The organism is Cryobacterium sp. Y11 (assembly GCF_002929535.1).
GTDB lineage: Bacteria > Actinomycetota > Actinomycetes > Actinomycetales > Microbacteriaceae > Cryobacterium.
The window spans coordinates 1-56313 of record NZ_PJJO01000056.1 but is presented as its reverse complement, the minus strand read 5'-3'; the positions used below and the strand labels follow the sequence as shown (position 1 = coordinate 56313).

The following is a 56313-nucleotide window of genomic DNA, read 5'->3' as shown; positions in this document are numbered from 1 at the left end:
CGTCGAGAATCAGGATGGCGCGATAGCCGCCGGTCGGCACCGGTTCGGCGCCACGGGTCGCGATGACGAGGGCCGGGTCTGGGCCAAGTGTCTGCACGGTATGCTCGCCGTCGGCAACGATCACGCGGGCTCCTGGAAAGGCGCGGCCGAGCTCTTCGGCGGTGCGCCCGGTGCCGAGCGTGACCACGCGCAGCTTGGTACCGTCGCAGTGCGCGCAGGTCCAGCCGGCGGCGAGGGCGCCGCACCACCGGCAGGACGGTACGGCGGAGGCCGATTTGAGCCCGAGCGGACCCTGGCAGTGCGTGCAGCGGGCGGCCTTCTTGCAGCTTTGGCAGGCGAGCATCGGCGCGTAGCCGGGGCTGGCGACCTGCACCAGAACGGGTCCGTGAGCGAGCGCCTCGCGGGCGGCCTGCCACGCGGCCGAGGGGATGCGGGCCGCGCGGGCCTGCTGATCTGGTTCGGATTGAAAGTCGGTGGGAATGATGCGCGGGTGACGGTCGGCGGCCGGGCTCACCTCGGCCAGGTAACCCAACTCGACCAGACGCTGGGTTTCAACGCTGCGCGAATGGCCGAGAAAAACCAGCGCGCAGTCGCTGTTCTGCTGACGTACCAGTGCCGCGTCGCGGGTGTTGACGTAGGGGCTGAGCGGCTCGGTGTAGAGCGGGTCGCCATCGTCCCAGAGGGCGATGAGGCCCAGGTTCTGCGCCGGGGCGTACACGGCCGAGCGGTTGCCGAGAATGATGCGCGGTGCGGGTTCCAGGCAAGCGAGGAAGGCACGGTAGCGGTCGGGGTTGGGCTGGCGGGCATCGACCCGGCTCAGCGGCAGGGTCGGCGCGAGCTGAGCCAGGGCGGCCTGCACTTGGTCTTGGTCGCGAAAATCGGGCACACAGAGGATGGCGCTCTGCCCGGCACCAAGGGTGGCGACGGCGAGTTCGGCCAGGGTTTGCGCCCAGCGGCCAACGGTTGTGCCGTCTTCAAGTTGCACGAGTTCGGGAATCGCAGCGACGGCGACCCGGTGATGTTCGATGATGGCGCTGTCGAGGCGACCGGTCGGGTAGCCGACGAACGCGGATGTGGTTAGCGCGAGTGCGGCGGGTGACGGCGTCGGCATGGCGGTCTCGGCGGACTCGACCAGCGGGTGGGTGGGCGGGGCTGTCGCTGGCGGTGCCGAGATGGAGGACTCCTCGAAGGCAGCGGCCGCAGCGTCCACAGCGGCCGCAGCGTCCCGCGCGGCCAGCCAGGCTTTTTCGACGCGCACCTGGCGCGGCGGCACGGCCAGACGAATGATGTCACTCGCGTTCCCCGCCGCCCGATCAGCCAGTCGGCGGGCCAGCTTCCAGACCGCCGGCGTGAGCACCACCGCCGTGGACACGACCGAGTCCAGCGGACTGAGCGCGCCCCGGAAGGCGGCATCCGTTTCAGAGGCGGACTCGGCCGACGGGTCGAATACCTCGATCACATAGGCCTCTACAACCCGCCCACCGGAACGAAACGGCACCTTGACCCGCATCCCCGCCGCCACCTGTCCGGCCAGCCCGGCGGGTACGCCGTAGTCGAATAGGTGGTCGAGTTGCGGTAGCGGGGAATCAATGAGCACCCGTGCGACGAGGCCCGTGTGCGTCATCAGGTTCCGCTGCGGTTCAGAGGCCGGCGGCGCTGCGCAGGTCGTCGACCTTGTCGAGGCGTTCCCAGGTAAAGTCGGGCAGCTCACGGCCGAAGTGGCCGTAGGTGGCCGTCTGCGCGTAGATGGGCCGCAGCAGGTCGAGCGAGTGGATGATCGCGGCTGGCCGCAGGTCGAACACGGCGCGGATAGCGGCGGTGATCTCCTTATCGGGCAGCACCCCGGTGCCGAAGGTTTCGACGTAGAGCCCAACCGGAGACGCCTTGCCGATGGCATAGGCGACCTGCACCTCGAGGCGTTCGGCTAGCCCGGCAGCGACGGCATTTTTAGCAACCCAGCGCATGGCGTATGCGGCGGAGCGGTCCACCTTGGACGGGTCCTTGCCGCTGAACGCTCCCCCGCCATGCCGGCTCGATCCGCCGTAGGTATCGATGATGATCTTGCGCCCGGTGAGGCCGGCGTCACCCTGCGGGCCGCCGATTTCAAAGCGTCCAGTGGGGTTGATCAGGGCAGTCAGCGAGGAGGAATCCAGGTCGATCAAATCGAGCACCGGGCGAATCACGAGCTCGTCAACCTCAAGGCGCAACCGCTCCGTAGTGACAGACGGCGCGTGTTGGGTCGACACCACGACGGTTTCGACGGTGCGCGGAATGATGCCGTCGTAGCCGATGGTGACCTGCGTCTTGCCGTCGGGGCGCAGATAGTTGAGCTCGCCGCTCTTGCGCACGAAGGCGAGGCGTTCGGCCAGCCGGTGAGCAATCCAGATCGGGATCGGCATGAGTTCGGGGGTCTCGCGGGTGGCGTAGCCAAACATGATGCCCTGGTCGCCGGCGCCCTGCCGGTCGAAGTCGTCGACGCTCGATTGTTCGCGCGTCTCGAAGGCGTTGTCCACGCCCTGGGCGATGTCGGGTGACTGGCCGCCGATGGAGACTTCGACGCCGCAGGAGCGGCCGTCAAACCAGACATCCGAGGAGTCGTAGCCGATGTCGGTAATGCACTTGCGCACGATCGATGGGATCTCGACGTACGCCTCGGTGGTGACTTCGCCGGCCACGTGCACGAGACCCGTGGTGACCAGGGTCTCGACGGCGACGCGGCTGTGCGGGTCGTGAGTGAGCAGCGCATCGAGGATGCTGTCGGAAATCTGGTCGCAGATCTTGTCTGGATGGCCCTCGGTGACTGATTCCGAGGTGAAGAGGCGAAGATCGCTCATCTGGCCCGTCTCTGTAGAAGTTGACTAACTACGTAAAAAACGTAGATGCTGAATGCGGTGCAGTGCCTGTCGCAGCGGAAGCTAACCGATCAGGTCAAGTATGCAATTGGCCACCGACATTTTACTTCCGGCAGCCTCATTCACTATAACTCCGTGCCGATCGAGCACCGTCACCGTGTTACGTTCCGTGCCGAAACCCACCGTTTCCCCGTCCACATAACCGACGCGGTTCACCACCAGAAAGTCGCATCCCTTGCGGGAAATTTTCTCCCGGCCGAGGTTCAGCAGCCGGTCGGCATCCGCTTCGGTTTCGGCGGCGAAGCCGATGATCACCTGGCCCGGCCTGCTCGTAGCGGATAGCCCGGCCAGAATGTCGGGGTTCTTGACCAATTCCAGGGTGAGGGTGTCCCCCGCCTCTTCCTTTTTGATTTTGCCGTGCTGTACCGCTGTGGGTCGATAGTCGGCAACGGCGGCGGCCATGATGATCACGTCGGCCGCTGAGGCAGCGGTCGTCATGGCCTCCTGCATTTCGAGGGCACTGGTGACCATAACGGTCGTGATGCTGGTCGGAACGGGCACTTCGAGGTTGGCAGCGACGAGCGTAACCACTGCCCCCCGGGCCAGCGCGGCTTGGGCGAGCGCGACGCCCTGCCGGCCGCTGGATCTGTTGCCGAGAAACCGCACCGGGTCGAGCGGTTCGCGCGTGCCACCGGCACTAATCAGCACCCGGCGACCGGTCAGATCGTGCAGAACGGATGCCGCAGCCTCGCCAGCAGGCGACGTGCGGTCGAGCACGGCCAGGGCTACCGCAACGATGGTCTCCGGCTCCTCCATGCGGCCCGTGCCGGAGTCGGTGCCGGTGAGGCGGCCAACGCCGGGGCCGACGATGGTCACGCCGCGGGAACGCAGCACGGCCACGTTCGCTACGGTCGCCGGGTTGGTCCACATTTCGGTGTGCATGGCCGGGGCGATCACGAGCGGGGCTCTGCTGGCAAGAATGGTGTTGCCGAGCAGATCGTCGGCCAGGCCGACGGCAAGTTTGGCAATGCTATTGGCCGTGGCCGGGGCGACGACGATGAGGTCTGCTCCCTGGCCGATGGCCACGTGGCGCACTTCGGCGACACCCTCATACAGGTCGGTGTGCACCGGGTTGCGGGAGATGGCCTCGAGCGTCGGTTTGCCGATGAAACGCAGTGCCGCCGCAGTGGCGATCACGTGCACGGAGTCGCCGTTCAACACAAAAGCGCGCACGATGTTGACGGCCTTATACGCTGCGATGCCGCCGGTGATACCAACGACGATCGTGCGAGGTGTCTTCATCTTGCGCGCTTCGAGCGAGGTGGTTTAGGCCTCGACGATCGGGCGAGAAACGAGCTTGTCGTCGTTAATTTCACGCAGGGCCACGGAGAGCGGCTTGTCTTCGACGGTCGAGTCGACGAGCGGTCCGACGTTGTCGAACAGGCTGCCTTCGTGCAGGTCAGCGTAGTAGTCGTTGATCTGACGCGCACGCTTGGACGCAAAGATGACGAGAGCATACTTCGAGTCGACCTTGGAGAGCAGGTCGTCGATGGGCGGGTCAATGATGCCAGTGGGCTTGTTCGCCATTGCTGTCACACTCCTAATAGAGCACAGCCTGAGGCCGGTGCAAGTTTTGCGGGAAACGCACCGTTGGGCACGCAAGAATTCAGCAGAAGCGGGCGCTACGACATGCTTGTTGCAGCACGCATCTCCATCAAGTCTACGACCTCGCGGGCGGCGTCGGCGACATCGTGGTTGATCACCCGGTAATCGAACTCCCCCTGGGCGGCCAATTCAAGTTTCGCGGTCTCTAAACGGCGCGCCTGCTCGGCCGAATCCTCGGTGCCGCGACCGATCAGGCGGCGCACCAGTTCGTCCCAGCTCGGCGGCAACAAAAACACCAGGCGAGCCTCTGGCATGGCGCGGCGCACGGAGCGAGCACCCTGCAGATCGATCTCGAGCAGCACGCTGTTACCGGCGGCAATGGCCGCATCGACCGGGCCGCGCGGCGTGCCATAGCGGTAGGCGTTGTGCACCTTGGCCCACTCAAGCAGTTCCCCAGCCTCGATCATGCGGTCAAATTCGTCGTCGGAGACGAAGAAATAGCTGAGCCCCTCAGTCTCCCCCGGGCGCGGCGCTCGCGTGGTCGCCGAGACGGAAAGCAGCACGTCGGGATAATTCTCACGGATGTACCCGGCAACGGTTCCCTTGCCTACCGCGGTTGGTCCGGCGAGAACAATCAGTTTGGAATCGATGGTGCTCTTACGCAGGCTCGGCCGCTCGGACAGAAAGTCGCGGAGCCGGTCACGCTGGTGCCGACCGAGCCCGCCGAGGCGCTTGGACGGCGAAATTTCCAGTCGGTGAATGATGCGCTGCATTTTGGTCACGCCGATGGCCGGAATGCTCACAAGCAGTTCGGTCACCCGCAGCCGGCCCTCGACGCCGATCGGGTCCGCGACGGCGGTAGCGAGCACTTCGAGCGCGGTGCGGTCACCGGAGGCGACCTCGGCCTTGACCTTGGCGCGAGCCCGGCGTGCGGCGACCGCAGCGCGCGATGCGGCAACCCGGTCGACTTCGGGCGGGGTGGGACGGTGTTCAGCCACGGACGGCACCTACTTCGGCTACTCGGCGCTCAATGGCTTCTTGGATCCGGTGGGGTCCGGCCGAGAGCACACTGCGCGATTCACTCACGATAACCCCTCCGGCGTATCCGCCATATATCGAGATCAGATCCATAATATGCCCACCCTGGTGTCCAAAGCCCGGCGCGAGCACCGGGGTTCGACATTCGGTTGGTGCCGCCTCCAGATCGATGCCGAATGATGGCAGGTCGAGGGTGGCTCCGAGCACGACGCCGATCGACCCGAAGCTCGTTGTCGGGCTCATTGCCGCGTTCGTTGCCGCGTGAGCGGATGCTGCCAGCGCGTTCCGCTCGGCGACGTCATCCAGAATGGCACGGGCGACGCTCGACCCGGCGCGCGGTCCGTCGGCAACGACCGCCCGCTGAATGTCGGCGGCCTCCGGGTTGGAGGTCGCGGCGAGCAAGAAAACACCCTTGCCGTACGTTGCCGCGAGGTTCAGCGGTGAGTCAAGCGAACCGACACCCATGTAGGCGGCGAGGGTGAGGGCATCCACCTCGAGCGGGGAACCGGGCGATAGCCAGGCCTGGGCGTAGGCTTCGACACTGCTGCCGAGGTCGCCGCGTTTGGCGTCGCCGATCACGAGCAAACCGGCCTGCCGGGCGTCGGCCAGCACGCGCTCGAGAGCGACGAAGCCGGCCGAGCCAAATCTTTCGAAGAAGGCAATCTGCGGTTTGACGATGCCGACTCGGCCGGCTGCTGCGGCAGCGACGACCGTGCGACCGAACGATTCCACGCCCGCCGCCGAGTCGGGCAGGTTCCACTCACCGAGCAGCCAGGAGTGCGGGTCGATGCCAACGCACAGCTGGCCTTGACGGGCAAACACCCGCGCGAGGCGATCACCGAAGGAGACGACCGGCCCGGTCGCCGCAGCACCGCCGTCCACAACACTCTCGTTGTTCACCGCACAGCCGCCGTTCACAAGAGGGCGGTTCGGGCCGTTGCGTATTCCTGAAGCGAGGTCACCTCGAACCCGTCGCGAATCGAGTCGATCGAAGCGACCGCAGCGCTAAGCTCGGCGATCGTGGTGAACAGCGGCAGGTCGCCGGCCACAGCCGCGGCGCGAATCTCATAGCCGTCGGCGCGAGCGGTGCTGCCACCGGGGGTGTTGATGACGATGTGAATCTCTTCGCGGCGAATGAGTTCGACGATCGACACGTCGTCGTCATTCGCTTTCTCGCTGAACTTGGTCACGATCCGGGCGCGAATGCCATTGCGGTGCAACACCTCGGCGGTACCAATGGTCGCGGCGATCTCGTAGCCGAGCTGCTGCAGGCGAAGCATCGGCAGGATGATCGCGCGCTTGTCGCGGTCGGAGACCGACACGAAAACGGTGCCGGAGAGCGGAATTCCGCCGTAGGCAGCGAGCTGGCTCTTGGCGAAGGCCCGCGGAAAGTCCCGATCGATGCCCATGACCTCGCCGGTGGAACGCATCTCCGGGCCGAGGATCGAGTCCACGACCAGGCCCTCCGGGGTGCGGAACCGGTTGAACGGCAGCACGGCCTCCTTCACGGCCACCGGCGCTTCGATCGGCACGCGCGAGCCGTCGATGAGCGGCAGCTTACCGTCGGCCTTGAGCTCGGCAATGGTCGTGCCGACCATGATGAGCGCCGCGGCCTTGGCCAACGTGATGCCGAGGGCCTTGGCGACAAACGGCACCGTGCGGGAGGCACGCGGGTTGGCTTCGAGTACGTAGAGCACGCCAGCGCCGATCGCGAACTGCACGTTGAGCAGGCCCTTCACACCGATACCGCGAGCGATGCCGAGTGTGGCCTCGCGCACTCGGTCGATTTCGGCGCGGCCGAGGGTGACCGGCGGCAGGGTGCAGCTCGAGTCGCCGGAGTGAATGCCCGCCTCTTCGATGTGCTCCATCACGCCGCCGATGTACAGCTCGTGGCCGTCGTAAATGGCGTCGACGTCGATTTCGATTGCGTCATCCAGAAAACGGTCAACCAAAAGCGGATGCCCGGCGCCGATGATTCCCTGTCCGGCCATCCGCTTGAAATAGTCGGCGAGCGACAAGGAATCGTAGACGATCTCCATGCCGCGGCCACCGAGCACGTAGCTGGGGCGCACGAGCACCGGATAGCCGATTTCTTCGGCCACCACGACGGCGCCGCCGAAGTCGATCGCCGTTCCGTTTCGAGGAGCGAGCAGGCCGGCGTCATCGAGGATCTTCGAGAACAGGCCGCGTTCCTCGGCGAGGTCAATCGCGTCGGGCGTGGTGCCGAGAATGGGAATGCCGGCGGCTTCCAGACCGCGGGCCAGGCTGAGCGCGGTCTGGCCGCCGAGCTGCACGACCACACCGACGAGTTCGCCGCTCTGACTTTCGGCGTGGATGACCTCGAGCACGTCTTCCAGGGTGAGCGGTTCGAAGTAGAGCCGGTCGCTCGTGTCGTAGTCGGTGGAGACCGTCTCCGGGTTGCAGTTGATCATGATGGTCTCGTAGCCGGCCTCAGACAGGGCGAAGGAGGCGTGTACGCAGGAGTAGTCGAATTCCACGCCCTGACCAATGCGGTTCGGGCCGGAGCCGAGAATAACGACCTTGCGGCGGTCGCTGGCCACAACCTCAGTCTCGTCGTCGTAGCTTGAGTAGTGGTACGGCGTGAGGGCCGGAAACTCCCCCGCGCAGGTATCAACGGTCTTGAAGACGGGCCGCACGCCGAGAATATGACGCACGGTGCGAACATCCGCTTCGCCAAAGCCGCGCAACTGCCCGATTTGAGCGTCGGAGAAGCCGTGATCCTTGGCCAGGATCATCACGTCGCGGTCGAGACGGTCGGCAGCGGCAACCTGGTCGGCGATTTCATTGATCAGCACGATCTGGTCGATGAACCAGGGGTCGATCTTGGTAGCTTCGAAGACCTGGTCGATCGTTGCGCCGCGGCGGAGTGCCTGTTGCACGGTCACGATGCGGCCGTCGGTGGGAATTTCAGCAGAGGCGAGCAGCTCGGCGACCGTGCGAGTCTCTTCACCCCAGTGAAAGCTCGATCCGCGCTTCTCGAGCGACCGCAGGGCCTTCTGCAAAGCGGATGCGAAGCTGCGGCCGATGGCCATGGCCTCGCCGACCGATTTCATGGTTGTGGTCAGGCGCGGGTCAGCGGCCGGAAACTTCTCAAACGCGAAGCGTGGCACCTTGACCACGACGTAGTCGAGGGTCGGCTCGAAGCTCGCCGGGGTGACCCCGGTGATGTCGTTGGGAATCTCATCGAGTCGATAGCCGAGGCTAAGCTTCGCGGCGATCTTGGCGATCGGAAAGCCGGTCGCCTTGCTGGCCAAGGCGGAGGAACGCGAGACCCGCGGGTTCATCTCGATCACGATAACGCGACCGTCGGCTGGGTTGATGGCGAATTGGATGTTGCAGCCACCGGTGTCGACGCCGACCGCGCGGATGATGTCAATCGAGATGTCGCGCAGGTGCTGGTATTCGCGGTCGGTCAGGGTCAGTGCCGGAGCGACGGTGATCGAGTCGCCGGTGTGCACGCCGACCGGGTCGACGTTTTCGATCGAGCAGACCACGACGGTGTTGTCGGCCGTGTCGCGCATCATTTCAAGCTCGTACTCTTTCCAGCCGAGAATCGACTCTTCGAGCAGAACCTCGGTGGTCGGGCTGTGGTGCAGGCCGTCGGTGACGATGCGGCGCAGTTCCACCTCGGTATAAGCGAAGCCGGAGCCGAGGCCACCCATAGTGAAGGAGGGGCGCACCACGAGCGGGTAGCCGAGGTCATCGGCGTACCCGACTGCTTCTTCTACCGTGCGGGCAATAAAGGAGCGCGCCACGTCGGCCCCGGCGTCGAGCACGAGCTGCTTGAAGATCATGCGGTCTTCGCCCTTGTTGATGGCGTCGAAACTCGCGCCGATCAACTCAACGTTGTACTTTTCCAGGATTCCACGCTCGTGCAGCTGGATCGCCGCGTTGAGGGCGGTCTGCCCGCCCAGGGTGGGCAGAATCGCATCCGGTCGTTCCTTGGCGATGATCGTCTCAAGAATTTCGGCCGTGATCGGTTCGATGTAGGTCGCGTCGGCGAAGTCGGGATCGGTCATGATGGTGGCCGGGTTGGAGTTGACCAGGATGACGCGCACGCCCTCCTCGCGAAGCACCCGGCAGGCCTGAGTACCGGAGTAGTCGAACTCGCAGGCCTGGCCGATGACGATCGGGCCGCTGCCGATGACAAGAACGCTATTGATATCGTCGCGCTTGGGCATTATTTGGTCTCTCCTGCAACGGCGCCCTGTGAAGCCAGCACAACGTCTCTGAATCGGTCGAAAAGGTGGTTGGCGTCGTGCGGACCGGAGGCTGCCTCCGGGTGGTACTGCACCGAAAACGCGTTGATGTCGAGGCAGCGAATGCCCTCGACCACCTGGTCGTTCAGGCTGTAGTGGCTGACCTCGACCCGGCCGAAGCCGGTGCGCGACTCGTGCACGCCTTCGATGGGCATGTCAACGGCAAAGCCGTGGTTTTGCGAGGTGATCTCGACCCGGCCGGTGGTTTTGTCGAGCACCGGTTGGTTGATGCCGCGGTGGCCGAACGGCAGCTTGTAGGTGCGAAAGCCGAGCGCTCGGCCGAGCAGCTGATTGCCGAAGCAGATACCGAAGTAGGGAATCCCCGCGCGCAGCACCTCCTGCAGCAGATCGACGTGAGCGTCGGAGGCGGCCGGGTCGCCGGGCCCATTCGAAAAGAACAGCGCGGAGGGCTTGAGCGACAAGACGTGTTCGGCGGTGACCGACTGCGGCAGTACGAGCACCTCGAACCCACGTTCGGCGAGGTAGGTCAGGGTGCTGGTCTTCACACCGAGATCGAGCACGGCCACGGAGCCGATGCGTTCGCCCTGAGCTGGAACGGAGAAGGGTTCGACGGTCGAGACCTCAAGCGAGAGGTTACGGCCGCGCATTCCAACGCCACCGAGCACACGCTCCAGCTGTTCGCTGTCGGACAATTCGAACTCGTCGCCGGAGAAGATTCCGCTTTTCATCGCGCCCGCCGAGCGGATGTGGCGGGTGATCGCGCGGGTATCGATGCCGCTGATGCCGACAACGCCCTGCGCTTTCAGGTCATCGTCGAGCGTGCGGGTGGCGCGAAAATTGGAGGCCATGCGTGCGGGTTCGCGCACGATGAAGCCGGCCACCCAGATCTGGCTGGACTCCATGTCGTCATCGTTCATGCCGGTGTTGCCCACGTGCGGGGCGGTCATCAGCACGATCTGACCGGCGTAGGACGGGTCGGTCAGGGTTTCCTGGTAACCGGTCATGCCGGTGGCGAAGACTATTTCGCCGAGCGTCTGGCCCGTACTGCCGTAGCTGCGGCCGACGAAGCGGCGGCCGTCTTCGAGTACGAGCACGGCCGGTCCGGGCTTGTCGGTCACCGAGAACGTTGTTTTCACGACAGCGGATGCGACGGCTTGGTCTGGTTCTGCCTGGTCAGGTGCGGTGGAGTCGGGCACGTCAGGCCTCACTTTCGTCTTGATGGGCCGCAGGCTCGGTCGGCCTCGTAGCCGAGGCTGTCAGGGTTCGGATCGAGTCGACGAGGCGAGTTCGATCATGGGGGTCGATGATGCGGAAGAAGCTGTCAACGGCGCGGCGGTCGTCGTCGGTTGCAGTAGTACCCGACGTGGGGCCGGAAGCCAGCCGCCAGCCGAGACGGACGAGTCCATCGGTTTCGACCACACGGTCGATGGCGACCTGGGCCGCACCGACCGCATCGATGGCGCTGGCCGGTACGAAAACCGGTTGGTTACCGTCGAGGTCGAGAATGACTCCGATCTCGGTGACAGTCAGCGCGGCGCGGGCGCGAAAGCCTAGGCCGGGCACGGCGAGTCGTTCTAGCGGGGCATCGCGCGGTGTCGTGGCGACGTAGTACGCCTCGGCGCCGGCCAGGGTTACACCGGCGGTTTCCGGCATGGGGTAACCGGCGGTGAGCGCGGCATCCCGTCGGCTGCGCCTCCGCCAGCTGCGCCACATGAGAATCAGAACACCGAGCAGAACCAGCCCGGTGATGATGGCGGGAATGGTTCTATCCATGGGTGGTATCTCCAGTTCGGTGGCCAGCTATGTCGAGGCGACCGCGTGCGATTGTGTCCTGCACAGTTCCGCCCAACACCGTGGCATAGCCGCGATGGAACGTCGACAGCACCTGCCCGGGCAGCGTCATCGACAGGTACGGCGAGTTCACGCTCGTGCCCGCGAGGTCGGCGCGGCCGAAGATGCGGGTGGCCGAGGGGTCGTAGAGGGTCAGCTCGGCCGGTGAGCCGACCGCGATGGGATTGCCCTGGCCGGGGATGCGTCCGATTCGTGCCGGTGTGCGGGAGAGCACCCGTTCGATATCAGACCAATCGAGCATCCCCGTCGCAACGACGGCCGCGTGCACGACCGACAGCGCCGATTCCAACCCGACCATGCCGTTGGCTGCGGCATCCCACTCGCAGTCCTTGCTTTCGGTCGGGTGTGGAGCGTGGTCGGTGGCAACGATATCGATCGTGCCGTCGGCCAGTCCGGCGCGGAGCGCCTCGACGTCTTCGCGGCGCCGGAGCGGCGGGTTGACCTTGAAGCGGGCGTCGTAGCCGCGCACGAGGTCTTCGGTCAGTAAGAGGTGATGCGGGGTGACCTCGGCGGTGACGTTGATGCCGCGGGCCTTGGCCCAGCGAATCACGTCGACCGAACCGGCGGTAGAAACATGGCAGACGTGGAGGCGGGACCCGACATGCTCGGCCAGCAGCACGTCCCTGGCGATGATGGACTCTTCGGCGACGGCTGGCCAACCCACGAGTCCGAGTTCACCCGACACCGCACCCTCGTTCATCTGGGCTTTCTCGGTGAGGCGTGGTTCCTGGGAGTGCTGGGCGATGACCCCGTCGAAGGCCTTCACGTATTCGAGCGCGCGGCGCATGAGCAGCGGGTCCGAGACGCAGAATCCGTCATCGGAGAACACCCGAACCCGGGCGCGGCTCGACGCCATCGCGCCGAGTTCGGCCAGTTGCTGGCCGGCCAACCCCACGGTGACGGCGCCGATCGGCTGCACGTCTACGTAGCCGGCGCTTTCGCCAAGGGCAAGCACCTGCTCGACCACACCGGCGGTGTCCTGGGCCGGAAGCGTGTTTGCCATGGCGAACACGCTCGTGAAGCCGCCGCGCGCAGCAGCCCTGCTGCCGCTCAGCACCGTTTCGCTGTGCTCGTAGCCGGGCTCGCGCAGGTGGGCGTGCAGGTCGACGAGCCCTGGCAGCGCCAGCAAGCCGTCGGCATCGATCAGGCTCTCACCGCTCTGCGACAGGCCGGTGCCGAGTTCGGCAATGCGAGTGCCGGTCAAACGGATGTCGGTGCGCGTGCCGTCCGGCAGGGTCGCGCCCCGGATGAGCCAGTTTTCTTGCATGCCGTGGTGCTGCAATCCGTCAATCGACATTCTTCAATTCCTTCCGATCACCGGATAAGAGCAGATAGAGCGCGGCCATTCGCACGGACACACCGTTGGTGACTTGCTCGAGCACGGTCGAATTGGCGGAGTCCGCCGCCGCAGAGCAGATTTCCAGGCCGCGATTCATCGGGCCGGGGTGCATAACAATGCTAGCTGGGCCGAGCCGGCCAAATCGCGCCTCGTCGAGGCCCCATACTCGGGAATACTCACGGGTGCTGGGAAAGAAGGCCGCGCTCATCCGCTCGGTCTGAATTCGTAACATCATGACCACGTCGGGTGCAGCGTCGATCGCGTCGTCGAGGTCGAAGTTGAACCGCGCCGGCCAGAGCGAGGTATCGCTTGGCACCAGGGTTGGCGGAGCGACAAATGTGACCTCGGCGCCGAGAACGGTCAGCAACCAGAGGTTGGAGCGGGCCACCCGGGAATGCAGCACGTCGCCGACGATCGTGACGGTAACGCCGTCAAGGCCGCGTCCACGCGAGGCAGCGCCGTGAATGCGGCGCCGGATGGTGAAGGCGTCGAGCAGCGCCTGGGTGGGATGCTCGTGGGTGCCGTCGCCGGCGTTGATGATGCCGGCATCGATCCATCCACTCGCGGCGAGCACAGCGGGGGCGCCAGAGGCCGGATGGCGGATCACGACACCGTCGGCGCCGATCGCGGCGAGGGTCTGGGCGGTATCCTTGAGGCTTTCACCCTTGGAGACGCTGGACCCCTTGGCGCTGAAGTTGATGACATCGGCGCTGAGCCGTTTAGCTGCAGCTTCGAACGAGATGCGGGTGCGGGTAGAGTCTTCGAAAAACAGGTTGACGACCGTCTTGCCGCGCAGGGTGGGGAGTTTTTTGACCTCCCGCTGGGCGACATCCGCCATGTCCTCGGCGATGTCAAGCAGGGTGATCGCGTCGTCCCTGGCCAGGTCTTTGGTCGAGAGCAGGTGTCTCATCGGTTGCTCCCCCCGTCAATCGAGACGAACTCGTCGCCGTCGACCTCATTGATGTGCACGTTGATGCGTTCATCCGTCGCGGTCGGCAGGTTACGGCCAACAAAGTCGGCGCGAATCGGCAACTCGCGGTGCCCGCGATCGATGAGCACGGCGAGGCGCACGATGGTGGGGCGGCCGTGGTCACCGAGCGCATCGAGAGCGCTGCGGATGGTGCGGCCCGAGTAGAGCACGTCGTCGACGAGCACCACGGTTGTCCCGTTGATACTGCCGGGAACCTGGGTGCGTGACGGGGTGCGGGTGCGCCCGTGTGCGAGGTCGTCGCGGTAGAGCGTGACGTCGAGGGATCCGACCCGCACGCCGCTTGCTGCCGGTTCGATGCGTTGGATAATCTCGGCGATGCGCCGGCCCAGAATCACGCCCCTGGTCGGAATACCGAGGATGACGAGATTGTCCGGACCACGATTGGACTCCAAAATCTCATGGGCGATTCGAGTCAACGCGCGGGTGATGTCAGCCTGAGTGAGCACAATGTGCGCCAAATGCCGACCTCCTTCCCCGTCTCACAGGACGGATATTAAAGGATGTCTAAGTTGTATCTACCCTAGCCGCTCCCCCGGCCGGTAGGGAACGGCCGGGTTAGAACGCTCCGGCGACGAAGGCGGCGAACTCGGCCTGATCGCTCAGGCTGCCGCGGTACTGGCGACCGTCAACAAGAATGGTCGGGGTGCCACTGACGGCCTCGATCTCCGCGCCCTCGATCGGGCCGGTCAGGGCAGCGTCGGTGTTGTTCTGCGACCAGACCTGATAATCGCCAGATTCCACGCAGTCGACGATACTCACGTTACCCGGTGCGAGGTCGATCAGTTCGGCGTCGCTGAGCCCGGATGTGTTTTCCGTCGGCTGCTGAGCGAACAGCGCCGAGAGATAGGCGAGAGTGCTGTCGGGGTTGAGCGTAGCCTGGCAGGTGAGGGCGGCAGACGCCCTTGATGAATAGTTCGTTCCCTGCGAGGCTCGGTCGAGGAAGGTGAGCGAGTGCACGCGCAGGGTGATCACGCCGCTCTCGACGCCCGCGGCCAGCAGTTCTCCGTTGGTCTGTTCAAACTGCGCGCAGAACGGGCACATCAAGTCGACGTACTCGTCGACGATCACCGTTCCGGTGCCGAATTCGAGATACCCTTTATCGAAATTGGCCGCCCCGACCTGACCGGTTGGCAGCGGCGCACTGGACCCGGGTGCTGACGAACTGAACGATCCCGAATCAGATCCCAGGGCAACAAAGAACGCGGCAACAGCGGAAGCAAAAATGATCGCCAGAGCGACCACGATAACGAACAGAGCGGTGCTTACATACCCGATGATGAGGCCAGCCAGCGCAAAACCACGGCCGACCTCGCCGCGGGCACGAATCTGCCCGAGCGCGATGTGGCCGCAGATCACGCCGACCAGCCCAACGAAGAACGACGACACGAAGGCGACAATGGCCAGGGTGTTGGTCTTCGGTGTCATCGAGAATGGCGGTGTCAGACGGGCGTCGGGCGCGGGGGCCGTATACGGGTTTGGCTGGCCCTGCTCGCCGTTCTGATCTGGCTGATTGGGCTGGGCGCCTTGTCCGGTGCTGGTCATCTTCGTGTCCTTCGGTGACGGGCCGGCCGCAACCGGCGTTCCAGCATTCTGCTGGTGGTTATGCCGATGGCGCGGTTTGAGCGATCTTGCCCAGCAGACCGTTGACGAAGCCGGCCGAGTCATCCGTTGAGAGAATTTTGGCCGCTTCAACGGCTTCATCGATGGCGACGGCGTGCGGGACGGCGTCGTTGTAGAGAATTTCCCAGATGCCGATGCGCAAAATGGCGCGATCGATGTTGGGCATGCGGGCCAGCGACCAGCCCTGCGAATAGGTCTCGATCAGTTCATCGATCTCTTCGCGGTGGTCGACGACCCCGTCGACGAGTTCACGGGCATACAGCCAGGACACGAGTCGAGCCGGCTCGCTTGCGGCGCGCTCTGCCTCGGTTGCGAGCGACTCTGGAATGCTGATCTGGCGAACATCGGCGGCGTACAAAATGTCGATGGCGCGCTTGCGTGCCTTGGTACGTGCGCTCATTCGTTGACGCGGCCGAGGTAGTCGCCGGTGCGGGTGTCGACCTTGACCTTGGTGCCCTGCTCCAGGAACAACGGAACCTGAATCTGGTACCCGGTCTCGACGGTGGCCGGCTTGGTGCCACCGGTGGAACGGTCGCCTTGCAGGCCCGGCTCGGTGTAGGTGATCTCCAGCGTGACGGATGCCGGCAGTTCGACGTACAGCGGGTTTCCGTTGTGCAGCGCAACGGTCACGGCCTGGTTTTCGAGCATGAAGTTGCTCGCATCCCCGACGACCGCAGCAGAGACGGTGATCTGGTCATAGTCAGCGACGTCCATGAAAACGTAGGAATCGCCGTCGTTGTAGAGGTACTGAAAGTCACGACGATCGACGTTTTCGGTCTCGATCTTGGCACCGGCGTTGAACGTGCGGTCAACGGTCTTGCCCGAAACGACGTTCTTCATCTTGGTACGAACGAAGGCGCCACCCTTGCCCGGCTTAACGTGCTGAAACTCGACAACGGCCCAAAGCTGGCCATCCATATTGAGTACGACGCCGTTTCTGATATCAGCGGTAGAAGCCATGAGAGGGGTGTTCCGTTCAATTGAGAAGGTGCGCGGGTGCAAATGGCACCTTGTCGAGTGTACGTGTCGAAGCCTCAGCTTGCCAAAGGCAATGCCGGGAAAGCTGTGTTACGGCTGGGTGACAAAGTCCAGCGCGAGCCGATACGAGTTGAACCCGAGGCCGGCAATGACTCCGGTCGCGATGGCACTCACGACGCTGGTGTGGCGAAACGTCTCGCGGGCATGCGGGTTGGAGATGTGCACCTCGATCAGCGGCAGGCCGGCCTTGGTCACCAGCGCTGCCGCATCCCGCAAGGCATAGCTGTAGTGCGTGAACGCAGCCGGATTCAGGATCACCGGCATCCGCTCATCGACGGCTTCGTAGAGCCAGTGAATGAGCTCGGCCTCGTCATCGGTCTGCCGCAGATCAATCACGACCCCCTCACGAGCGGATGCCCGAAGCAGCGCCCGCAGGTCGTCCAGGTTCGCCGACCCGTATACGTCGGGCTCGCGACTGCCGAGGCGTCCGAGATTCGGACCGTTCAGAACCAGAACTGTACTCATTGTCACAGCCTAGGGCGTGAGCACGGCGACTCCGTCGTCGTGCGCGACGAACAGTCCGGTGATGCGCATGAGCTTGCCAAATGACTCCGTCAATTCGGTCGCCCAGACCTGATCGGGGGCGGTGAGGGCTGCAGAGCCCGGTCGCTCGAGCGTCAAAATGATGCTGCCGCCGGGGGCCTCTTGGGTGAGCATGTCGTTGATCCTCACGGCGAAGGGCAGGGTCGACCCGGGCTCGGGCCGCACCGGAATGCCATCAATCGGGATCAGCACCGACAGCTGTTGGCCATATAGATCGAGCAACATGAGCCAGAGCTGTCGACGGATGGCGTGGCCGACCAGGTCGAAGACACGCGTGCGAGCCTCCTGCAATGTGGTCACTGGCGGGGCATCTTCGAGTTTCGTTGTGATTGTCATGCGCCCAGAATGAGCCAGCCGAGGGCACACCGCAGAGTTATCCACAAAAAATCTGTGGAGCCACGGTGCGGTGGATATCTTCCGGCGACAGAACACGATCTGATCAGCCTGTCCCCCGTGTTGTTCGACACAGTGTGGGTCAGGAGAGCTGCGCTCTCAAACCGTTCGCCCGCGACGCTGGCATTGACAAAGAAGTCGGATATCGCGGGCTGCGCGAGAAATACCTCGAGTTGCGCCGCGTCGGGAAGAGTGCGGCCGATTCGACGGCGGAGCGTGGATTCACGACTTCGCGCCTCTTCGGCAGCGCAGCACGACGTTACGCTCTCCTCCGAACGCTAGGCCGATTGGGTCCTCAAAGCCGGGGTCACCACCACCAGGTGCGGTGATCGATGCCGATCTCGACCGCAACCTTCACGATCGACTGCTCACTCTCCGCAACGCGGCGCACCGCATCCGCCCGAAGTTGCGGGGTGAAACGCCCATACGTTTTCTGTTCCATAAGTCCATCCAATTTACTTCTCAGAAGGACCATCCGGGAACACCGGATCACCGCACAGTCCATCCGGTATCGCACGACCCGAAGTCGCATAGGGTGACGCACTGTAGACGAGTCCAACGGAAATCGAGCGAAAGTCGTAGATCGCCCGTTCGGATGTCTTGGACGCCGTTCCCGTTGCGTGAAATCGTCACATCAAGTTCCTGATCCGTCCGTTCGCGTCTTGGCTGCTGTCGAGACGCTGTCAGGCTGCATCACCCGTGTCGATGAGCGCCTTCGCTGACGAGCAACGGGAGGTTGGGGAGCCAGAGCAACCCGAGCTGGAAAACCCGCAGGTCCGCATTAGTGTGCTCAGCGGCATGGATGTGTTTGAGTGGATTGCGGCAGTCGTGGGAGCCGTGCTCTTCATCGCGTCCTTGATCCGCACCATTCGGGCCAACCCCGACACGAGAATCCCCTTCAACCGGAATCCTCCGGTCATCCCGGCTGGATCCATCGCGATGCGGAGCATTGGCGCAGGACTCCTTGTCTTCGGCGGGGTCGCACTCACCAATGCCCATAGAACATCAGGAACAGGGCATGAGTCTCAATTGATCGGTCAGGTGTCCCGGCCAATGCCTATGGCCCGTGTCCGAACGGTCCCAGGGGGCGGCTAATCGGCCTACAGTCCGGGAAACGCGAGCACTACCGACTGAGCTTCGATCGGACGTTTTGTTGACCTTTATTGTCAGCATCCTTTTTATCGGTGCGGGTCTTGCGTTATCGGCGCGTTCGGAGATCCTCGAGGCTCAAGCCGCAAGTGACCGACATATCCCGCTCTGGAGAAACGATCAAAGTTACCGACGGCCACGGGCCAGCATGCTGATGCAAGCAGCGGCGGGACTCCTCGCGGTAATTGGCGCCGAATTCTTGCTCATCGTCTGGGGATCGGGCGCCATTCTTCTATCCAGTTTGGTGTTCGTGCCTCCAATCGTAATCATTGCGATTCACAACAAAGCCACTCGGGGGGGGCAACTAGCACGCGATTCCGTAAGAGGTCCAGCTTGCGGAGTGCTTACCCCCAGGAGAGTGTTGCAGAACTCAGAAGTGCTAATGATCAATGAGAATAGGGCCATGCCACACCCGAACGACATCATGAAGTTTCACGAACCACCTGTTCCCGAAGGGCAATCCGCCTATGTTTCTGGCGCCGGACCATCACTGGATTTCGACATAGTCGATTGGAGTGTTGCATGGCCCGCGCAATTCCAATTACTCGCCAAGGACATCGAGGATGCTCTGGGCTGGCGCGCGCTGGTCATCGAACATGTTGGTTCGACTTCCGTTCCAGGCCTCCCGGCCAAACCGATTATTGACATTGACCTGATCGTCGCCGACCCAAACGATGAGGCGTCATACGTTCCGGCACTTGAACGTGCCGGTTTCGAACTATGGGTTCGAGAACCTTGGTGGTTTGGACACCGCCTCCTGCGCCACCTGGAGCCGGCTTGCCATCTGCACGTCTTTGGCTATGACAGTCCCGAGGTAATCAAGCATCGAATCTTTCGCGACTGGCTTCGTGCCAATCCAGATGATCGCGTTCTCTACGCAGATACCAAGCGTGAAGCGGCAGCTTTGTCACGGGTCGCCGGCGAACATTCCATGCAGTACAACGCCCGCAAGGAACTCGTCATTAAAGAGATTTACCGTAAAGCGTTCATCGCCACAGGTTTACTCAAGGCTTAGGAACTACTCGAACGGGCGCGGCGTCCCGCTTCCGGAACGAAGCGCGAGTCGTCGATCGCCTATTGAATGTCCCGGCTACCGTCCGGCTACCGGACACTCGGTAGATCAAGGTCCAGTACATCCGTCTTCGACGGATGTACCAACAGGGCGTGCTGGAATGGCGCTCCGCGGTTGCCGGCCGTTTTTTTGGAGAGGTGCACGGCCGCTTGATGATCGGCGAGAACGTGAAGAACAGAGCGCTCATGGCTCTGCCGAGCAAATGCGGCTGCTGCTCCCATGAGAAGTGCACCGCCGCGCCCGCGCCCCTGAGCGCCGGGAGCGACGCATCCTGTTCGGTTCCACTTCAAAAGACGAACTCGTTCTCCCCGCACATCTTCTCCATGTCCCAAGTTTCCCACCTACTTCGATGATCGCTCCCACTCGGACCACTTGCTGTTGCTATCCTCGGTGTAGGGAGCGGAAAAGCACCCGGACCGGTGTTTATCTCAGTTCCACAGCGCTGATTCTCGGAGGTTTTGTGGTCGGGATCGGTGTCGCGGGGCGGGGATCATCTCCTCACACGGTGCGATGTTAGATTCTGCTCGAGGCTTCGACGTGAACGAACCCGCATGCACTGGCCTGCGTTGATGCGTCAGCATGCTGGGCGAATCCACCGGAACCCATTTACGAGACGGAGATAGTCGAGCTATGTACGCTCCCGCGAACCTTCCCATTGCCGTGCGCGCCGCTGTCGCTGGCGATCGAGGCGAGATCCTCCGGTTAGTCGCGCAAGTGTATTCGGACATGCACACGGTTTACGGCGGAGCCGCACCCGCTACCGACGCGGAATGGGAAGCGCGCGTCACAGCTTCTCTCGATCGGCGCCTCGGCAACGATGTCGCGATTTTTGTCGTAGAAGGTGCAGTCGGGCATCTGGCGTCCCTGGCCGTCGGGCGGATCAGTGAAACCTTGCCGAGCCCTAGGCACGCGCACTTCTTGGAGGGGTACGTCGACTGGGTGGGAACCGATTCCCAGTATCGAGGAAGGGGGTACGCATCCGCTGCGCTGCGTAAACTCCTGCAGTGGTTCCAAGCCAATGACGCGAGGTCGGTCTCCCTCAACGCGAGCCCCGACGCGGAATCGATCTACCTGCGCATGGGCTTCAACGACGACGGGCCGCGGGCCCTCAGCATTCGCCTCGGAGAGCACGCATTTTAGCCAACGAGGGGCTCAGCATAACTTCGCGTGGCGGTCGCCTTCCCGTTTCGTGCGTGCCGCACAAGTAACGCCGTACACGAGCCCCCCGAACACAGGGCGGTGAAATCGTCCCGCAGACGGTTCGGCTTGCGGGCACCCAGGCTGGCCATCACGATCGCCGTCGCCATTTACTCAGAACGTGTTCGCTGCTCACCACGGCAATGAACGATCTCATCATCACGGCAGAGTTGTGCCCGGCATCGAGAGGAAGGTACGTGCTCGCTCGAACGCGTTAGAAAGTACTTGCAAATTTGGCAACTACATGCCATATTGGTGGAAATAGGAAGGAACATCATGGAAAATCAATCCACGATCAGTCCCGCAGAAGCGCGCAGCCTTCTCAACCATGCGGACCGCCTCAGCCGACAGGCTCACGAATCGACACGCTGGCCATACATCACATTCATCCTTGCCCTCGGCGTATCCACCACGCTCGGGACGCTGGCAATGGGGTTGACCACCGGCTCAGCCTTTGGAATGGCCTACTTCGGCATGCTCACAGTAGGCCTGGCGTTGATCATCTTCTTATATCGATCAATGGACGGGCGTCGTTCGCAATGAGCCGGCGCTGGGGCGCATACATCGCGAGCCGGGCAGTCACCTACGCGGCCGCCATTGTCGTCGTCGCCTGGGTGCACGGCTCCGTCCTCTGGTCGGGCATCACCTCTGGCCTCGTCCTTGTCGTCACAATGGCTTGCGCTGCATTCGAGGCACGACGATGAGCACGGCCGAGAAAATACACCCTCGGCACCGACTAGATGACCATCTTCAGAACCCAGTTCGGTTCTCGATCATGGCCGCGCTCGCCCGAGCAGGCACACTCGGATTCCGCGAGGTCCGTGACGCCATCGAGGTCACGGACTCCGCATTGAGCAAGCAAGTCACTCTGCTCGAAACCGCGCACTACGTCTCAGTCGGCAAGGCATTCGTCGGCAAGATGCCCCGCACGTCCCTCACTCTGACCCGCCAAGGCCGCACCGCTTGGAAGTCCCACCTCGCTGCACTTACCGAGATCGCTGGCCAAGAGTAACCATCCCCATAAGGTAGCGGTCGTGGAACTCGGCCGCCGGCCGCAGAACTTCGGACCAAGTCGGATCGTGTTCGTAATCGTCGCCTACTCAGAGGTCCCACAGAGGGTTGGCGTTCAGAGGACGTCCGGCGCCAAGATCGCGGCCAGGTGCACACCTTTGAACCGAAGTTCGGTTACGCGGTTGGATCAACGGGTGCACCGTCTGTTTCAATGGGCTTTCCCGTGGGGCGAGCGTAGTAGGCCCATGGAAACCACATTGTTCCAATTCGTTGCCATCCCTCACCCTCTAGTCGGTGTCGGCTAGACCCGAATGCCGCGACCCGGAGGTGTTCCCATTGCTCATTCGATTGAATGACATCGTGGAAGTACATTCCGTAGCTAATTGAATGCCACCCGCCGCGTCCAGCTTCGGCTAACGCGTCCATCTCGTCAAACGCCGTCAGGGGAAAAAGTCGGCGTTTCTCGTCAGAGTGATGAACGTCGGTGCTGTCGAGAACCCGACCGAATCTCTGCTGAGCTGCTTGCCGACTCATGCCAAGTTGCTGCCCGATGCGTTCCCAGCTCACGCTCGCCTGACGAGCGGATGTGACTGCAAACTGCAAAAGCTGAGCTATTTCCTCAGCGCTTCGAGATGTCAGATCGATGAGGTGCAGATAGGAGTCGGGCTCGTGTTCCAGGCGCCCCGCCAGGGTTGGGTCGACTGAGGCAATTGCGTCTGACAGGGCGCGGCGCAGGCTGTCGTCGGTTTGTGCGGGTTCTTCGTTCATTGGTCGCGGGGTAGCTTGGCGCGTGCGAGCACTAGTGCAAGGGAGGCCCCAGCTGCGCCGAGCAGCAACGTGGCGACGACGAGCAATATGATCTTGATCCCAATGGAAGCAACGAGAAGTGTGGAAAGGGCGATGCCAACAGAAGCAAGCGCTATAAAAGGTGTGAATGCTGCCCACAATTTCCGGACCGGATTGTCGTGAACCATGTGTCAATCATAGATTGACGGATGAATTTGTCAACCCTGAATTGACGTGCGGCGCGCATCGGTTGCAATCCGTGTGCTTTCCGATGGCGTTATAGATTGCCTTGACCTGCTGTCTTGCAGAGGGTTCCCTTTACGGGAACGGATTACGAAGTCCACATCAACAGCTGGGATGGCCCGGTCCTGGATCTTGGTATGGGCGCCACGGGGTTCGTGGCGCCCACCAGCAGTCGTGTGCGGTCTCGCGCTAGGGTTCACGAATGGGGAATCGTCTATCGTTGCCGGTCGAGTCAGCCGAACAGGCGTTGAGAACGTGACGTCGCTCGACCAGATCTCGATGGCTGTCGACTCGGTTGATAGTACGATTTGGGGCCCGCACGGCTCCATACCAGTGCGCTGGTACTCGCCGCCTATCGGCGCCGCGCAAGTGAGATCTGCAACGATCGTGTGGATTCACGGGGGAGGGTTTTTCAAGGGCAGCCTCGACCAGCCAGAATCGCATGACGTCGCGCGAACGCTCGCCGCAGCAGGCTTCACTGTTGTCACCGTTGGCTATCGACTCGCGACAGTCTCGAGGTTTCGTCGGTCGTCGCGTGGGATTCGATGGAGCCCAGCCGTTCACTATCCGGTACCGGTTGACGATGTTGTGGCCGTAGTACGGGAAGTGCAGCGCGAGGCACCCAACGGGGTCATCCTGGGTGGTGCCAGCGCCGGAGCATGCTTGTCAGCCGGCGCGGTCCTTCGGATGGCGGATGACGGAGGTGACGCTCTCGTCGGCGTTTTCTTCGCTTACGGGTTTTTCCATGCGGCACTGCCGAAACGGTCGCCCGACTTGCGCGGCCGTCTTCGTGGTCGGCGCCGTTTCATGCACACGCCAATCCTTCTCAACTTGACGAATCTCCACTATGCAGGGACGCGAACCGCGATGGCGGAACGTCACGCATTTGCCGGCGGCCACGCCCTGCACGAGTTTCCTTCAACGCTCATGATCGACTCTGATCGGGACTCGATGCGCTCATCGGGCGGCTTATTCGCCCAGGAGCTGTCAGCAGCTGGGATCATGGTCGATTACCACGTGCTGCCCGGAACCTTCCACGCGTTCCTCAATCGTCCGCAGGAGCCGAGTTTCACCGAGGGCATGCGTCTGATCATCGACTGGGCTGGCAAGCAGAGGGGAAGCACGTCTGGCCTGCAGCCCGGTGGGGAAAGCTGACCCGGGCACGGGTGAGGGCTGGTTGGGGGAGACGACGGAGTACCGACGCCCGACGCTTCCGGAGTGGGGGTCTACCGTCATGTCGGTCTACTGCATGACTTCCACTTTCCTGTGTGCGGCTGTGACGCCTGCGATAATGACGTCACAGACCTCGTGGAAGACTTCGAGTGGAGTGAATCGCAGGTCCGGCTGCTCTCGGTGTGTGGCTGGGACAGGGCGAGCGTGATTGGGTGTGCCGGTCCATTGGCTGTGGCTGGGGAGCGCGAGCATCCGCTCTTGAAGAATTTCTTGCGGGCGGGAGAACGGGACGAGTATGGAATACAGCGGTAGTCGCATGATCAACGCAACCAGCACGGCGATTGCGACCATTCTCGCCGATATTCGGCGACTGCCGGAGTGGAATCCCGCGATCCTTTCTGTCACAACGGTTGATTCGCTTGCGTTGGTTGGAAAGCCGTACCGGATTCGAGCTAAACTGCCTGGTTCTCCCACGATCACCTACGACGAGATAGCCGACGACAATATCGTCTGGCGTCTGGACGGATTCCAGGCGCATGAAGCAGGCGCTTGGAAACTCGTGCCGGCTGGCGACCACAAAACTGAGGTTACCCACACCATCACTCATAGTGGAGCCATCTTTCGCGTGCTTGCCGGTGCTTTTCAGACTGTGCCAGGTTTGAGGCTCGACCGGCTGCAGCGCCGAGCAGAATACGGCGAGTAGCGCGACCCCATCGTCGTCCTACACGTGCGCGAACACTATTGACCCGAGGTCCACGCTTCTCGTTGAGGGTTTAAACTCTTGCGTCGTTTGCGCTGAGAGCTGGTTCCACTTTGGTCGAACTAGCCATGCCATGACGGGACTCACTGCAAGGAGTGCACCAAGCGCGGTCGGAATCCAGTCCTGAATCGAGGCGTCCGGACCAAGACTGGCCGGAAGGACAAGTATCAGAACACAACTCGATGCCATCAGTACAAGGAGGAAGACAAGGAGCCGCGGCGTGGATCGTTTCATCGGGCGACCGCCCTACTCGACGAGATCACCGAACGTGATCAGATCACCGTGGTCACGCCTCGCATCCGTTCGGTAGGCGGCTTGGCCGGCGGCCGTGTGCCCACCGCCTCGGCGGGAGTTGGCTGGAGGTCTGGTCCCGCGCTGTCGATGACCGAGCACCAGTACGCGGGACGTACGCCAGTGCGCGGGAGTTCGGGTCTGGCCAGAGCTCCCGCGTGCCGCGTCGCGCGAGACCTGCGCCGCTGCGCGGGAGTTCGGCGTCCCGCGCAGCGGCGCAGCTCCCGCGCAGCGTCAGTGGTGAGGCGCCTACTGCCCGATGGCCTGGTAGGCGCTGAACAGCAGTGACGCGTCCGGGCCCTCGAGAATGGTGGGCTTGCCCACATCGTCGAGCACGACGAAGCGCAACATGCCGCTCCGAGTCTTCTTGTCGCGCTGCATGGTGGCGAGCAGGGTAGGCCAGCGGCCCACCGGGTATCCGGTCGGCAGGGTGAGCGAATCCAGGATGCTGCGGTGTCGGTCGACAACGTCGACCGACAGCCGGCCGCTCAGGGCTGCCAGTTCCGCCGCGAACATCATGCCGACGGCGACGGCTGCGCCGTGCCTCCAGCCGTAGCGTTCGGCGTGTTCGACGGCGTGGCCGAGGGTGTGGCCGTAGTTGAGAATCTCGCGGAGGCCCGTCTCCTTGAAGTCCTCCCCCACGATGCGCGCCTTCATGGCGATCGACAATTCAATCAGTCGGCGAAATTCGGGAGTGGTCGGGTCGGTGGCGCGCTCGACATCCGCTTCAATGATGTCGAGAATCTCGGGAACCTGAATGAAACCGGCCTTGACGATTTCGGCGAAGCCGGCGAGAATCTCATTTTTCGGCAGCGCGTCCAGCAGATCGAGGTCGCATAATACGGCTGCGGGCGCGTAGAAGGTGCCGACAAGGTTCTTGCCCTCTGCCGTATTGATGCCGTTCTTGCCGCCGACGGCCGCGTCAACCATGCCGAGTACGCTGGTGGGAATTTGCACGAGCTTCACGCCGCGCAGCCAGGTAGCCGCCACGAAGCCGGCGAGGTCGGTCACGGCGCCGCCGCCGAGGCCGATCACGGCATCCGTTCGGCTGAAATCGGATTGACCCATGACGCCCCAGCAGAACGCGGCCACCTCGACGCGTTTGGCCGCTTCCGCGTCGGGAATTTCGGCCAGCAGCACCTCGGAGTACGTTTCGAGCAGGTTATCGCGCAGGGCGACGGCGCGAGCGCCGACGGTGGAGGTGTGCACGATGAGCACCTTATTCACGCCGGTTCCGAGCTGCTTTGCGACGGTGTCAACGAGGCCTCGTCCCACGCTAACCGGGTAGCTATCGCTTCCGGTCACGGTGATCACGGTGGTACTGCTCTGTTCGGTCATCTGTGTTATCCCTGAAATCTCAGTCATCATTTCTCTCTTGTACCCAATTCACGATCTCGTCGGCGATGCCGGTAATCGGGCGGTTGGAGGTGTCCAGGCGAATCGTCGCGAGGGCCTCATAGGTGGGGCGTCGCAGGTTATAGATGCGTTCCCAGTCGGTGATTCCGCCAGCTAGCAGCGGTCGTTTATTGCCGCCGAGGCGCGCCTCGACGGCGGCACGCGTCACGCTCAGGTATATAACTGTCACCGATTCGAGGTCGGCCTGCGTCTCAGCGTGGAGCACTGCTCCCCCGCCGAGCGAGATGACGGCCGGTTCGCCGAGAGCCCCGTCCACGGCTTCGCGTTCGATGATGCGAAAGTATTCTTCGCCTTCACGCGCGAAGATCTCGGAAATCGGCCCGTAGCTCTCGACGATGCGCTTGTCGGTGTCGATGAAGGGCAGGTTCAGGTCGCGGGCCACTCGTCGACCGATCCTGGTTTTGCCGGCAGCCATCGGCCCGATGAACACGATGGGGAGCATGGTGTTGTGCAGGGTCAGCATCGCGTGCGCATGTTTACAGCGACGCGTCGCTCGACGCGCCCGTTCGCAGGTTTGCCGGAATGTTGGCAAGGTACGACTCGACGTTGCGCCGGGTCTCCCCGATCGAGTCTCCGCCGAATTTCTCTAGCACCGAGTTTGCGAGAACGAGTGCCACCATGGCCTCGGCCACGACGCCAGCCGCCGGAACTGCACAGACGTCGGAGCGTTGGTGGTGTGCCGGAGCCGGCTCGCTCGTGGCAACGTCGACCGTGCGCAGCGCCCGCGGAATGGTCGCGATCGGTTTCATGCCGGCGCGCACGCGCAGCACGGTTCCGGTGCTCATGCCGCCCTCGGTGCCGCCGGCCTTGTCGCTGACGCGCTGAATGGCGCCATCCGCTTGAACGAGTTCGTCGTGAGCTTCAGAGCCACGGCGGCGGGTGGTTTCGAAGCCATCGCCGACCTCGACGCCCTTGATCGCCTGGATGCCCATGAGCGCTGCGGCTAGCTGGGAATCCAGCCGGCGATCCCAGTGCACAAAGGAACCCAGCCCGGGGGGAAGGTTGTAAGCGAGCACCTCGACGACGCCGCCGAGGGTGTCACCGTCGTGATGGGCGGCATCCACTTCAGCCACCATCAGAGCGGATGTCGCGGCGTCGAAACAGCGCAGCGGATCGGCATCGAGAGCGTCGACGTCTCCCGGCTCTGGCAGCGGCGCGCCGTCGGGCACGCGCACGGGACCGATGGCGATGGTGTGGCTGACCAGTTGGATGCCGAGTTCATGCAAGAACGAGCGGGCCACTGCACCGAGGGCCACCCGGGCCGCTGTTTCGCGGGCGCTCGCCCGTTCGAGCACGGGCCGTGCCTCGTCGAAACCGTACTTTTGCATGCCGGCGAGGTCGGCGTGACCCGGGCGAGGACGAGTCAAGGGTGCCCCCCGGCCACGCGCCAGCGTCGCCGGGTCAACCGGCGCCGCACTCATTACGTCGACCCATTTGGGCCACTCTGAGTTGCCGATGCGCAGCGCGACGGGCCCACCGAGGGTCAGTCCATGCCGTACGCCGCCGGAGAGGGTGAGCTCGTCCTCCTCAAATTTCATGCGCGCACCCCGGCCGTAGCCGAGTTTGCGGCGCGCAAGATCGAGGCGGATCGAATCAAGGGTAACCGGGATCCCTGCGGGCAAACCCTCGACAATAGCGATGAGTTCGGGGCCGTGGGACTCTCCGGCGGTGAGCCAACGAAGCATGGTCCCTATCTTTCCACAGCATCATGCGAGTCAGCGTCACCGGGGGCAGCCTCGCGGGTCAGTGCCCCGCGCATGGCGGCGAGCACGTCCGACTCGCCGGGCAGCGGCTCGAAGGGGTCGGCGGTCACGAACACGCGCACCTGGATGAGCGCCTGATGGAGCAGCATGCCGAGGCCGTTCAGCACCGTTCCGCCTGCCGACTCCCACGAGGCGGCGACCGCACTTGGCCACGGCGAGTAAGCAACGTCGAACAGCGTCGTGCGTTCGCGCAACGCGAGCGGCAGAGCGGTCGGAAGTACGGTTCCGCCCGGCAGGGTGCTGATCACCAGGTCACTCTCGACGCCGCGCGAACTACCGCTCGAACCGCTGAAATCGTTGACGTCGACGACAACGCCGAGCGAGCGGCCCAGCTCAATGAGCGGTTCTGCCTTCGGCAGGTCGCGCACGAGTACGCTGACGAATTCCGCACCGAGTTCCGCCGCGGCCATCAAAGCGGATGCCGCTGTCGCGCCCGCTCCGAGCAGGGTCACGTGCTTCGCCCGAGTGATTCCGGCTTCGGCTAACGCACGCACCAGACCGGCGACATCCGTGTTGTACCCGGTGAGGGTACCGCGACCGGCGACCCGGCGCAGCAGCACCGTGTTGACCGATCCGGTCAGCTGTGCCACTCGGTCGCAGTCGTCAATGAAAGGCAACACTTCGTGTTTGAGCGGCATCGTGAGCGAGAGCCCGCGCCATTCCGGCCCCATGGTGCTCAGAAACATGGCGAGCGATCCGGCCTTTACCTCGACGGCATCGTAGGTCCAGTCGAGGCCCAGCTGCCGGTACGCGGCCCGGTGCAACAGCGGAGAACGGGAGTGTTTGATCGGTGAGCCGAGCACCGCGAGCCGATGCGATGGCGCCAGATTTAGCGTGAGACTAACCATATTCAGGGTGCTCCCTCATCCAGTTCTGCCATACGATAACGGCGGCATCGTGTTCCTCAACCGTGGTGGAAAAGGCCGTCTCGCCGGAGTCGAGGTTGATCGTCACAAAGAACAGCCAGGATCCGTCGACTGGGTGCAGGGCCGCGTCGATCGCGAGGTCCCCCGGGTTCGAGATCGGCCCGGCGACCATACCGGGATGCGCGTAGGTGTTGTACAGGTTGCCTGCATCACCACGTTCAGCGTCGGTCGTGGTGACCAGGTGGGTCTTTCCGGTGCCGTAGGCCACGGTCGCATCCGATTGCAGCAGTCCGCTGTCCCACTGCTGGGGGTCGAGTCGGTTGCGAAACACCCGGGAGACCTTGTAGTAGTCGTCGCGCAGCCCGGCCTCACGCTGAATCAGCGACGCAAACACAATCGTCGACCAGCGATCCGCTACGGCCACGCCGGCCTCGTCGAGGGCTTCATACTGCCGGTTGACCATTGTTTGCAGAGCAACCTCGGCGGTGTCCCCCGGCGAGAACGTGTACGTCGCCGGAAAAAGAAAACCCTCGAGGGTGGTCGCTTCGACCGGCAGACCGAATTGGGCCACATTGGCGGCGGCGGCCTGCAGATCGGCCAAGGGAATATCGGTGCCCTCCGAGATGGACTGCAGCACATCGACGGCCGCGGTGCCCTCAGGCACAACAACGGTCTGACTCAGCTTTCTCGTCGGATCGAGCAGAGCATCAAGCGCCGTGCTCGCTACCATTTTGGTCTTCAACTGGTAGGCGCCCGGCTGGAACACCGGCTCAGGTGCCGTATTCAACAGCACGTCATAGAACGCATCGAAGCTTTTCACGACGCCCTTGTCGACGAGGGTCGTCGCAATGTTCGACCCACCGTCGCCGTCGTGAATCATCACGATCACGTCCTCGCCGGTGGCGGCATCCTCGATGCTAAAGTCGGCCGGCCCCTGCGTGGCTGCAATGATCTGCGAGATCGGTCCCTGCAGAAAGAAGTACGCGCCGGTCACGAGTGCGGCCAACACGACGAAGACGATCAGGCAGCCCCAGGCTCCCTTGTGGCTTCTTTTCTCCCGTGGTGCATCGTCGGCGAGGAGCGAACGCCGGTCGGCGCGGCCATGACCAGAATCATGGGTGCCGGTAGGAGTCAGAAAGGCGGAGGCATCGTGTGTATTCTCGCCCCCACGGCTTGTCGCAGACGTCGGCGGTAAAAATGGTGCCCGGCCCGATGCTGCGGTTCCGGCCCCCGGTGCGGCCGGCCAGCCAGCACGTGGCGCCGCCGGTGCCGGTGCCGGCGCCGGTGCACGATCTGCCGCCGAACGTGCGGCCTGAGCGGCCCGTTCGGCCGCCTCCGCCGCGGCCTGCTCGGATGCCGCCTGGTGCGCCCGCAGCTGACGGCGGCTGGGCAGGGGCTCTTCCGGAGTGGAACTCGGCACGATTACGGCCTCTCGGTCGGTTCGACGGACGACCCTGGCGGGCGACCGGAGGCACGCTCACTGTCGAGGGCGTGTTGCAAAATGATAGTCGCGGCGACCTGATCAATGACTGGTCGCTGTGTTCTGGCCGAGCGACCGGATGCCCGCAGCGCCGACTGAGCCGACACCGTCGAGAGTCGTTCATCGACTAGACGCACCGGCACACTGACACTCTGGGCCAGTCGCCGGGCGAAGTCGATCGCATCGTTAGTGGATGCCGTCACATTACCCGACAAGGCCAGGGGCAGCCCCACGATGACCTCGACAGCGTCGAGTTCATCGATGACCGCGCCGATCCGCGTGAGATCAGCCACTCCGGCCGGATCGCGGGCCACGGTTTCGACCGGTGTGGCGAGCATGCCGTGGTTGTCGCTACGGGCCAGGCCGATGCGGGCCGTGCCAACGTCAACGCCGACGCGCACACCGGAGCGCATCGTTAGCGACTGACTGCCGCGACGACGGCCTGAAGAGCGGCCGGAATAGCGGCGCTGTCAGGACCGCCACCCTGAGCGAGGTCGTCCTTGCCGCCGCCGCCGCCGCCGAGAATTCCGGCGACGGTCTTGGCGAGGGCGCCGGCCTTGTAGCCAGCATCCCGAGCGGCCTGGTTGGTGGCCACGATCACGACGGGCTTGTCGGCCGCGATGGCCGACAACGCCACGACAACAGCATCGCTGCCGAGGCGTTCCCGGGTGGCAAGGGCGAGCATCCGTACATCGTCGGGGGAAGCCAGCATGCCAAGGTCTTCGGCCACGACGGTCACGGCGCCGACTCGGCGGGCCGTGGCCAGCAGGGCGGGAACCCGGTCGGTCAGGGCGCGCGCTTCGAAGACCGCGATCTTCTTTTCGGCACTCTTCAGGCTCGCGACCAGATCGCTGATGCGTTCGGGTAGCTGCTCGCGAGGAGTTTTCAGGCTCGAGGTGAGCTGCGACACCAGCATGCGTTCAGCGGTGAGGTCGCGGAACGCTTCGAGACCGACGAGGGATTCAACCCGGCGGTTGGTTGAACCGACCGAGGCCTCACTGATCAGGTTGATCATGCCAATTTCGGCGCTGCTGCCGACGTGGGTGCCGGCGCAGAGTTCCCTCGACCAGGGCCCGCCGATATCGACAACGCGTACGACGTCGCCGTACTTCTCGCCGAAGAGGGCCATCGCGCCGAGCGCTTTCGCCTCGGCAATGGGCAGTTCGCGGGTGGTCACCGGCAGGTTGTCACGAATGGCGTTGTTGGAGATTTCTTCAATCTCGGTGCGGGTCGCCGGCGACAAGGCCTGGTTCCAGGAGAAGTCGAGGCGAAAGAACCCGGCCTTGTTGTAGGAGCCGGACTGGTGGGCGTTCGGGCCTAGTACCTGGCGCAGGGCAGCGTGCAGCACGTGGGTACCGGAGTGCGCCTGGCGGGCGCCGCGGCGCCAGTTTTCGTCGACGACGCTGGTCGCACGATCGCCGACACCGACCTCGCCGGACGTCACGAGTACCTTGTGGCTGATCAGTCCCTTGACCGGCTTCTGCACGTCGAGCACCTTGAGCTCGTAGTCGGCGCCGACGATGAGGCCGGCATCCGCTTCTTGCCCGCCGGATTCGGCCCAGAGCGCTGTCTCGGCCAGGATGACCTCGGCCGTTTCTCCAGCGACGGCGCGCGTCACGGATTCACCGTCGACGATGAGGCCGAGCACGCTGGACTCATTCTGCAGGTCTTCGTAGCCGGTGAAGACGGTCTCGCCACGGGCACGGAACGCGCTGTAGACGCCGAGATCGGCCAGCGTCGTCTTTTTGGACTTCGCGTCGGCCTTGGCCATGGTGCGCTGTTTGGTCATGAGCGCGTCGAAGGCGTCACGGTTGACGCTGAGGCCGGCTTCTTCGGCTATTTCGAGGGTGATCTCGATCGGAAAACCGTAGGTATCGTGCAACAGAAAAGCGGTCGGGCCGGCCAGTTCGGTCTTATTAGCCTTCTTCGTTTTCGAAACGGCGAGATCGAGCACTGCGCTACCGCTCGCGAGGGTACGCAGAAAAGTCTCTTCCTCGGCGAAGGCGGCCTGGCTGATGCGGCCGAAGTCGCTCTTCACCTCCGGGTAAGCGGCGCACATGGCGTCGCGGGAGGCTGGCAGCAGTTCGGGCAGGCTCACCGTATCGACGCCGAGCAGGCGCATGGAGCGCACGCTCCGACGCAACAGGCGGCGGAGGATGTAGCCGCGGCCCTCGTTGGAGGGCATAACGCCGTCGCTCATCAGCATGAGCGAGGATCGCACGTGGTCGGCGACGATGCGCATCCGCACGTCGTCGTCGTGATTGGCGCCGTAACGGCGACCAGACAGCGCTGCGGCACGGTCGAGCACCGGGCGAACCTGGTCGATCTCGTACATGTTCTCGACGCCCTGCTTCAAGAAGGCGACGCGTTCGAGTCCCATTCCGGTGTCGATGTTCTTCTTCGGCAGGTCGCCGAGAATCTGAAAGTCGCTCTTGCCGGTGCTTTCACCGCGCAGGTACTGCATGAAGACGAGGTTCCAGATTTCGACGTAGCGGTCGTCGTCGGTGGCCGGGCCGCCGTCGGCACCGTAGGCGGGGCCGCGGTCGAAGAAGATCTCGGAGCAAGGGCCGGCCGGGCCCGGCTGGCCGGTGGACCAGTAGTTTGACTCCATGCCGAGGCGTTGGATGCGGTTCTCCGGCACGCCAAGCGCGCGCCAGTAGCGAAACGCTTCGTCGTCATCGAGGTAGACGGTGACCCAGAGGTCACTCTCGCGAAAACCATAACCGCCCTGGTTTTCTGGGGTGGTCAGCAGTTCCCAGGCGAAGCCGATGGCCTCTTCTTTGAAATAGTCTCCGAAGCTGAAGTTCCCGTTCATCTGAAAGAACGTGCCGTGCCTGGGAGTCTTACCGACCTCTTCAATGTCACTGGTGCGAAGGCATTTCTGCACGCTGGTCGCGCGCGGGAACGGCGCCGGAACGAGCCCGGTGAGGTACGGCACGAACGGCACCATGCCGGCCACGTTGAAGAGAAGGGTGGGGTCGTCGCTCACCAGGGACGCGGACGGCACAACGGTGTGTCCACGATCGGCGAAGAAGTCGAGCCAGCGCCCGCGAATGTCAGCAGTCTGCATGGTGTCCGTTTGTTGGTGGTGCATGAGTGTGGTGGAGCATAAATCTGTGGAGCGTCAGTTAAGCGGATGCCTACAGCGCGCCGGGTGCCGGCGCGGCCCCAGCGGCCGCGTCTCTCACACCATCGGTGACATCGCCAAGCGCGGCGTGTAATTCGGCCTCGCGTTGGCGGTAGCCCTCTGACATGGCCTCGCCAAACTCGCGGGCTTTGGTGTCTAGTTCGGTGAAGAACGCTTTGCCCTGCTGGGTCTTGTTGACCTCGTGGGCAACGACGAAACCGCCGGCGACACCGATGACCAACCAGATGACGTTCTTCATGGCACTTCTCCCTGAATGTCTGCAGTACTGACTCGGCGGCCTGACCCGCGGTCACTGCAACTAAATGAAATGAAGCCGGGCATTGGCAGCGGTCGCTACCGATAAGTCAAGCGCGATAGATCAACGCTTCTTTCAGAGTACCCGGTCAACGACGATTACCGCGCGATGTGCTGTGACCGCCGCGCAAGGCGGCCCGCAGGCCGGCCGAGAATCCAGCAAGCTTGATCAGCGGGCCGCCGACCGTCGCCGCGAACAGCGCGACCAACGCTCCGACGTTGCCAGTGGCATCCGCTACGTTGCTGGTGATCGTGTCGACCCTGGCCAGCTGCTGATTGGCACCGCGGATGGTTTCGGTCGTTTCGGCCAGTATCGGGGTGATGCCGTCACTGAGGTCGTGGATGGCGGCGCTGGTCTCATCGAACACCCGACCCAGTTTGACCAGCGGAATAGCGATGAGCGCGACCAGTATTGCGAACACTCCGGCGGCGATCAACCCAGCAATATCTCCACCCGACACGGTTTCTCCACTCAGATCAATGGGCTCGTGGGGAGCCCGGGTATACAAAAGGGCGGATCACCCTGAGGTGATCCGCCCTTCAGCGTACCGGTCAAAACCAGTTCACTAACTATCCAACTGCACGAGTTATCGAGCTGCGTAGTACTCCACGACGAGCTGAACTTCGCAGGTCACGGGAATCTCGATGCGCTTCGGAGCGCGCACGAGGCGAGCCTGAAGCTTGTCGAGCTCAACCTCGAGGTAGACGGGAAGCTTTGGGAGCAGGTCTACGTGTCCGCCGGCTGCTGCAACCTGGAAGGGTTCCATGCCCTCGCTGCGAGCCTTGACGTGCATGAGCTGGCCGGGCTTGACGCGGAAGGAGGGCCGGTCGACGAGCTCTCCATCAACGAGGATGTGACGGTGCACGATCATCTGACGAGCCTGAGCCGTGGTGCGCGCAATCGCGGAACGAACGAGGAGAGCATCGAGACGGGTCTCGAGAATCTCGACGAGGTTTTCACCGGTCAGTCCCTGACGACGACGAGCCTGCTCGAAGGCAATCTTCAGCTGGGCTTCGCGGATGCCGTACTGGGCGCGTAAGCGCTGCTTTTCGCGAAGACGAACGGCATAGTCCGAATCGGTCTTGCGCTTGGTGCGGCCGTGCTCACCGGGTGCATAGGGGCGCTTCTCGAGAAAGCGGGCTGCCTTCGGCGTGAGGGCAATGCCCAGCGCGCGCGAGAGGCGAGTTTTACTGCGGGTACGTGACTTGGTAGACACGGTTTCCTTTCAATCGGACTCAATAACAGGGATACCAGGGCGAGTGTGGACAAAATCGACACAGGTCATGGGAGATCAGAGGATTGGGTGCCATGGGATGTTCGGCTACAGAACAGATCCCCTCCAAACCGGAAACGGACGCAGCCGCATGCCGAAACCAGTTGTAGGCAAAGTCAAGGTTAGCACACGAGTGGATGCTGTCACTCGCGTTCCCGAGGCGGGCAGCGTCGGTGGTGCGCAGTTTCCGCGACGCTCGATGCGGGTGCTATTCACCACGTACGATGCGTCGAATCTTCAGAAGGCGGGCGGAGATGTCGCGCTCGTGGCCGTGCTCGGTCGGCTCGTAGTAGCGGGTGGATTTCAGCTCGGTCGGCGGATACTGCTGGGTGACAACACCCAGCGCGTCGTCGTGCGGGTAGACGTAGCCCTTACCGTGGCCGAGGCGTTTGGCGCCGGGGTAGTGCGCGTCGCGCATACCCTTGGGCACCCGGCCCATTTTGCCGGCGCGGACATCCGCTATGGCAGCATCGAGGGCCATGTAGGCGGCGTTGGACTTGGGGGCGGTCGCGAGGTGTACGACGGCCTGGGCCAGCGGTATGCGGCCCTCCGGCATGCCGATCAGTTGTACGGCGTCGGCGGCGGCGACGGCGATCAGGAGCGATTGTGGGTCGGCCATGCCGATGTCTTCGGAGGCGAGAACGATGATGCGGCGGCAAATATACCGCGGATCTTCGCCGGCCTCGATCATGCGCGCCAGGTAATGCAGTGCAGCGTCGACGTCACTGCCGCGCACCGACTTGATGAACGCGCTGATCACGTCGTAGTGCTCATCACCATTGCGGTCGTAGCGCAGCAGCGCACGATCAACGGCGAGCGAGACAATGTCGGTCGTGATCACAGGCTTGCCCGTCGCGCCGGGTTCCAGGGTTGATTCCGCCGAAACGGATGCCGCTTCCAACGCGGTCAGCGCCCGCCTGGCGTCCCCCGAGGCGAGCCTGATGATCGCACCGCGGGCCTCCGGTTCGAGTTCAAACCGGTCGGCCAGGCCGCGTGCATCGGTGACGGCACGATCCACGACGATGCCGAGGTCCTCGTCGCTGAGCACCTCGAGGGTGAGCAACAGGGAACGAGAGAGTAAGGGAGAAATGATCGAGAACGACGGGTTCTCGGTCGTCGCCGCGACCAGAATGACGACGCCGTTCTCGACCCCGGGCAGCAAAGTGTCTTGCTGGGCCTTGGAGAAGCGGTGGATCTCGTCAAGGAACAGTACCGTAGCCAGGCCGTACAGGTCACGGTTGGTGCGGGCGTCTTCCATCACCTGACGCACGTCGCGCACCCCCGCCGTCACGGCCGAGAGCTCAACGAACCGTCGACCGGAACTGTGCGCGATGGCCTGGGCGAGCGTGGTTTTTCCGGTCCCTGGCGGGCCCCAGAGAATGACGGACACGCTGCCGCGCTCCCCCGTTTTGTCACTGGCCAGACTGACCAGCGGCGACCCCGGCGTCAGCAGGTGACGCTGGCCGGCGACCTCATCGAGGGTTTTCGGGCGCATTCGTACAGCGAGGGGGGTCGCGCCACTGCGCAGGCCCGGTTGAGCATCCGACATTCCTCTAGCGTAGTTTGTGAGAGAGTTCTACGAGATCGAGAGCATGAGGCGCCCGATTGTGTTGCGTACGGTCGTCGCCAACCCCGACGGCCACGGAGGGGTTCCCAGTGGCTTCGAATTACAAGCTCGAGCGTGCTGCACGTGAAGAGCGCGGTCGTGTTCGTTCCTACCAGGCCAGACGCGCCGTGCACGAGCACCAGACGAAGCGTCGCGTGCGCGACAATCTTCTTGCCGGAGGCGGTCTCCTCGTCGTGTTGACCCTGATCGTGCTCGCTCAGGTGGCCTTCTTCAATGGCGGCCCCGGCACCCCCGTCGCCACGGACACGGCCAGCCCCAGCGCGACCCCGGCCGCGACACCGGCCGCCGGTGAGAACGTAGGCGCCGTTCCAGCCAGCACCCTCGCCGAGGCTCGCACCTGGACCGGCAGCCTCACCCTCAACGGCGTTACGCTCGGCATTGAACTCGACGGTGCGCTCGCACCACAGGGCGTTTCCTCGACCATCAGCCTGGCCCAGAGCGGCTTTTATGCTGACACCACCTGCCACCGCCTCACCACCGAGGGCATCTTTGTGCTGCAGTGCGGCGACCCGGCCGGTGACGGAACTGGCGGCCCGGACTACAGCTATGGTCCAATCGAAAACGCTCCAGCCGATGATATTTACCCGGCCGGCACCCTCGCCATGGCGCGTCAGGGCGGTAACGGCTTCAGCATGGGCAGCCAGTTCTTCGTCGTGTACGAAGACACGACGATCCCCTCCGATGCCGCCGGCGGCTACACGGTGCTCGGCACGGTCACCAGCGGGCTCGACGAGCTCAAGGCTCAAATCACGGATGCCGGCACCAGCGACGGTTCCACCGACGGCGCTCCGAAGGTGCCTACCACTATTACGGGCATAACAGTTCAGTAGAACGGGTCCGTCCCCCATGCTTGTGCAATAGGCTTATCAGGGTATTTCCTGGCGCCGCACTTTTCACTCCCGCGGATGCACACACAACAACTCAGTAAAGGTGAGACTCTTGACTACGACAGATCAGCAACCATGGGGTCGCGTAGACGAAACCGGCACGGTTTACGTGCGCGAAGCGGATGGCGAACGTGCCGTTGGCCAGTACCCGGATGCAACTCCGGAAGAGGCCCTCGCCTACTTCGAGCGCAAGTACGTTGAGCTCAATGGGCAGGTCACCCTGCTCGAACAGCGCGCTAAGGGCGGCGCTCCAGCCGCAGACATCACCAAATCGGTCGCCAACCTCACCGTCGCCGTTGCCAACGCCAATGCCGTTGGCAACCTGGCCGCTCTCGCCGAACGCCTGGGCGCCCTCGGCGGGGCCGTCAGCGAATTAACCGAGCAGCAGAGCATCGAGACGAAGGCCGCATCCGCTGCCGCCGTTGCCGAGCGTGCCGAGATCGTCACGGAGGCCGAGCGCCTCGCCGCCGAAGATCCCGCCAAGACGCAGTGGAAGCAGACCAGCGCTGCCCTCGACGCCCTGTTCGCCAAATGGCAGGCACACCAGCACGACGCGCCCCGCATTCCCAAGGGTGAGGCCAACGACCTGTGGAAGCGGTTCCGTGCCGCGCGCACCACGATCGAGCAGAACCGCAAGGCCTTTTTCGCCGAGCTCGACAGCGCCCACAAGGACGTTCGCACCAAGAAGCAGCAACTCATCGAACAGGCCGAAGGGCTCGCCCCGCAGGGTGCCGACGGTGTCTTCGCTTACCGCAACCTGCTCGACGAGTGGAAAAAAGCCGGTCGCAGTGGCAAGAAGCAGGACGACGCCATGTGGGCGAAGTTCAAGGCTGCCGGCGACGTGCTGTACTCGGTCAAGAGCGAGGTCGAGGCTCAGGACAACGAGGAGTTCTCCGCCAACCTTGTGCAGAAGCTTGAGCTACTGACCGAAGCCGAAACGTTGCTCACCACGACCGACCGGAACGCCGCCCGCGACACTCTGACGACAATCCAGCGCAAGTGGGATGAAATCGGCAAGGTTCCCCGAGACCAGGTCAAGCCGATCGAGGATCGCCTGCGCAAGGTCGAAGCCGTCGTGCGCAAGCTCGACGACGATCACTGGAAGCGCAACAATCCGGAGACCAAGGCTCGCACCGAGGGGCTGGCCGGCCAGCTCAACGATGCCATCGCCAAGCTCGAGGCGGAACTAGCAACCGCGCAGCAGGGCGCGAACGCGACAGCTATCAAGGACGCCACCGAGGCGCTCGAAGCCCGTAAGGCCTGGCTCAAGGCCATCGGTCAGTAGCCGCACGGTCTATCCACAGGGCGGGTAGCACGGCTTTTCTCCACAGATCCAGGTTCCTTCGGGGGCCTGGATCTGTTTTGCCGCCACCCTGATGGCATGACGATTCAACCCCACCGCGCGCTGGCGGGCGCTGGCCTGTCGCTGGCTGAACTGCACGGCGCTCGCCTCGACGGGCAGGTCTTTCAACTGGCCGACTCCTGGTGCGTGATCGACGAAATAGACGGATGCTCCACCCGGGCCAGCGCGGCCGCCCAGTTGGTCCCGCCCCGCGCCATCGCCGAGCGCCTCAGCGCCGCGTGGATCTACGGCGTCGCGCCGGAACCGAGCCGGCACGAATTCTGTGTGCTGGCCGGTGCACGAACGACGGCGCGATTATCGCCGCGGGTACACCTGCGTGAAGTCTTGCGCTCGCCAGACGACGTGCGCACAATATGCGGGCTGCGAGTCACAACTCCCCTTCGCACCGCCGTCGATCTGGCCCGCTACACGCCCGCGTCCTCCAACGACCTGATGGCGCTCCTGACGCGGCTGCTGCATTACGGTGGTTACCCAGACGTGACGGCCGCCGTGCGCCTTAGCCGGCGTGGTAGCCCAGCCAACTGCACGGTTGCCGCCTCGCGCTTCGATGCCGTGGCCGGCGCACTTGACGCGCTTCGGGCGGAGGCACCAGCTGAGGCCGGGCATCCACTCGATCAGCGTTTGACGGCCTAGCCGTCGCTGACGCGATAGACGTCGTAGACGGCGTCGATGCGTCGCACAGCGTTCAGCACTCGGTCGAGGTGGGTCGTGTCCCCCATCTCGAAGACGAACCGGCTGAGGGCCAGCCGGTCGCTCGAGGTGTTCACCGTAGCCGAAAGGATGTTCACGTGATGCTCAGACAGCACTCGGGTGACGTCGGAGAGCAGCCCGGAACGGTCCAGGGCTTCAATTTGAATGTGTACGAGGAACAGGCTCTTCGACGTGGGCGCCCATTCCACCTCGATCATGCGCTCGGGCTCCTTGAGAAGCGACTGAACGTTGTGGCAGGCGGCCTGGTGAACGGACACGCCGGAGCCGCGGGTGACGAAGCCGACGATTTTGTCGCCCGGTACTGGCGTGCAGCAGCGGGCGAGCTTGACCAGAATGTCGGGTGCGCCACGCACGAGCACACCGGAGTCGCTGTTCCGGGTGGTGTGCGGTCGACCGCGCGCTGCGCCCGGAAAGTCGTTGTTGTCGTTGTCTTCGATGTTCTGCACCGAGGAGACGACCTTCTCCAGCACCGACTGGGTGGAGACGTGTCCTTCGCCAACGGCGGCGTACAGCGCAGACACATCTTCGTACTTGAGCAGCGCTGCGACCTCCGCGAAGGAGTCCTGGTTCATCAGCTTCTGCAGGGGCAGGTTTTGTTTGCGCATGGCACGAGCAATGGCATCCCGGCCCTGCTCAATGGCTTCGTCGCGGCGTTCCTTGGTGAACCATTGCCGGATCTTGTTTCGGGCACGGGGGCTCTTGACAAAGCTGAGCCAGTCCTTGCTCGGGCCTGAGTCCGGGTTCTTGGAGGTGAACACCTCGACGACGTCGCCGGTGATCAGTTCGCTCTCGAGCGGCACGAGGCGTCCGTTGACCTTGGACCCCATGGTGCGGTGTCCCACCTCGGTGTGCACGGCGTAGGCGAAGTCCACCGGTGTGGCGCCAGAGGGCAGTCCGATGACTCGGCCCTTCGGGGTGAACACGTAGACCTCTTTGGCGCCGATCTCGTAGCGCAGCGAGTCAAGGAACTCGCCCGGGTCTGCCGTCTCGGCCTGCCAGTCGGAGATGTGAGCGAGCCACGCCATGTCGGTGTCGCTCTGCGGTCCTGGTCCGCCGGTACTACGGCCGTTGACCTGCTCCTTGTACTTCCAGTGCGCGGCCACACCAAATTCGGCGCGCTGATGCATTTCGGTGGTGCGAATCTGAATCTCTACCGCGCGACCGCTCGGTCCGAGCACCGTCGTGTGCAGCGACTGGTACAGGTTGAACTTGGGCGTGGCGATGTAGTCCTTGAAACGACCGGGCAGCGGGGTCCACCGGGCGTGGATGGATCCGAGTACTGCGTAGCAGTCCCGCACCGAGTTGACGAGCACTCGAATGCCGACGAGGTCGTAGATCTCGTCGAACTCCCGGCCGCGCACGACCATCTTCTGGTAAATCGAGTAGTACTGCTTCGGGCGCCCGGCAACCTTGCCGCGAATGCGCGCCGACTTGAGATCATCGTTGATGGTGTCGATGATCTGTTGTACAAACTCTTCGCGCTTGGGAGTGCGCTGCTTGACCAGGCTTTCAATTTCGGCGTACAACTTGGGATAGAGCACGGCAAAGGAGAGGTCTTCGAGTTCCCATTTGATGGTCTGGATTCCGAGCCGGTGGGCCAATGGCGCGTAAATCTCGAGGGTTTCTGTGGCTTTGCGCACGGCGGACTCGTTCGGCACGAAACCCCAGGTGCGCGCGTTGTGCAGCCGGTCGGCGAGCTTGATGATGAGAACGCGGATGTCTTTGGACATCGCGACGATCATCTTGCGAACGGTCTCGGCCTGGGTCGAGTCGCCGTACTTCACCTTGTCGAGCTTGGTGACACCGTCGACGAGCATCGCAATTTCGTCGCCGAAGTCGGCGCGCAACTGGTCGAGGGTGTAGTCGGTGTCTTCGACCGTGTCGTGCAGCAGGGCGGCCGCGATGGTCTTGGTGCCGATACCGAGGTCGGCCAAAATCTGGGCGACGGCGACCGGATGCGTGATGTACGGTTCACCGCTACGGCGCATCTGCCCCTCGTGGGCCCGCTCGGCAGCGGTGTAGGCACGCTCGACGATCGACAGATCGACCTTCGGATGGTTCGCCCGAACGGTCTTGATCAGGCGATCGACGGCGCCGGCCGGCTGGGCGCGGGAGAAGATCCGGGGAACCAGTCGGCGCAGCGAGGCTGGAGAAGGTGTCGTCGTCTCCGTCATCGTCTCACCTCCACCGTTACAGCAAGACTACGCGGAAACGGCTGCGGCCACCGGCGTCGACGCCTTGGCGCGCGCGGCCAGCGCCTTCTTGTCGTGCTTGCGGATGGCGTCCTCGCCGTTACGTAGTTGAGCGTACAGCGGCGACGCGATGAAGATGGTCGAGTACGTTCCGACCAAAATACCGATCAGCAATGCGAGCGAAATATCCCGCAGAGTACCCGCCCCGAGCACGAAGGCACCGATGAACAGAATGGATGCCACGGGCAGGGCCGCAACGATCGACGTGTTGATCGAACGCACCAGCGTCTGGTTGACGGCGAGGTTGACCGATTCGGAGAAGGTGCGGCTGGAGCCGGACCCGTCGAGGTTGGTGTTCTCGCGAATCTTGTCGAACACCACCACGGTGTCGTAGAGCGAATAGCCCAGAATCGTCAGGAACCCGATCACCGCGGCCGGGGTGATCTCAAACCCGGTGATGCCATAGAATCCCGCGGTGACCACGAGGTCGTGAAGCAGGGCCACCATGGCCGCCACCGACATTTTCCAGGTGCGAAAGTACACGGCCATGACGACGCCAGCGAGCACGAGGAACACGACCAACGCTCGAAGGGCCTGTGAGGTGATGTCCTGACCCCAGGTCGCCCCGATGAACGAGGTGGCGACTTCATTGACTGGCACGTCGTAGGCCGTGGCGAGAGCGTCACGAACGGCCGCCGTCTCTGGTTCGGTGAGCTGGTCGGTCTGAACCCGAATACCGTCAGAGCCGACGGTGGAGACTTTCGGAACGGCGTCGGGAACGACGCTCGCTACGGCATCCGTTGCGATGGTCTCAGACTGGCTTGACGTTTGTGACACGGTGAACTGGCTGCCGCCGGTGAATTCGATACCGAAGACGAATCCGCCGCGCAGCAGGAAGGGGCCAACCAGGGCGACGATGATCAACCCGCCGGCGATGAGATACCAGAGTTTGCGACGACCGACGATGTTTACCGAACGAGCACCGGTGTAGAGATCATTTCCGAATTTTGCGAAGCTGGCCATCAGGAATCCTTCCCGTCCGTCGATCGATCAGTGTTTGTTCCCACGAGTTCTGACGCCTTGCGTTCGGCTATCGTTTGTCGTTTGGCGGCCTCCTTGCTCGAAGACGCCATCTTGTTGGCGGAGACCGCGCCGGAGGCTTCCCACCTGGCGCGTCCGCGATAAACCGCACCGAGGGCACGCGGATCAAGCCCGCTGAGCTTGTGGCCCTGGTTGAAGAACTTGGTTTGCGCGACGAGCTGCAGCATGGGGTGTGTGAACAGGGCGACGACCAGCAGGTCGACGATCGTGGTCAGTCCGAGCGTCAGCGCGAAGCCCCGCACGCTACCGACCGCAAGCACGAACAGCACGGCCGCGGCAAGAAAGTTAACCACGTCGGAGGCGACAATGGTGCGGAAGGCGCGCTTCCACCCAGACTCGACCGACGATTCCAAGCCACGACCATCACGCAACTCGTCTCGAACCCGTTCAAAGTAGACGATGAACGAGTCCGCGGTAATACCAATCGCCACGATCAGGCCGGCAACCCCGGCAAGCGACAGGCGGTAGCCCTCACGCCAGGACAGGATCGTAATAAGCAGATAGGTGATGACGGCCGCCACGCCGAGCGACGCGACGGTCACCAAGCCGAGCAGTCGGTACTGAGCGAGTGAATAGAGCACCACGAGGATCAGACCGATCAGACCGGCGATGAGGCCGTTTACCAGCTGGCTCGACCCGAGAGTGGCCGAGATGGTGTCCTGACTCTGTACGACGAAGCTGATTGGCAGGGCGCCAAATTTCAGCTGGTCGGCCAGGGCTTTCGAGCTGTCCTGATCGAACGAGCCGGTGATTTGTGGTTTACCGTCTGTGATGGCGGCGTTGGTGCGGGGGGCTGAGATGACGTGACCGTCGAGCACGATGGCGAATTGGTTCTGCACACCGGTCAGGCCGAACAGTCGGGTCGTAACGTCGGCGAAGGTGGAGCTGCCGTCGCTATTGAAGACGATATTGACGGCCCACTCGCCGGTCGTGGCACCAGACTGGGTGGTGGTCTGACCGTTGGTCGCGTTGGTGATGTCGGAGCCGTCGACCTCGACCGGACCGAGGATGTACTTGACCGAATCATCCGTTTCACAGGTGATGAGGGGTTCATCGGCCGGTGCGACGTTGGTGGTGTCGATTGCTCCGCAATCAAAGGCGTCGTACTGGGCCTGGAGAGCCGGAGTGACGTAATTCAGGTCGCTCGCATCGGTCGGTGCCACGGCCGGCGTGGTCGACAGGCTCGGATCCACGGTGGCCTCAGGGGCCGGCGTTGCGGTGCCGTCGGCGCCAACGGTCTGATTCGACGGTTGACCGGCAACAAGCACGGCCCGAAACTCCAGCTTGGCCGAGGATTTGATGCGCTCAAGGGTGGCGTCATCGGGGGTACCGGGGATCGATACGACGATGTTTCGGCCGCCCTGGGTATTGACCTCCGCCTCGGAGGCGCCCGAGGAATTCACACGCTGGCGGATGATGCCGACCGCTTCGCCCAACTGTTCAGAGGTAACCGTCGCACCGCTCTCAACCTGCGGGGCGAGGATGATCTGCGTTCCGCCCGCGAGGTCAAGGGCCAGTTTCGGTGCCCACGACCCGTTCTGCGTCAACACTCCGAATGCGTTGAGGGCGATCAGGCCGACGATGAGTACGCCCAGCCAGGTTAGGGAACGCCAGGCCTTCTTAACCGGAGACGACTTAGCCACCTATGAACTCAGCTTTCTGTTGGCGCCCACGCCAAGCTGCGTGGGCGCGCCGCGTGATGCAGTACGTGCGTTTGTGTAAAAGTCGTGCCAAGCGAGTATGACCTACGAATGAGGCAGTACCGAACTAAGCAGTACCGAAGAACGACTACGCGTCGCCCTTTTTGGGCTGATCGGTGGTGTCGGAGTCGACATCGGCAACACGCTGGCCGAATTCCGGCTCGGTCAGGTCAGATTCGCGCGCTGAGTCGATGGCGTCAATGCTGTCGTCGTCTTGTTCGTCGGTGACGACGGGCTCAACCACGCGGGCGATGGTCTGGCGGTGGATCTCGACGATGACGCCGGGCGCGATCTGCAGTTCGACCTTGTTGGCTTCTTCATCGATGGCAATGATCGTGCCGTACATGCCGAAGTTGGTCATGACGTTGGCGCCGGGAACCATGGTGGCCTGCAGGGCCTCCTGGTCCTTCTTGCGCTTGCGACCGTTGCGGAACATGAAGAAAACGAGAACGGCCAAAACGGCCAGCATAACGAGAGTCAATGGATCATTCATAAAGCGGTGAAACCTTTCGATTGCGGCGCGGGTGGCCGAAGTTTGTGAGTGAGAACCGACAGTGTCGTCTAGAGAAAAAATCGCTCGAGACGGGCGGGCCAAATTGAATTATAGGTCAAGAAGAGTAACACTTCCCTGAGGGGTCGCACCCTGAGGAGGCGTGAGGCCAAAATGTTGCCATGCCTCGCGGGTCGCAACTCGCCCGCGCGGGGTGCGCGTCAGGAAGCCTATCCGCACCAGGAAGGGCTCGACGACCGCTTCCACGGTTTCGGACTCTTCACCGACCGAAACGGCCAGGGTGTTCAGGCCCACCGGCCCCCCGCCAAAGCGGGTCAAAATGATCTTCATAACCTCTCGGTCAAGGCGATCCAGACCGATCGCATCCACGTCGTAGAGCTCGAGGGCCGCGTGCACCGCGGCGATGTTTGCGCCGCCCCCGTGCACGAGCGCATAGTCGCGCACCCGGCGTAGCAGGCGGTTCGCGATGCGCGGTGTGCCCCGGCACCGACCGGCGATCTCGGCCAAGGCGTCACGCTCAATGGGCAGACCGATCAGCTGCGCGGCGCGATAGAGCACCTGCTCAAGCTCACTCTCAGCGTAGAACTCCAGGTGCGCGGTGAATCCGAACCGGTCACGCAACGGGTTCGGCAGCAGGCCGGAGCGCGTCGTTGCCCCCACTAGGGTAAACGGTGCGAGGTCGAGCGGAACCGAGGTTGCACCGGCGCCCTTGCCCACCATAATGTCGATGCGAAAGTCTTCCATTGCGAGGTAGAGCATCTCTTCGGCCGAGCGTGCCATTCGGTGAATTTCGTCAATGAATAGCACCTCACCGGGAACGAGGGAGGAGAGCACCGCCGCGAGGTCACCTGCGTGTTGAATGGCCGGACCACTCGACATGCGCAGGGGCCGGTTGCCCTCGTAGGCGACGATCATGGCGAGGGTCGTTTTGCCCAGCCCAGGCGGGCCAGCCAAGAGGATGTGGTCCGGCGTGCGGTTCTGCATCGTCGCGGCGGTCAGCAGCAGCTGCAACTGCCGCCGTACCTTCTTCTGGCCCACAAATTCAGCCAGGCTCGCCGGGCGCAGCGCACCCTCGAAGGCGAGCTCAGATTCGCTCTCGAGCGAGGGGTTAGTCATTTCGATGGCGGGGTGCCTAACGGCGGAGTTGTCACCAGCGGAGTGTTCACCGGCGGGATCGGTACTCACGAGCGACCCGTACCGTTCGACGCCCCAGCAGCGGCAGACCCCGTGGCGTGGTGAGCTGCCGGGCCCAGGCGGCCCAGGGCCAACCGGAGCACGGCGGCGACCGCGGGCGGCGGCGCGTCGGCATTGGCAGCATCCGCCAGCTCCGTCAGGGTCTCGTCGACGGCCTCTGCCGCGACCCGTTCGGTCCAGCCAAGGCCGATCAGGGCTGCCTGCACGCTCGCAGCGACCGAAGTAGCCCCCGGCGCGCGGGTTGGCGCGCTCGCGGCCGTCACGGTGAGTTTGCCGGCGAGGGAGAGCACGATAAGTTTCGCGGTCTTCGGGCCGATTCCACTGACCTTGCGAAAGGCGCCGTCGTCGTCGTCGGAGACGGCCTGGGCTATCTGGTTGGGGGTAAGCACGTCGAGCACGCCGAGGGCAGATTTGGGGCCGACGCCGGTGACGCCGACGAGCAGCTCGAACACAGAGAGTTCGTCAGCGCTCGGAAAGCCGTAGAGGGTGAGCGAATCTTCGCGCACGATCAGCGTCGTCATCACGAGGCCTTCCTCGCCGATGCGCAAGCCGAGGGCGGTGGCCGGAGTCACCTGCACTCCGAGGCCCACTCCCCCGACCTCAATGACGACGGTTGAGCCCACGGCTGACAGGACAAGGCCACGTACGGAAGAAATCACCCCTTAAGACTACGGGGCACCGCCGACACAGCGCGCACCGCCCCACGTTCGGCTGCTCGCCAGGCTTTCTGGGCCGGGGTCAGCGTTCCGAACGACGGCGCAGCGGCCTTGACCGAAGCGACGGACGGCAGGGTGCCACCGGCGGCTCCGGTGCGCCAGGCATGGCAAATCGCGAGGGCGAGGGCATCCGCTGCATCGGCCGGTTTCGGAATCTCGGTCAGGCCCAGAATGCGGGCGACCATGGTGCCGACCTGCTTCTTATCGGCCGAACCATAGCCGGTAATGGCCGCCTTCACCTCGCTCGGGGTGTGCAGGGTCACCGCCAGTCCGCGTTGTGCGGCCAAAAGCAACGCAACACCGCTTATTTGAGCAGTACCCATCACCGTTCGCACGTTGTGCTGAGCAAAGACCCGCTCGATGGCAATGAACTGTGGCCGGTGTCGGTCGAGCATCTCTTCGAGGCCCTGGGACAGCAGCAGCAACCGCTGCTCTAGGGGCAGATCGGGAGCGCTGCGCAGCACGGTCACGTCGACGAGGCGCGCCGAACGGTTGCCCTCGACGTCGACAACGCCGACACCGCAGCGGGTCAGGCCCGGGTCGATGCCGAGAACCCGGACCGCCATCGAACTACTCCGACTCGGCGGCGAGTACGGCCTGAACCTCGGCCGACAGCTCGTAGTTGGAGTAGATGTTTTGCACGTCGTCGAGGTCTTCCATCGCGTCGATCAGGTGAAACACCTTACGGGCAGTCTCGGCGTCGACCTCAATCTTCAGCGACGGCACAAAGGCGATATCAGCCGACTCATAGTCGATTCCCGCAGCTTGCAGCGCGGTGCGGGTCGCGACGAGGTCACTCACGTCCGAGAAGATCTCGAAGGTGTCACCCTCGTCGATGACCTCTTCGGCGCCGGCGTCGAGCACAGCGAGCATGATGTCGTCTTCGGTGAGGGTCGCGGTGCGCTTGACGACAACAACACCCTTGCGGTGAAAGTTGTAGGCAACGCTGCCCGGGTCAGCCATGGCTCCGCCGTTTCGGGCCATGGTCGTGCGCACCTCGGCTGCGGCCCGGTTCTTGTTATCGGTGAGGCATTCGATCATGATCGCGACACCGTGAGTGGCGTAGCCCTCGTACATGATGGTCGTGTAATCGACCTGCTCACCAGACAGCCCACCGCCACGCTTGACGGCGCGGTCAATGTTGTCGTTGGGAACGGAAGTCTTCTTGGCCTTCTGAATAGCGTCGACCAGTGTCGGGTTGCCCGAGAGGTCGGCGCCGCCCAGCCGAGCTGCAACCTCGATGTTCTTGATGAGCTTGGCGAAAGCCTTGGCCCGACGCGAGTCGGTGACGGCCTTCTGGTGCTTGGTGGTGGCCCACTTGGAATGCCCGGACATACATCTCCCGTTACTGTGTTGGTTCAGTTGCAGTGCTCGATCAATCAGACGCCGTGCGCTAGTGCCATACGGCACCGTCATACGGCACTGCCAGCCGGCATTCGAGCGGCCTGGCCGTGCATGGTTGGTGCACACTGAGGTGCCCATTCAGTCTATCCCGCTGTGACTTCCAGCAGCTTGTGCAGCGTGTGCAAGTTGCGGGTCGTCGTGGTGTCGCGATATTTCAGCTTGGCGCTCTTCTTGCTGAACGCGCTCTTGATACCGACTGCCTTACGTACCTCCCAGTACAGCACGCCGTGGCCGAGTTCAATTCGCTCGTCGGTAGCGTTGAGTTCCTTGGCGTGGCCGGCGAGTTCGCTGAGGTGGCCGGAGTCGGAGGAGAACATGACATACGGATGCCAGCCGTCGCGTTCGGCGTCGAAGGGATACGAACGCACGATGCGGTCAAGCGATTCCGCGTCGATGAGCACGATCCACGCATCGTACTGGAAGCGGGCCGTCAAGGCCGCTTCAATGCGCGCCTTGAGGGCTGCGGCATCCACTTTTTTAGTCAGCTGAGCATCGGCAAGCGGACTATCGATGCTGAACAGCACGTTGCCGCTCGCCAGCACCGTCTTAATGTCGGTGTAGCCGAGCTCATGAAAGGTGTCGGCGAGATCGACCATGGCGATAGTGATGCCATTGACGTTGATTCCTCGAAGGAGTGCTACATAACGGGTCATCGTTGACCACTGCGTGTCTGAGTCATGTCTGAACCCTAGCCACAGTCCCGCACTTGGCACAATTGAGCGGCGTGATCAGCGGGCGGCCGCGACCAGTTTCTGCAGGAAATACTGGTGAAAACGGTATTCTCCGGTGATTTCTGGGTGAAAGGACGTGCCGAGCAGATTGCCCTGTTCGACGGCCACGCACCGCCCGTCGGCGAGAGTGGCCAGAGCACTCGCCCGCGGGCCGACAGTCTCCACGACCGGCGCCCGAATGAAAGCGGCGTGCACCGGCTTGTCACCGAGCACCGGAATGTCGAGGTCGGTCTCGAAGGACGCAGTCTGCGAGCCGAAAGCGTTGCGACGCACCACGATGTCGAGCCCGCCGAGGCCCTGCTGGCCGTTCATGCCGTCGAGAATTGTGTCGGCGAGCATGATCAGGCCCGCGCAGGTGCCATAGACCGGGAGCCCGCCGCGGATGGCAGCGCTGAGCGGTTCGGCAAGTCCGAAGGTGCGGGCCAGCTTGTCCATGACGCTCGATTCGCCGCCCGGAATGACCAAACCATCGATCTGGTCCAGTTCTTCCGGACGGCGCACCAGGGAGACCTCCGCGCCGAGCTCGCGCAACACCTGCGCGTGCTCGCGAAAGTCGCCCTGCAGCGCGAGCACCCCGACCCGCAGTCCTGCCGGTACAGCGGTTTCTGCCGGTCGGGCGCCCATCGAAATAATCGTCACGAACGGATGCGCTACCAGCCGCGCGTTGCGAGCCGGTGCGGTTCGGCGATGTCGGACACGTTGATGCCCACCATGGCCTCGCCGAGGCCGCGCGAGACATCCGCGATGACCTTGGCGTCGTCGTAGAACGTGACGGCCTTGACGATGGCCGCTGCGCGCTGCTCCGGGTTGCCGGACTTGAAGATGCCAGAGCCGACGAACACGCCGTCAGCACCGAGCTGCATCATCATGGCTGCGTCGGCTGGGGTGGCGACGCCGCCAGCGGTGAACAGCACGACAGGCAGCTTGCCGGTCGAGGCGATCTCGGCGACGAGTTCGTAGGGAGCTTGCAGCTCCTTGGCGGCAACGTACAGTTCGTCGCGGCTCATCGAGGTGAGGCGCTTGATCTCGCCGTTGATGGTGCGGATGTGCTTGGTGGCTTCGGAAACGTCGCCGGTGCCGGCCTCGCCCTTGGAGCGGATCATGGCCGCGCCCTCGTTGATGCGGCGAAGTGCCTCACCGAGGTTGGTGGCGCCACAGACGAAGGGGATGGTGAAGTTCCACTTATCGATGTGGTTCATGTAGTCGGCGGGGCTGAGCACTTCAGACTCGTCGATGTAGTCGACGCCGAGCACCTCAAGAATCTGAGCTTCGACGAAGTGACCGATGCGGGCCTTCGCCATGACCGGAATGTTGACCTCGGCGATGATGCTGTCGATCAGGTCGGGGTCGCTCATGCGAGCAACACCACCCTGCGAGCGGATGTCGGCGGGAACGCGCTCGAGAGCCATGACGGCGACAGCGCCAGCGTCTTCAGCAATACGAGCCTGGGCAGCGGTGACGACGTCCATGATGACGCCGCCCTTGAGCATTTCGGCGAGTCCACGCTTGACGCGGCTCGAGCCGACCTGCTCGGCGGAGGTTGATTCAGTCATAACTACGATCCTATTCCTTGCGCGGTGGTGGTCTGGTCGTCTGGCGACGGTCGAACGGATGGCCGGGGCGCGCCAGCACGCTGCCCAGCCGGGGAAAAGCTATTGAGCGGCCGTCGCTGCCGCGGGCGTCACAGCACCTGGCCAGCCGTCGGCAATCTCACGACGCACGTCGCCGAGCAGGCGCGGAATTGCTTTCGTGCCAGCGATGATCGGAAAGAAGTTCGAATCGAGAGCCCAGCGGGGCACGAGGTGCTGGTGCAGGTGCTCGGCGATGCCGGCCCCGGCGATGCGCCCCTGGTTCATGCCGATGTTGAAACCGTCGCAGTTCGACACTTGGGTGAGTACCCGCATGGCGATCTGGGTGAGCTCGCCAATTTCGGCGATCTCCTCCGGTGTGGCCTGGTCGTAGGTGGCGACGTGCCGATACGGGCAGACGAGAAGGTGGCCGCTGTTGTACGGAAACAGGTTGAGCAGCACATAGGCGTGGGTGCCCCGCGCCACGATTAGCGCCTTCTCGTCGCCGAGGGTCGGCGCGATGCAGAACGGGCAATCGTCAGGGTGCGGCTGCTGTCCGTCCTGGATATAGACCATCCGATGCGGCGTCCAGAGCCGTTGGAAGGCATCCGGAACACCGGCAAATTCAGAGGATGTCTCCCCCGCGCCGTTGTCAGCGGCGTCGGAGCCGCGCAGCCGATCGGACGGAATCGCCGGCACGCTACGCCTGCACTTCGGCCACGGCCACGACGGGCGTGGTGGTGACCTGCGAGCGGTTCTCGATGGATTCCACGATCAGGCGCACAGCCTCGGCGACGGGGACCCCGTTCTGCTGGGTGCCATCGCGGTACCGAAAGCTCACCGCATTGTTGGCTTGGTCGTCTTCGCCGACGATGAGTTGATACGGCACCTTCGCCTTGGTGTGGGTGCGGATCTTCTTCTGCATGCGATCGTCGGAATGGTCGACCTCCGCGCGCACACCGGCCTTCTTGAGGGTGGCGATCACGTCATCAAGGTACGGACCGTACTGCTCGGAGACGGGAATGCCCACAACCTGCACCGGGGCAAGCCACACCGGGAAAGCTCCGGCGTAGTGCTCGGTGAGTACGGCGAAGAAGCGCTCGATCGAGCCAAACAAGGCGCGGTGAATCATCACCGGGCGCTGGCGGCTGCCGTCGTTAGCGGTGTATTCGAGGTCGAACCGCTCCGGCAGGTTGAAGTCGAGCTGAATGGTCGACATCTGCCAGGTGCGACCGATGGCATCCTTCGCCTGCACGGAGATCTTGGGGCCATAAAAGGCCGCTCCGCCTGGGTCGGCGACGAGATCAAGACCGGATGCTTCGGCGACCTCACGAAGAGTTTCGGTGGCTTCGTCCCAGGCTTCGTCGCTGCCGACGAATTTCTTCGGATCTTTCGTGGACAGCTCGAGGTAGTAATCCTCGAGGCCGTAGTCAGCGAGCAGTTGCAGCACGAAGTTGAGGGTGCTGGTGAGCTCCTCCTTCATGCCTTCCCTGGTCGTGTAGATGTGGGCGTCGTCCTGGGTCATTCCACGGACCCGGGTGAGCCCGTTGAGCACGCCGGACTTTTCGTAGCGATAGACCGATCCGAACTCAAACAGGCGCATCGGCAGCTCACGGTAACTGCGGCCACTGGACTTGAAAATGAGGTTGTGGAACGGGCAGTTCATCGGCTTGAGGTAGTAATCGACGCCCTGACGGGTGACGTGGCCGGTGTCGTCGCGTTCCTCGTCGAGGTGCATCGGGGGAAACATGCCCTCGCGGTACCAGTCGAGGTGGCCGGAGGTTTCAAACAGGGTCGACTTGGTGATGTGCGGCGAGTAAACAAAGTCGTAGCCGGCCTCGGAGTGGCGCTTACGGGAGTAGCTCTCCATCTCCTGCCGAATGATGCCACCCTTGGGGTGGAACACAGCCAGGCCAGAGCCGATCTCCTCGGGAAAACTGAACAGGTCGAGTTCGGCACCGAGCTTGCGGTGATCGCGCTTGGCCGCTTCTTCCTGGCGGGTCTGGTAGGCGCGCAGTTCGTCCTTGGTCGGCCAGGCGGTGCCGTAGATGCGCTGCAACTGCGGGTTCTTCTCCGAGCCGCGCCAGTACGCCGCGGCCAGGCGGGTGAGCGAGAAACCGTTGCCGATCATGCGAGTGTTGGGCAGGTGCGGGCCGCGGCAGAGGTCCTTCCAGACCGTCTCGCCCGTCTTCGGGTCGACGTTGTCGTAGATGGTCAGCTCGGCACCGCCGACCTCGACCGATTCTTCGTCGGCGGTCGCGCTGTTATTGCCGGCGTCGCCACCCTCGCCGGGGCCGCCCTTGATTCCGATGAGCTCGAGCTTGTAGGGTTCGGCGGCGAGTTCGGCTCGGGCCTCGTCGTGGGTGACGACGCGGCGCACGAAACGCTGGCCCTGGCGAATGATGCGATCCATCGCCTTTTCAAGCGATTTGATGTCGTCAGGAGTGAACGGGTCGGCCACGTCGAAATCGTAGTAGAAGCCGTCGGTAATAAACGGGCCGATACCGAGGCGGGCGGCCGGGTTGACGGTCTGCACGGCCTGGGCCAACACATGGGTGGCCGAGTGACGCAAAATGTTCAGGCCGTCGGGAGAATTTATGCTGACCGGTTCGACAGCATCCGTCGGCAACACGGTGGCCGCCAGATCTTTCAACTCACCATTGACGCGCATTGCGACAACGGATCGGTCGGTGAAAAGCGCAAAGCCGTCAGCCACGTGTATAACTCCCTGTTGTTTGCCTACCCGTCAACTTTAGCGGCGCGCGCGGGGCCCGTCGTCGGTTGCAGGCGACCCCAGCACTGTTTACGCCCCTACACCCTTCTGACCGAGCGCATTCGGGAGTACTTTGTCCTTAATTTGGGGGCCCACGCACTACCGACTGCAAAGAAGCGAGACATGACACCTTCACCCACCACCCGCCCTGGCGCAAAGCGCTCCTGGCACCTCTCCGCGCTGGCAATCGCGGCCGTGCTCGGCGCCCTGATCGTCGCACCGCCAGCATCGGCGGCAACGGATGCCCCGGCCCTCTCCACGGAACGCGGCACGGTCAGCATTGTGGCCAGCACCTACGACTTCTACTTCGCCGGGCAATTCGCATCCGTATATGGCGAGATATCGGGCGTCGCTCCCGCCACCGCTGTTCCAACCGGGACCGTGCGCGTCGTTTCCCTCGAACCGGGCAGCCCCACTGATACACGGGAACTCTTGCCGAGCGACACGGCCGGCATTTTCTTCTCCGACGCCCAGCCCAGCGTGGCCGGAACGCGCCAGTTTCGAGTGGACTACCTCGGAGATGCCAACTTCGCTCCGGCCTCAAAAACCTTTGATTACGTCGTACCGGTCGGCCCTGACACGAAGACCACGCTAATCGCTAAGCCGTCCGGCACCATCACGGCCGGACAATCCATCACCTTCACAGCAGACGTCACCGATAGTCAGGGTCGAGCATTAAACGGCCCGCGATTCGGCGATGAAATTTCTTTCTTCGACAACGGCCAGCCGTTGGTTGGCGACCAGGTCTTCGGCGAATGGCATTCCACGCTGACCACGACGAGCCTGTCCGTTGGGGTGCACCGCATCACTGCGAAGAGTTTCGCGGTGTTCTATGACTCGTCGACCTCACCAGTGGTGACGGTCACTGTTGTGGCCAAGGCGGCCACGGCCGCCAAGATCGCCGGAACGCTGACCGTGTCGCCGAAAAGTGCGGTCAAGGTCGGCACCGTCGTCACAGGCGTGGCGAAATTCGCGCCACGCCTGGGCGCCGCGACGGTGACCGGCTACGTGCAGTTCTACGACGTAACGACGAAGGTCGGCAGCCCGGTGGCGCTCAAGAACGGCTCGGCCAGGTTCGCGTACACATCGCTAAAAGTCGGCACGCATGCGTTAATAGCGCGTTACCTGGGCACGCCGAAGTTCGCTCAGACGTTGACCTTGCCGAAAATCGTACGGGTGACTCGGTAGCGACAGCGGTGTGAGAGTGCGCCCTGGCTGAACTCTCACCCCCGACCCGGAAGCGGCATCCGTTTTCACGATTATGCCCTTATACACCTACGTGAGCAGCGGATGTCGTACCAGGGCACACAGGTCGGCCGATTACCTAGCACCGCGCACGACGGGTTTTGGGCACAAAAAAACCCCGGCTGACCGGGGCTTCTATGTTTGCTCGAAATGCTGTGTGGGCGATACTGGGATCGAACCAGTGACCTCTTCCGTGTCAGGGAAGCGCGCTACCGCTGCGCCAATCGCCCAAGATTCTGGGAAGTACGGTCTAACGTCGTGCACAAAGAACAGAGGTGGATACGGGATTCGAACCCGTGTTAACGGCTTTGCAGGCCGCTGCCTCGCCTCTCGGCCAATCCACCAGTTGGGTTCATACCAAACGAATTGGAACCGGTCTTGCGACCGATTCCAATACATTCGAGCGGATGACGAGATTCGAACTCGCGACCCTCACCTTGGCAAGGTGATGCGCTACCACTGCGCCACATCCGCAACTGTCCGCATTTCTGCGTACTCAGAGACTCTAGCCGAATAGCAAGACGGAAACCAAACTGAGCCGTTTACGGCGTGTTGCGCCGTGTGGTGCGGGTGGGGTGCGGGCTGCGCGGGACCTGCGCCAGTACGCCCCAGTTCGGCCTCCCGCGAAGCGGCGCAGCTCCCGCGCCACGTTTAGCTGGTCCCTGGTTAGCCCGCGCCACACCGTGCGCGCCGTCGATGTGCGGCGACGCTCCAGTCTGGGCTAGTATCAAAAGTCGCAGTAGCAACTTCGGTTGATGGTGTGAGTATATTTGGGCGATTGGCGCAGCTGGTAGCGCGCTTCCTTCACACGGAAGAGGTCGTGGGTTCAAGTCCCGCATCGCCCACCGAAAAACCGCTCAGCGGTGTCGACCAGTGGACGCGCCGACCGAGGCGTGAGCGTGCGAACGATCGAGATCCTCGGCCAGCGAGCGGGTGCGGCTAGCGCCTTGACCAATGGATGCGGGTAGCTGGCACACATGCAAAAGAGGCGGGCCCTGCGTGCTGTGCACGTGGGGCCCGCCTGGTTCCTGCGGGAATTCTTGGTGACCTAGCCGGAGGTCAGTCCTGCGACTTAGGCGCCCTTGCGGATGGTGACGGGGGTGCCGTCGGTGAAGAAGTTGCGGGCGTGGTCGATGGTGGTTGCGGTGGACGCGAT

56 protein-coding genes and 4 tRNA genes (1 of these 60 only partly in view) are annotated in these 56313 nt (G+C 63.4%); 13 read left to right on the top strand and 47 right to left on the bottom strand.

Features of this window, described 5'->3' with window-relative positions:
• From CXY75_RS09590 to CXY75_RS20740, 18 genes are all read right to left on the bottom strand, one after another.
• Positions 1 to 1624, bottom strand: partial view of a hypothetical protein gene (locus CXY75_RS09590; protein WP_104082605.1) — the 5' portion only. 488 nt of this gene lie to the left of the window's left edge; 1624 of the gene's 2112 nt are visible here — the first part of the coding sequence; the start codon lies at positions 1622 to 1624; its stop codon lies off the left edge, out of view.
• A gap of 16 nt (positions 1625 to 1640) precedes the next feature.
• A complete protein-coding gene (metK, locus tag CXY75_RS09585) occupies positions 1641 to 2834 on the bottom strand; it encodes a methionine adenosyltransferase (protein ID WP_104082604.1) in 1194 nt (397 codons plus the stop codon).
• Positions 2835 to 2915: 81 nt separating this feature from the next.
• Positions 2916 to 4154: a bifunctional phosphopantothenoylcysteine decarboxylase/phosphopantothenate--cysteine ligase CoaBC gene (coaBC, locus tag CXY75_RS09580; RefSeq protein ID WP_104082603.1), complete on the bottom strand. Its 1239-nt coding sequence runs from the start codon at positions 4152 to 4154 to the stop codon at positions 2916 to 2918.
• Between the two features lie 24 nt (positions 4155 to 4178).
• Positions 4179 to 4439, bottom strand: coding sequence for a DNA-directed RNA polymerase subunit omega (rpoZ, locus tag CXY75_RS09575; protein ID WP_092107764.1), 261 nt, complete (start codon positions 4437 to 4439; stop codon positions 4179 to 4181).
• A gap of 95 nt (positions 4440 to 4534) precedes the next feature.
• Positions 4535 to 5455, bottom strand: coding sequence for a guanylate kinase (gene gmk, locus CXY75_RS09570; RefSeq protein ID WP_104082788.1), 921 nt, complete (start codon positions 5453 to 5455; stop codon positions 4535 to 4537).
• Positions 5448 to 6395, bottom strand: coding sequence for an orotidine-5'-phosphate decarboxylase (gene pyrF, locus CXY75_RS09565; protein ID WP_233201832.1), 948 nt, complete (start codon positions 6393 to 6395; stop codon positions 5448 to 5450). The genes gmk and pyrF overlap by 8 nt, the downstream gene beginning before the upstream one ends.
• Before the next feature lie 14 nt (positions 6396 to 6409).
• Positions 6410 to 9697, bottom strand: a complete 3288-nt coding sequence (gene carB, locus CXY75_RS09560; protein ID WP_104082602.1) for a carbamoyl-phosphate synthase large subunit — start codon at positions 9695 to 9697, stop codon at positions 6410 to 6412.
• Positions 9697 to 10830: a glutamine-hydrolyzing carbamoyl-phosphate synthase small subunit gene (carA, locus tag CXY75_RS09555; protein WP_104082787.1), complete on the bottom strand. Its 1134-nt coding sequence runs from the start codon at positions 10828 to 10830 to the stop codon at positions 9697 to 9699. Before carA ends, carB begins: the two co-directional genes overlap by 1 nt.
• A 103-nt stretch (positions 10831 to 10933) precedes the next feature.
• Positions 10934 to 11509: a hypothetical protein gene (locus CXY75_RS09550; protein WP_104082601.1), complete on the bottom strand. Its 576-nt coding sequence runs from the start codon at positions 11507 to 11509 to the stop codon at positions 10934 to 10936.
• Positions 11502 to 12854, bottom strand: a complete 1353-nt coding sequence (locus tag CXY75_RS09545; RefSeq protein WP_104082786.1) for a dihydroorotase — start codon at positions 12852 to 12854, stop codon at positions 11502 to 11504. The genes CXY75_RS09550 and CXY75_RS09545 overlap by 8 nt, the downstream gene beginning before the upstream one ends.
• A gap of 19 nt (positions 12855 to 12873) precedes the next feature.
• Positions 12874 to 13836 carry an aspartate carbamoyltransferase catalytic subunit gene (locus CXY75_RS09540; protein WP_104082600.1) on the bottom strand — a complete coding sequence of 321 codons (963 nt, stop codon included), beginning with the start codon at positions 13834 to 13836 and terminating at the stop codon, positions 12874 to 12876.
• On the bottom strand, positions 13833 to 14375 hold the full coding sequence (gene pyrR / locus CXY75_RS09535; RefSeq protein WP_104082599.1) for a bifunctional pyr operon transcriptional regulator/uracil phosphoribosyltransferase PyrR: 543 nt from the start codon (positions 14373 to 14375) through the stop codon (positions 13833 to 13835). The genes CXY75_RS09540 and pyrR overlap by 4 nt, the downstream gene beginning before the upstream one ends.
• Before the next feature lie 97 nt (positions 14376 to 14472).
• The gene (locus CXY75_RS09530; RefSeq protein ID WP_158251174.1) at positions 14473 to 15459 is read right to left on the bottom strand and encodes a thioredoxin domain-containing protein; all 987 of its coding nucleotides are present in this window, start codon (positions 15457 to 15459) and stop codon (positions 14473 to 14475) included.
• A gap of 58 nt (positions 15460 to 15517) precedes the next feature.
• Positions 15518 to 15937, bottom strand: a complete 420-nt coding sequence (gene nusB, locus CXY75_RS09525; protein WP_104082597.1) for a transcription antitermination factor NusB — start codon at positions 15935 to 15937, stop codon at positions 15518 to 15520.
• A complete protein-coding gene (gene efp / locus CXY75_RS09520) occupies positions 15934 to 16497 on the bottom strand; it encodes an elongation factor P (protein WP_104082596.1) in 564 nt (187 codons plus the stop codon). Before efp ends, nusB begins: the two co-directional genes overlap by 4 nt.
• Positions 16498 to 16605: 108 nt before the next feature.
• The gene (locus tag CXY75_RS09515) at positions 16606 to 17040 is read right to left on the bottom strand and encodes a type II 3-dehydroquinate dehydratase (protein WP_104082595.1); all 435 of its coding nucleotides are present in this window, start codon (positions 17038 to 17040) and stop codon (positions 16606 to 16608) included.
• 9 nt (positions 17041 to 17049) lie between these two features.
• A complete protein-coding gene (locus tag CXY75_RS09510; RefSeq protein ID WP_104082594.1) occupies positions 17050 to 17454 on the bottom strand; it encodes a hypothetical protein in 405 nt (134 codons plus the stop codon).
• Positions 17455 to 17818: 364 nt separating this feature from the next.
• Positions 17819 to 17953 (bottom strand): hypothetical protein, encoded by a 135-nt coding sequence (locus CXY75_RS20740; RefSeq protein ID WP_255411780.1) that lies wholly within the window; start codon positions 17951 to 17953, stop codon positions 17819 to 17821.
• A gap of 1110 nt (positions 17954 to 19063) precedes the next feature.
• On the opposite strand from CXY75_RS20740, the gene CXY75_RS09500 reads away from it, so the two are divergent.
• The 5 genes from CXY75_RS09500 to CXY75_RS09480 all read left to right on the top strand — a co-directional run bounded on the left by CXY75_RS09500 (position 19064) and on the right by CXY75_RS09480 (position 21941).
• Positions 19064 to 19675: a GrpB family protein gene (locus tag CXY75_RS09500; protein WP_104082592.1), complete on the top strand. Its 612-nt coding sequence runs from the start codon at positions 19064 to 19066 to the stop codon at positions 19673 to 19675.
• A 687-nt stretch (positions 19676 to 20362) separates the two neighbouring features.
• Positions 20363 to 20872 (top strand): GNAT family N-acetyltransferase, encoded by a 510-nt coding sequence (locus CXY75_RS09490; RefSeq protein WP_158251173.1) that lies wholly within the window; start codon positions 20363 to 20365, stop codon positions 20870 to 20872.
• Positions 20873 to 21205: 333 nt separating this feature from the next.
• The gene (locus CXY75_RS20505; protein ID WP_233201831.1) at positions 21206 to 21472 is read left to right on the top strand and encodes a hypothetical protein; all 267 of its coding nucleotides are present in this window, start codon (positions 21206 to 21208) and stop codon (positions 21470 to 21472) included.
• Positions 21469 to 21633: a hypothetical protein gene (locus tag CXY75_RS20500; RefSeq protein ID WP_233201830.1), complete on the top strand. Its 165-nt coding sequence runs from the start codon at positions 21469 to 21471 to the stop codon at positions 21631 to 21633. Before CXY75_RS20505 ends, CXY75_RS20500 begins: the two co-directional genes overlap by 4 nt.
• Positions 21630 to 21941 carry a transcriptional regulator gene (locus tag CXY75_RS09480; RefSeq protein ID WP_104082589.1) on the top strand — a complete coding sequence of 104 codons (312 nt, stop codon included), beginning with the start codon at positions 21630 to 21632 and terminating at the stop codon, positions 21939 to 21941. The genes CXY75_RS20500 and CXY75_RS09480 overlap by 4 nt, the downstream gene beginning before the upstream one ends.
• Positions 21942 to 22114: 173 nt before the next feature.
• Here the strand turns inward: CXY75_RS09480 and CXY75_RS09475 are convergent, their stop codons facing one another.
• Together CXY75_RS09475 and CXY75_RS09470 are read right to left on the bottom strand one after the other, a co-directional pair.
• The gene (locus tag CXY75_RS09475) at positions 22115 to 22708 is read right to left on the bottom strand and encodes a hypothetical protein (protein ID WP_104082588.1); all 594 of its coding nucleotides are present in this window, start codon (positions 22706 to 22708) and stop codon (positions 22115 to 22117) included.
• Positions 22705 to 22914: a hypothetical protein gene (locus CXY75_RS09470; protein WP_104082587.1), complete on the bottom strand. Its 210-nt coding sequence runs from the start codon at positions 22912 to 22914 to the stop codon at positions 22705 to 22707. The genes CXY75_RS09475 and CXY75_RS09470 overlap by 4 nt, the downstream gene beginning before the upstream one ends.
• 169 nt (positions 22915 to 23083) lie before the next feature.
• Between CXY75_RS09470 and CXY75_RS09465 the strand changes: the two genes are divergently transcribed.
• From CXY75_RS09465 to CXY75_RS09455, 3 genes are all read left to right on the top strand, one after another.
• Positions 23084 to 24124, top strand: coding sequence for an alpha/beta hydrolase (locus CXY75_RS09465; RefSeq protein ID WP_104082586.1), 1041 nt, complete (start codon positions 23084 to 23086; stop codon positions 24122 to 24124).
• Positions 24125 to 24187: 63 nt separating this feature from the next.
• Positions 24188 to 24454 (top strand): DUF6226 family protein, encoded by a 267-nt coding sequence (locus tag CXY75_RS21015; RefSeq protein ID WP_104082585.1) that lies wholly within the window; start codon positions 24188 to 24190, stop codon positions 24452 to 24454.
• A 4-nt stretch (positions 24455 to 24458) separates the two neighbouring features.
• Positions 24459 to 24845, top strand: coding sequence for an SRPBCC family protein (locus CXY75_RS09455; RefSeq protein ID WP_104082584.1), 387 nt, complete (start codon positions 24459 to 24461; stop codon positions 24843 to 24845).
• Between the two features lie 597 nt (positions 24846 to 25442).
• On the opposite strand, the gene aroB is transcribed toward CXY75_RS09455, so the two are convergent.
• The 11 genes from aroB to CXY75_RS09400 form a co-directional block, all read right to left on the bottom strand.
• Positions 25443 to 26531 (bottom strand): 3-dehydroquinate synthase, encoded by a 1089-nt coding sequence (gene aroB / locus CXY75_RS09450; protein ID WP_104082583.1) that lies wholly within the window; start codon positions 26529 to 26531, stop codon positions 25443 to 25445.
• A 19-nt stretch (positions 26532 to 26550) separates the two neighbouring features.
• Complete coding sequence (locus CXY75_RS09445) at positions 26551 to 27072, bottom strand: shikimate kinase (RefSeq protein WP_233201829.1); 522 nt, start codon at positions 27070 to 27072, stop codon at positions 26551 to 26553.
• 13 nt (positions 27073 to 27085) lie between these two features.
• Positions 27086 to 28294: a chorismate synthase gene (aroC, locus tag CXY75_RS09440; protein WP_104082582.1), complete on the bottom strand. Its 1209-nt coding sequence runs from the start codon at positions 28292 to 28294 to the stop codon at positions 27086 to 27088.
• Between the two features lie 5 nt (positions 28295 to 28299).
• Complete coding sequence (locus CXY75_RS09435) at positions 28300 to 29220, bottom strand: shikimate dehydrogenase (protein WP_104082581.1); 921 nt, start codon at positions 29218 to 29220, stop codon at positions 28300 to 28302.
• Positions 29213 to 30658 carry an endolytic transglycosylase MltG gene (gene mltG / locus CXY75_RS20495; protein ID WP_233201828.1) on the bottom strand — a complete coding sequence of 482 codons (1446 nt, stop codon included), beginning with the start codon at positions 30656 to 30658 and terminating at the stop codon, positions 29213 to 29215. Before mltG ends, CXY75_RS09435 begins: the two co-directional genes overlap by 8 nt.
• 2 nt (positions 30659 to 30660) lie before the next feature.
• Positions 30661 to 31131, bottom strand: coding sequence for a Holliday junction resolvase RuvX (gene ruvX / locus CXY75_RS09425; RefSeq protein WP_104082580.1), 471 nt, complete (start codon positions 31129 to 31131; stop codon positions 30661 to 30663).
• 2 nt (positions 31132 to 31133) lie between these two features.
• Positions 31134 to 33788, bottom strand: a complete 2655-nt coding sequence (alaS, locus tag CXY75_RS09420; protein WP_104082783.1) for an alanine--tRNA ligase — start codon at positions 33786 to 33788, stop codon at positions 31134 to 31136.
• 70 nt (positions 33789 to 33858) lie between these two features.
• On the bottom strand, positions 33859 to 34104 hold the full coding sequence (locus CXY75_RS09415; protein ID WP_104082579.1) for a hypothetical protein: 246 nt from the start codon (positions 34102 to 34104) through the stop codon (positions 33859 to 33861).
• A gap of 145 nt (positions 34105 to 34249) precedes the next feature.
• A complete protein-coding gene (locus CXY75_RS09410) occupies positions 34250 to 34621 on the bottom strand; it encodes a DUF948 domain-containing protein (protein ID WP_104082782.1) in 372 nt (123 codons plus the stop codon).
• A gap of 126 nt (positions 34622 to 34747) precedes the next feature.
• Complete coding sequence (rpsD, locus tag CXY75_RS09405; protein ID WP_104082578.1) at positions 34748 to 35377, bottom strand: 30S ribosomal protein S4; 630 nt, start codon at positions 35375 to 35377, stop codon at positions 34748 to 34750.
• 265 nt (positions 35378 to 35642) lie between these two features.
• Complete coding sequence (locus CXY75_RS09400; RefSeq protein ID WP_104082577.1) at positions 35643 to 36983, bottom strand: replication-associated recombination protein A; 1341 nt, start codon at positions 36981 to 36983, stop codon at positions 35643 to 35645.
• A gap of 107 nt (positions 36984 to 37090) precedes the next feature.
• Here CXY75_RS09400 and CXY75_RS09395 point away from each other — a divergent pair, with 107 nt between their 5' ends.
• The 3 genes from CXY75_RS09395 to CXY75_RS09385 all read left to right on the top strand — a co-directional run bounded on the left by CXY75_RS09395 (position 37091) and on the right by CXY75_RS09385 (position 39944).
• Positions 37091 to 37891, top strand: a complete 801-nt coding sequence (locus CXY75_RS09395) for a peptidylprolyl isomerase (protein WP_104082576.1) — start codon at positions 37091 to 37093, stop codon at positions 37889 to 37891.
• Positions 37892 to 38000: 109 nt separating this feature from the next.
• A complete protein-coding gene (locus CXY75_RS09390; protein ID WP_104082575.1) occupies positions 38001 to 39233 on the top strand; it encodes a DUF349 domain-containing protein in 1233 nt (410 codons plus the stop codon).
• 96 nt (positions 39234 to 39329) lie between these two features.
• Positions 39330 to 39944: a hypothetical protein gene (locus tag CXY75_RS09385; RefSeq protein ID WP_104082574.1), complete on the top strand. Its 615-nt coding sequence runs from the start codon at positions 39330 to 39332 to the stop codon at positions 39942 to 39944.
• Here the strand turns inward: CXY75_RS09385 and CXY75_RS09380 are convergent.
• The 13 genes from CXY75_RS09380 to thrS form a co-directional block, all read right to left on the bottom strand.
• Positions 39941 to 42196: a bifunctional (p)ppGpp synthetase/guanosine-3',5'-bis(diphosphate) 3'-pyrophosphohydrolase gene (locus tag CXY75_RS09380; RefSeq protein ID WP_104082573.1), complete on the bottom strand. Its 2256-nt coding sequence runs from the start codon at positions 42194 to 42196 to the stop codon at positions 39941 to 39943. The two genes, CXY75_RS09385 and CXY75_RS09380, sit on opposite strands and share 4 nt — an antisense overlap.
• A gap of 27 nt (positions 42197 to 42223) precedes the next feature.
• Complete coding sequence (gene secF / locus CXY75_RS09375) at positions 42224 to 43237, bottom strand: protein translocase subunit SecF (protein WP_104082572.1); 1014 nt, start codon at positions 43235 to 43237, stop codon at positions 42224 to 42226.
• Positions 43237 to 44958 (bottom strand): protein translocase subunit SecD, encoded by a 1722-nt coding sequence (secD, locus tag CXY75_RS09370; protein ID WP_104082571.1) that lies wholly within the window; start codon positions 44956 to 44958, stop codon positions 43237 to 43239. The genes secF and secD overlap by 1 nt, the downstream gene beginning before the upstream one ends.
• 145 nt (positions 44959 to 45103) lie before the next feature.
• Positions 45104 to 45508 (bottom strand): preprotein translocase subunit YajC, encoded by a 405-nt coding sequence (yajC, locus tag CXY75_RS09365; RefSeq protein WP_104082570.1) that lies wholly within the window; start codon positions 45506 to 45508, stop codon positions 45104 to 45106.
• A gap of 108 nt (positions 45509 to 45616) precedes the next feature.
• Complete coding sequence (ruvB, locus tag CXY75_RS09360; RefSeq protein ID WP_104082781.1) at positions 45617 to 46642, bottom strand: Holliday junction branch migration DNA helicase RuvB; 1026 nt, start codon at positions 46640 to 46642, stop codon at positions 45617 to 45619.
• Between the two features lie 65 nt (positions 46643 to 46707).
• On the bottom strand, positions 46708 to 47379 hold the full coding sequence (ruvA, locus tag CXY75_RS09355; protein WP_104082569.1) for a Holliday junction branch migration protein RuvA: 672 nt from the start codon (positions 47377 to 47379) through the stop codon (positions 46708 to 46710).
• Positions 47376 to 48002 carry a crossover junction endodeoxyribonuclease RuvC gene (gene ruvC / locus CXY75_RS09350; protein ID WP_104082568.1) on the bottom strand — a complete coding sequence of 209 codons (627 nt, stop codon included), beginning with the start codon at positions 48000 to 48002 and terminating at the stop codon, positions 47376 to 47378. Before ruvC ends, ruvA begins: the two co-directional genes overlap by 4 nt.
• Positions 48003 to 48006: 4 nt before the next feature.
• The gene (locus CXY75_RS09345; protein ID WP_104082567.1) at positions 48007 to 48771 is read right to left on the bottom strand and encodes a YebC/PmpR family DNA-binding transcriptional regulator; all 765 of its coding nucleotides are present in this window, start codon (positions 48769 to 48771) and stop codon (positions 48007 to 48009) included.
• A 152-nt stretch (positions 48772 to 48923) separates the two neighbouring features.
• Positions 48924 to 49493 (bottom strand): DUF1697 domain-containing protein, encoded by a 570-nt coding sequence (locus CXY75_RS09340; protein WP_104082566.1) that lies wholly within the window; start codon positions 49491 to 49493, stop codon positions 48924 to 48926.
• Between the two features lie 75 nt (positions 49494 to 49568).
• The gene (gene pdxT, locus CXY75_RS09335; RefSeq protein WP_104082565.1) at positions 49569 to 50195 is read right to left on the bottom strand and encodes a pyridoxal 5'-phosphate synthase glutaminase subunit PdxT; all 627 of its coding nucleotides are present in this window, start codon (positions 50193 to 50195) and stop codon (positions 49569 to 49571) included.
• Positions 50196 to 50221: 26 nt separating this feature from the next.
• Complete coding sequence (gene pdxS / locus CXY75_RS09330) at positions 50222 to 51124, bottom strand: pyridoxal 5'-phosphate synthase lyase subunit PdxS (RefSeq protein WP_104082564.1); 903 nt, start codon at positions 51122 to 51124, stop codon at positions 50222 to 50224.
• A gap of 99 nt (positions 51125 to 51223) precedes the next feature.
• Positions 51224 to 51814, bottom strand: a complete 591-nt coding sequence (locus CXY75_RS09325) for an HIT domain-containing protein (RefSeq protein ID WP_104082780.1) — start codon at positions 51812 to 51814, stop codon at positions 51224 to 51226.
• A 25-nt stretch (positions 51815 to 51839) separates the two neighbouring features.
• A complete protein-coding gene (gene thrS, locus CXY75_RS09320; protein WP_233201840.1) occupies positions 51840 to 53810 on the bottom strand; it encodes a threonine--tRNA ligase in 1971 nt (656 codons plus the stop codon).
• A 225-nt stretch (positions 53811 to 54035) separates the two neighbouring features.
• Here thrS and CXY75_RS09315 point away from each other — a divergent pair, with 225 nt between their 5' ends.
• On the top strand, positions 54036 to 55100 hold the full coding sequence (locus CXY75_RS09315) for an Ig-like domain-containing protein (RefSeq protein ID WP_104082562.1): 1065 nt from the start codon (positions 54036 to 54038) through the stop codon (positions 55098 to 55100).
• 215 nt (positions 55101 to 55315) lie between these two features.
• On the opposite strand, the gene CXY75_RS09310 is transcribed toward CXY75_RS09315, so the two are convergent.
• The 3 genes from CXY75_RS09310 to CXY75_RS09300 form a co-directional block, all read right to left on the bottom strand.
• Positions 55316 to 55387, bottom strand: a tRNA-Val gene (locus CXY75_RS09310).
• 43 nt (positions 55388 to 55430) lie between these two features.
• Positions 55431 to 55501, bottom strand: a tRNA-Cys gene (locus CXY75_RS09305).
• Positions 55502 to 55559: 58 nt separating this feature from the next.
• Positions 55560 to 55631 (bottom strand) — tRNA-Gly (locus CXY75_RS09300).
• 298 nt (positions 55632 to 55929) lie between these two features.
• Between CXY75_RS09300 and CXY75_RS09295 the strand changes: the two genes are divergently transcribed.
• A tRNA-Val gene (locus CXY75_RS09295) sits at positions 55930 to 56002 on the top strand.
• Positions 56003 to 56313 lie beyond the last annotated feature (311 nt).

Bases quoted from the DNA above. Each gene is read 5' to 3' on its own strand.
- CXY75_RS09515 (WP_104082595.1), bottom strand. From the start codon at position 17,040: ATGAGTACAGTTCTGGTTCTGAACGGTCCGAATCTCGGACGCCTCGGC.
- yajC (WP_104082570.1), bottom strand. From the start codon at position 45,508: ATGAATGATCCATTGACTCTCGTTATGCTGGCCGTTTTGGCCGTTCTC.
- CXY75_RS09475 (WP_104082588.1), bottom strand. From the start codon at position 22,708: ATGAACGAAGAACCCGCACAAACCGACGACAGCCTGCGCCGCGCCCTG.
- CXY75_RS09345 (WP_104082567.1), bottom strand. From the start codon at position 48,771: ATGTCCGGGCATTCCAAGTGGGCCACCACCAAGCACCAGAAGGCCGTC.
- rpoZ (WP_092107764.1), bottom strand. From the start codon at position 4,439: ATGGCGAACAAGCCCACTGGCATCATTGACCCGCCCATCGACGACCTG.
- pdxT (WP_104082565.1), bottom strand. From the start codon at position 50,195: ATGGGCGCCCGACCGGCAGAAACCGCTGTACCGGCAGGACTGCGGGTC.
- ruvX (WP_104082580.1), bottom strand. From the start codon at position 31,131: ATGCGCTCCGGTGTGCGCGTCGGCGTTGACGTTGGCACGGCCCGCATC.
- CXY75_RS09435 (WP_104082581.1), bottom strand. From the start codon at position 29,220: ATGGTTAGTCTCACGCTAAATCTGGCGCCATCGCATCGGCTCGCGGTG.
- thrS (WP_233201840.1), bottom strand. From the start codon at position 53,810: ATGCGCGTCAATGGTGAGTTGAAAGATCTGGCGGCCACCGTGTTGCCG.
- CXY75_RS20740 (WP_255411780.1), bottom strand. From the start codon at position 17,953: ATGGAACAGAAAACGTATGGGCGTTTCACCCCGCAACTTCGGGCGGAT.
- CXY75_RS09510 (WP_104082594.1), bottom strand. From the start codon at position 17,454: ATGACAATCACAACGAAACTCGAAGATGCCCCGCCAGTGACCACATTG.
- CXY75_RS20500 (WP_233201830.1), top strand. From the start codon at position 21,469: ATGAGCCGGCGCTGGGGCGCATACATCGCGAGCCGGGCAGTCACCTAC.
- CXY75_RS09400 (WP_104082577.1), bottom strand. From the start codon at position 36,983: ATGTCGGATGCTCAACCGGGCCTGCGCAGTGGCGCGACCCCCCTCGCT.
- CXY75_RS09380 (WP_104082573.1), bottom strand. From the start codon at position 42,196: ATGACGGAGACGACGACACCTTCTCCAGCCTCGCTGCGCCGACTGGTT.
- CXY75_RS09490 (WP_158251173.1), top strand. From the start codon at position 20,363: ATGTACGCTCCCGCGAACCTTCCCATTGCCGTGCGCGCCGCTGTCGCT.
- CXY75_RS09455 (WP_104082584.1), top strand. From the start codon at position 24,459: ATGATCAACGCAACCAGCACGGCGATTGCGACCATTCTCGCCGATATT.
- CXY75_RS09550 (WP_104082601.1), bottom strand. From the start codon at position 11,509: ATGGATAGAACCATTCCCGCCATCATCACCGGGCTGGTTCTGCTCGGT.
- efp (WP_104082596.1), bottom strand. From the start codon at position 16,497: ATGGCTTCTACCGCTGATATCAGAAACGGCGTCGTACTCAATATGGAT.
- aroC (WP_104082582.1), bottom strand. From the start codon at position 28,294: ATGCTTCGTTGGCTCACCGCCGGAGAGTCCCACGGCCCCGAACTCATC.
- CXY75_RS09340 (WP_104082566.1), bottom strand. From the start codon at position 49,493: ATGACCCGTTATGTAGCACTCCTTCGAGGAATCAACGTCAATGGCATC.
- carB (WP_104082602.1), bottom strand. From the start codon at position 9,697: ATGCCCAAGCGCGACGATATCAATAGCGTTCTTGTCATCGGCAGCGGC.
- CXY75_RS09470 (WP_104082587.1), bottom strand. From the start codon at position 22,914: ATGGTTCACGACAATCCGGTCCGGAAATTGTGGGCAGCATTCACACCT.
- CXY75_RS09545 (WP_104082786.1), bottom strand. From the start codon at position 12,854: ATGCAAGAAAACTGGCTCATCCGGGGCGCGACCCTGCCGGACGGCACG.
- CXY75_RS09500 (WP_104082592.1), top strand. From the start codon at position 19,064: ATGCCACACCCGAACGACATCATGAAGTTTCACGAACCACCTGTTCCC.
- secF (WP_104082572.1), bottom strand. From the start codon at position 43,237: ATGGCCAGCTTCGCAAAATTCGGAAATGATCTCTACACCGGTGCTCGT.
- alaS (WP_104082783.1), bottom strand. From the start codon at position 33,788: ATGCAGACTGCTGACATTCGCGGGCGCTGGCTCGACTTCTTCGCCGAT.
- CXY75_RS09445 (WP_233201829.1), bottom strand. From the start codon at position 27,072: ATGCTGACCCTGCACAACACCATGCTCCCCATCGTGTTCATCGGGCCG.
- CXY75_RS09415 (WP_104082579.1), bottom strand. From the start codon at position 34,104: ATGAAGAACGTCATCTGGTTGGTCATCGGTGTCGCCGGCGGTTTCGTC.
- CXY75_RS09480 (WP_104082589.1), top strand. From the start codon at position 21,630: ATGAGCACGGCCGAGAAAATACACCCTCGGCACCGACTAGATGACCAT.
- nusB (WP_104082597.1), bottom strand. From the start codon at position 15,937: ATGAGCGCACGTACCAAGGCACGCAAGCGCGCCATCGACATTTTGTAC.
- CXY75_RS09530 (WP_158251174.1), bottom strand. From the start codon at position 15,459: ATGACCAGCACCGGACAAGGCGCCCAGCCCAATCAGCCAGATCAGAAC.
- CXY75_RS09385 (WP_104082574.1), top strand. From the start codon at position 39,330: ATGACGATTCAACCCCACCGCGCGCTGGCGGGCGCTGGCCTGTCGCTG.
- CXY75_RS20505 (WP_233201831.1), top strand. From the start codon at position 21,206: ATGGAAAATCAATCCACGATCAGTCCCGCAGAAGCGCGCAGCCTTCTC.
- ruvC (WP_104082568.1), bottom strand. From the start codon at position 48,002: ATGGCGGTCCGGGTTCTCGGCATCGACCCGGGCCTGACCCGCTGCGGT.
- CXY75_RS09540 (WP_104082600.1), bottom strand. From the start codon at position 13,836: ATGAGACACCTGCTCTCGACCAAAGACCTGGCCAGGGACGACGCGATC.
- CXY75_RS09465 (WP_104082586.1), top strand. From the start codon at position 23,084: ATGGCCCGGTCCTGGATCTTGGTATGGGCGCCACGGGGTTCGTGGCGC.
- coaBC (WP_104082603.1), bottom strand. From the start codon at position 4,154: ATGAAGACACCTCGCACGATCGTCGTTGGTATCACCGGCGGCATCGCA.
- metK (WP_104082604.1), bottom strand. From the start codon at position 2,834: ATGAGCGATCTTCGCCTCTTCACCTCGGAATCAGTCACCGAGGGCCAT.
- ruvB (WP_104082781.1), bottom strand. From the start codon at position 46,642: ATGACTAACCCCTCGCTCGAGAGCGAATCTGAGCTCGCCTTCGAGGGT.
- CXY75_RS09315 (WP_104082562.1), top strand. From the start codon at position 54,036: ATGACACCTTCACCCACCACCCGCCCTGGCGCAAAGCGCTCCTGGCAC.
- aroB (WP_104082583.1), bottom strand. From the start codon at position 26,531: ATGACCGAACAGAGCAGTACCACCGTGATCACCGTGACCGGAAGCGAT.
- pdxS (WP_104082564.1), bottom strand. From the start codon at position 51,124: ATGACTGAATCAACCTCCGCCGAGCAGGTCGGCTCGAGCCGCGTCAAG.